Origin of the sequence: Arthrobacter sp. Soil761 (assembly GCF_001428325.1) — a bacterium.
Lineage (GTDB): Bacteria > Actinomycetota > Actinomycetes > Actinomycetales > Micrococcaceae > Arthrobacter.
The window spans coordinates 56,427-110,935 of sequence record NZ_LMSF01000028.1 but is presented as its reverse complement, the minus strand read 5'-3'; the positions used below and the strand labels follow the sequence as shown (position 1 = coordinate 110,935).

Sequence of the window (54,509 nt, the reverse complement as noted above, 5' to 3'; positions counted from 1 at the left end):
TCGTGCCCGCCGTTGACGTGCAGCCGGCGCCGGAGACTGTGGTTCAGCAGAACCGTATCTCCGCCACAGCCTCCGCCCAGGCCGTCGTCGCGGCACTCGCCAAGTGCCAGGCGGACAAACTGCCGTTCGTCACGGTGGCGCTCGTTGACCGCTTCGGCACCGTCCAGGCACTGCTGCGGGGAGACAATGCCGCGGCGCACACCATTGAGGCCGCCAAGGAAAAGGCCTACACCGCAGCAGCTTTCGGCACCCCCACCAGCGAGCTGGCCAAGCGCATCAATGGCAATGGCCCCTCGATCGCAGACTTGCCGGGCACCCTGTTCCTGGCAGGCGGAGTCCCGCTGAAGGTCAACGGCGTTTCCGTGGCCGGCATCGGTGTGGGCGGGGCGCCCGATGGTGCCCTTGACGAAGCGTGCGCCACTGCCGGCGCCGAGTCCATCGCAGGCACTGCGAAATAGGCTGCGGTCCGCCGTCGTGAAAGCAGCCCACGACGGCGGACCGGTCCCGTACAGCTACACGGCCTCCAGGATGCTGACGTAATTGGCGATGCCCACGCCGCCCATGTTCTGCACGGCTGCCCGGCGCGGAGCCGGGAGCTGCATGTCGCCCGCGGTGCCCGTGAGCTGCATGGCCGCCAGGACGTGCTGGGACACGCCGGTGGCACCCACAGGGTGGCCTTTGGACTTGAGGCCTCCTGAGATGTTGATGGGAAGTTTCCCGTCCTTGTAGACCAAGCCTTCCTGGAGCGCCCGGGCGCCCTGGCCGGGTTCGGTCAGGCCCATGGCCTCGTACATGAGCAGCTCAGCGATGGTGAAGCAGTCATGGACTTCGGCCAGGTCCAGGTCCTCAATCCCGACGCCGGCCATCGCCAGGGCACGCTGCCAGGACACCCGCGTGGCTTCGAACGCCGTCGGGTCCCTGCGCGCCGCGGGGAAGAAGTCGTTGGCCTGGCCAAAGCCGGCGAGCCGTACCGGTGCCGTGAGGCCTCCGGTTGGCGAAGTGGACAGCACGACGGCGGCGGCACCGTCGGACACGGGGGAACAGTCGGTCCGGCGCAGGGGATCGGCCACCATGGGGTTCTTGTCCGAGACGGTTTGGCAGAACTCCTCGCCGAGGTCCTTGCGGAGCTGGGCGTACGGGTTGTCCACGCCGTTGCGGTGGTTCTTGGCCGCGATGGTACCCAGGACGTCGCCCAGCTTCCCGTCAGCGTCGTAGCGTTTGGCGTAGTGCCTGGCCACTTCCGCGAAGAGTCCGGTGAACCCGGTGGTGGAGGGCCTGCCGGCCATGTCGTAGTCGGCGCCCAGCAGCCCGGCGCCCACCACATCAGCTCCCGCGTGGGTCATCTTTTCGGCGCCGATCACCAGGACCGTTTTGGCGGTTCCGGCGAGCAGTGCCTTGGTGCCCTGCTGGAAGGCAGCCGAGCCCGAGGCGCACGCGTTCTCCACGCGGGTGGACGGGACGTCGGCCAGGTCCGGTGACACCTGCAGCGCCAGGGAGGATGGAAACGCCAGCGGCATCATGCCGGAGTTGAACTGTCCCACGTAGATTTCATCGATCCGGGCCGGCTCAATCCCTGCGCTGCTGATGGCGTCCGTGGCCACCTGGACGATGAGGGATTCCAGGGTGTCGTCGGTGAGCTTCCCGAACCTGCTGTGACCCCAGCCGGTGATCAGGACATCCTTGCCGAACTGCTTTTTGAGGCTCATGCCGAGGCTCCTTCCAAGGTGGTGGCTGGATCGAGGGAGTGGGCGACCTCAAAGCCGGCTTCGGTCATTTCCCGGATGTCCTCCACGGTGACCCCCGGTGCCAGCCTGGTCAGCGTGAGCTGCCGCCCGCCGTCGTCCTTTTTGTGAAGGTCGAAGACGGCGAGGTCGCTGATGATCCGGTCCACGCAGCTGAGCCCGGTCAGCGGCAGCGTGCATTCGCGGACGATTTTGGCGGTGCCGTCCTTGGCGTTGTGTTCGGTGAGGACCACCACGCGCGGTGTTCCTGCCACCAGATCCATGGCACCGCCCATGCCTTTGACCATCTTCCCGGGGATGGTCCAGTTGGCCAGGTCGCCGTTGCCGGAGACCTGCATGGCGCCCAGGATGGCCACCTTGACGTGCCCGCCCCGGATCATGCCGAACGAGGTGGCGGAGTCGAAGATGCTGCCGCCCGGCAGGACCGTGACGGTCTGCTTGCCGGCGTTGATGAGGTCGGCGTCCTCCTCGCCCTCGTACGGGAACGGGCCCATGCCCAGCAGCCCGTTCTCGCTCTGCAGCACCACCCGCACGCCCTCAGGCAGGTTGTTCGCCACCAGCGTGGGGATGCCGATCCCCAGGTTTACGTAGTCGCCGTCGTTCAGTTCCTCGGCCGCAATCGCAGCCATTTCATCCCTGGTCCATCCCATGGGTTTTCTCCTTTGGTCGTCTTGGCTGTAATTCAGTTGGGTATTACCGGCGGCACGAACTCGAACGTCATTCCCAGCAGCCAGGCGAGCAGCAGGACCACCGGCAGGTGGAACAGGAACTGCTGGAACGTGAAGCCCACCAGGTCCCGGGCGCGCAGGCCCAAGACGGCCAGCAGCGGCAGCATGAAGAACGGGTTGATGAGGTTGGGCAGGGCCTCGGCCATGTTGTAGATCTGCACGGTCCAGCCGAGGTTCATGTTCACGTCGGTGGCGGACTGCATGACGTACGGTGCCTCCACCAGCCACTTTCCGCCGCCGGACGGAACGAACATGCCAAGGAGTGCCGTGTAGATGGCGATGATGACCGCGAACGCCCCGTTGCCGCCGATGCTGGTGAAGAAATGGGCCAGATGCTCCGAGACCGAGAGGCCGCCCGCGCCGGTGGCCTTGGTCAGGATGGCCGCCATCGCGGCATAGAGCGGGAACTGGACCAAAATGCCTGCGGTTGCGGGCACGGCCTTGGTCACGGACTGGAGGAATTTGCGCGGGGTTCCGTGCAGCACAAGCCCCAGCATCAGGAAGACCAGCAGGTAGCCGTTCAGTGAACTGACCACGCTGAGGATGGGCAGGGTCAGGAGTTGGGACACCAGCCACCCCAGCGTCAGAACCCCGGCCAGGACGGGGAGGACCCTGCTGTATTCGAGCCACTCGCCGGGGCGCGACTTTTCGGCCGGCGGTTCGGGCTGGTCATCAAGGTCGACGCCGAGGTCTGCCGCGGTTTTGACGGCGCCGCCCGTGGGGGCGGAGAAGTGGGCAATGACGGTGGTCAGCAGCATCAGGATGACCAGGGTCAGCAGGGACTGCCAGGTGAAGATGGTGGTGCCGAAGTCCAGGACGCCGGTGATCTTCAGCAGCGCCGGGGGAATGGAGGCCTTTGTGGCCTGGAGCTGGGCCGCGGAGGAGGACATGCCCAACGCCCAGACGGCGCCCAGCCCCATGAAGGCCGCTGCCCCGAGCGCCCGGTAATCGACGTGCAGATCCGCCCGGCGGGCCACGGCACGCGCCAGGAGGCCGCCGAAGATCAGGCTCAAACCCCAGTTCACGAACGACACCGACATGGACATCACGGCAACGAAGCTGACGGCGGCGCGCGCGGAGTTTGGCACCTGCGCCAGTCGGTCAATCAACCGGGCCACGGGCGGCGAGGTGGCCACCACGTAGCCGGTCAGCACCACCATGGCCATCTGCAAAGTGAAGGCGGTGAGGTCCCAGAAGCCGTTTCCGAAGGAGTCCACCACTGCCTTGGGAGAGGCGCCGATGGCGAGTGCTGCGATGGCCACCAGCAGCACGCCTGCCAGGGCGAAGATGTAAGCGTCCGGGAACCACTTCTGCGTCCATCCGGCCAGCTTTTCAGCCATCAGGGCCAAGCCCTTCTGGCGGACGTCCGGTTGGTCGAGCTGGCTGGTGGCCATGGCGGTGTTTCTCTCCATTGAGTGATGTTCTTCCGTTGTTGGGGTGGCCGGCGTCGGAGGCCGGTCAGGCGGAGACGAGGCCGGCGCGCTGCCGGACGGTCCGCTGCTCGATGTCCTTGACCCGGTCCGACGCCTGCACCAGCCGCTGGACGAAGACGCCGGGGGTCGCAACGTGGTTCGGGTCCAGCCGGCCGGGCTCCACGATCACTTCCGCCTCGGCGATGGTCAGTGTGCCGGCTGTGGCCACTACGGGGTTGAAGTTCCGGGCCGTGTAGCGGTAGATGAGGTTGCCGTCCGTGTCAGCGGTGTGGGCATGGACAAGCGCGACATCGGCCCGGATGGCCCGCTCCTGGACGTACGTTTCGCCGTCGAACACCTCGTGCGGTTTGCCTTCGGCAACCAGGGTGCCCACGCCGGTTTTGGTGTAGAAGGCAGGGATGCCGGCGCCGCCGGCGCGAAGCCGCTCGGCCAGGGTGCCCTGCGGAGTGAATTCCACCTCCAGCCTGCCGGCAAGGTACTGCTCGGCAAACAGCTTGTTCTCGCCGACGTAGGACGCGATGACCTTGCGGACCTGGCCCGCCTCGATCAGGATGCCCAGCCCCTTGCCGTCCACGCCCATGTTGTTGGACACCACGGTGAGGTCCCGGACGCCGGAATCACGCACAGCTTCGATCAGGTCGGCCGGAATGCCGCTCAGGCCAAATCCTCCTACGGCGAGGGTGATGCCGTCCTGCAGGGCCCCTTCCAGGGCGCTGGCGGCGGAAGCCTGGAGTTTCTTCATGTCGTCTCCTCGTTGAGCACGGTGGTGTCCACTAAGTGGATGCCGGGGATCTGAGTCTGGAGACTACGGGCGCATTATTGCGCCTGTCAAGGACCACGGCGTGGCCTATTTACAGTGTGGACAGTACGATGGCGTGTATCCATATTGTGGACATTAGGAGGGTTTATGGCCATGCAGGTGCAGGGCGCGCAGGTGGTAACGCGGATCGCCGGCCTGCTGCGGCTGGTGGGCAGGAGCTCGGAGGGAATGCCCCTGGTGGACCTCGTGCGGGAATCCGGCCTTACCCGTCCCACGGTCCACAGGCTCCTGACGTCCCTGGCCGCGGAAGGCCTGCTGGACCATGATCCCGTGACGGGGAACTGGGTGCTGGGCCCCGAGATCCTCCTGATGGGCTCGGTGGCTTCGGCGCGGTTTCCCCTGGAGGACATCGCCCGGCCCAGCCTCCGCCGGCTGGCGCAGGCCACGGGCGAGAGCGCCTTCTTCTCCATCCGCCGCGGCGCCGGGACGGTCTGCCTGCTGCGTGAGGAAGGCAGCTTCCCGGTCCGCTCCTTCGTCCTGCACGAGGGTGTCCGGTTCCCCCTTGGCGTCGCGTCGGCCGGGACGGCCATCATGGCCTTCCTGCCGGAAAGCGAGCAGGAGGAAATGCTGGGGCGCTGGAGCGAACACGCGGGCGAGTTCGCCGGGAACCATACTCCCGAACTGGTGCGGAAGAACCTGGCCCGCACCCGGCTGGCCGGCTATTCGGTGAACCCCGGCCTGGTCCTGGAGGGAAGCTGGGGGATGGGTGCGGCGGTGTTTGACCGCTCCGGGAAACCGGCTTGGGCATTGTCGTTGACGGGCATCGAACCACGCTTCAAGCCGGAACGGCAGGAGGAACTCGGCGGCCTCCTGATGGCGGAGGCGCACCGGATTACGCAGCAGCTTGGCGTGGGCGGCGACGCCGGGCGGCGGCCCCGCTGAGCCTCCCCGGCTCTGGCCGCGAACGACGACGGCGGGCGGCACCTTCCGGTGCCAAAGGTGGGGAAGTCCGGCGAGGCTGCCTAGAGGCCCACGCGGGGCTCCTCGGGGCCCTGGTCCTTCCACCACGTGTCAAAGATGGTGACCGGCACGGTGCGCTTGTGGCGGGTCCGGAGGTACTTCTGTTCGATGGAATCGGCAACGGCGTCCGGAACCTCGCGGCCTTCGAGGTAGTCGTCGATCTGGTCGTAGCTGAGGCCCAGTTCGTCCTCATCGGTTCGGCCTGGCCGGTCATCGAGCAGGTCGGCGGTGGGTACCTTCTCCCAGACGCGCGCCGGCGCTCCAAGTTCAGCCAGCAGGGCGCGGTTCTGCCGCTTGTTGAGGCCGAACAGGGGCAGGATGTCCGCGCCGCCGTCGCCGTACTTGGTGAAGAAGCCGGTGACGGACTCGGCGCCGTGGTCGGTGCCAACCACCAGGTAGTTGTGCTCGCCCGCCAGCGCATACTGGGCGATCATCCGGGTGCGGGCCTTGGTGTTGCCCTTGTGGAAATCGGAGATCTCCGAGCCCACGGTCTTTTCGAACTCGTCTTCAAAACCGTCCACGGCGGCGGAGATGTTGAACGTCCATTCCGTCTTGGCCTTGATGAAGTCCAGGGCTGCCTGGGCATCTTCCTCGTCGTGCTGCACTCCGTAGGGAAGGCGGACGGCCACGAAATTGGCTTCCACGCCTTCGGCCTCAAGCTCATCCACCGCCAGTTGCGCAAGCTTGCCCGCCAGGGATGAATCCAGGCCACCGGAAATGCCCAGGACAAAGCCCTTGGTGTGGGTTGCCTTCAGGTATTCCTTGAGGAACGTGACGCGTTTGCGTACCTCCCCCGCGGGATCGATCCGGGGCTGAACGCCCATTTCTTCAATGATTTTGGCCTGGAGTTCGCGCATGTTGTCCAGCCTAGCCAGCACTGTCAACAACCCTCAACTGTTCCGGGCGGCCCCTGCGCGGCGTAGCGTAACTGCATGGAGCGGACAGGGTGTGCCGTGGTGGGCGGAGGCCCCGCGGGAATGATGCTGGGACTGCTGCTGGCCCGGGCCGGAGTGCAGGTGACCGTCCTGGAGAAGCACCGCGACTTCCTGCGCGACTTCCGCGGCGACACGGTGCATGCCTCCACCATCCGCCTGATCGACGAACTTGGCCTGGGCGCGGGATTCCGCAGCCTGCCCCAAAGCAGGCTGAACAACGTGGCTGTTCCGGTCCCCGGCGCCGGCCTGGTCACCCTGGCGGCCTTCGACTCTTTGAAGCCCCCGTACAACTACGTGGCCATGATGCCGCAGTGGGACTTCCTGGATTTCCTCGCCTCGGCGGCCGCTGCGGAACCGACGTTCAGCCTGCTTATGGAGAGCGAGGCCACCGGCCTGGAGTTCAACGGCGGCCGCGTCACCGGAGTGCGCTACAGGGCCACGGGCGGGGCCGGGCCGGGGGCGGAACACGTGCTGCATGCAGATGTGGTGGTGGCCGCGGACGGGCGCCATTCAGTGCTGCGGGAGGCGGCGGGAATGCGCACCAGGGAGTACCCGGTGCCGTTCGACACCTGGTGGTTCAGGCTCCCGCGCCACGCTTCCGAGCAGGGCGAAGTGGCGGGTGTGGTGCCGTCGCTGGGTGACGGGGACGCCATGATTGCCCTGAACCGCACCGACTACTACCAGCTGGGGTACCTCGCCCCCAAGGGCTCGGATGCCGGGATCAGGGCCGGCGGCGTGGAACGGTTCCGGCAGCGCGTGGCGGCACTTCGTCCGGATCTCGCCGACCGCGTCGACTCCATTCGCAGCCTGGACGACCTTCACTGGCTGGACGTTAAGCTGAACCGCCTGCAGCGCTGGTACACCGACGGATTCCTGTGCATCGGGGATGCAGCCCACGCGATGTCACCGGCCGGCGGCGTAGGCATCAACCTGGCCATCCAGGATGCAGTGGCGGCCGCCGAACGGTTGGCCCCGGACCTGCGGCGGGGCCACGTGCGGGCCAGGACCCTCGCGGCAATCCAGCGCCGCCGGCGCATGCCTACAGTGGTGGTCCAAAGCGTGCAGCGCATCCTGCACAGGGTGGTTTTTGTTCCGCTCTTCGCCGGGAGATTGTCCGGGGCGACCCTGGCCGGCGATGGTGCCCGGACTACGTTCTCCATCACGCGGATGGTCTTCTTCATGCTGCGCCACAACCCCGTGGTCAGGCGTGTCCTGCCGCGCGTCATCGCCTTCGGGCCCCGCCCCGAGCACGCGCCAGGCTTTGCCCGCCCACTCACCGTCCGCCCACCCACTAAACTTGAGCCCATGACTTCGCCCTCTGACACTGCGGTAGACACCGCAGCTGCCCGCGCCCGCCTGCTCGAACTCATCAAGGAACTCGCCGTGGTCCGCGGCAAGGTGATCCTCTCGAGTGGGGCCGAGGCTGACTACTACATCGACCTCCGCCGCATCACCCTGCACCACGAGGCCTCCAAGCTGGTGGGCCAGGTCATGCTCGCCCTGGCGGACGACGCCGGGATCGACTTTGAGTGCGCCGGCGGCCTCACCATGGGTGCTGACCCGGTGGGCACTGCAGTGATGCACGCTGCCGCTGATGCCGGCCGTGCCGTGGATGCTTTCGTGGTCCGCAAGGCCCAGAAGTCCTACGGCATGGGCCGCCAGGTGGAGGGCCCCTCCGTTGAAGGCCGCAAGGTGCTGGTCCTGGAGGACACCTCCACCACGGGCGGTTCCGCGCTGACGGCAGTGGAAGGCGTCCGGAAGGCCGGCGGCAACGTGGTTGCGGTGGCAGTGATCGTGGACCGTGACACCGGTGCCAAGGAAAAAATCGAAGCCGAGACCGGCGTTCCATACCTGTTTGCGTTCAGCAAGGACGAGCTGGGGCTGTCCTAGGTCCTGCTGCGGACCCGGGAAATCGCCTGGGAACAAGTATGCTGGCCGTTGGCCGGGCTGTTGGCGCTGCTTTATGATGTCCTTTAACACTTTTCAGTTGCTTGGAGATCATGCATTTGCTCCCCCCAGAACAGCCTTTGAGCGCAACCGACCAGGTCCAGAACCTCATCCTGGAAAGCGCTGATTTTGAGGACTTCCTCAACGAACTGGCCCGTTTCTCCGCCCACCAGATGGCAGGCGACGGTGACGACGCCCTGTGTGGCATCACCCTGCTCCGTGACCGCAAGGCGGCCACCATCGGGTGGAGCAGCGATTCGGCGCGGGAAGTGGACGAAATCCAGTACTCCTTGTCTCAGGGCCCCTGCCTGACTGCTGCGGAGGAGGAACGCGAAGTCCACGTTCCCGATCTGCTGGAGGAGAACCGGTGGGGTCCCGATTACGCAACGGCCGTTGCCGCCCATGGCCTGCGTTCGGTGCTTTCCCTCCCGTTCACCCTGCAGGGCGAGGCCAAGGCGGCCCTGAACCTCTATTCCGATGTTCCCCGGAAGTTCGAAGGACGGGCCACGGCAAGGGCCCGGGACTTCACCCGTGAAATTTCGCAGGCCCTGCGCCTTGCCGTCCGGTTCTCCCTGCATGCGGACAGCGCGTCGAACCTCCGGGCCACGCTGGAGTCCCGCACCATCATCGACATCGCCGTGGGCATTGTCATGGCCCAGAACCGCTGCAGCCAGGCGGCTGCCGTCGAAATCCTCACCGAGGCATCCAGCAACAGCAACACCAAGCTGCGGGACATCGCCAAGTCCCTGGTGGACTCAGTGGGCGGAGCCGGTGCCCGGACGCACTATGAGGAGCCGGGAAAGGTAATCCGCGCGGCCCGTTCCTAAGGGTTGGGTTGTGCAGGGGCTCCCGCGGAGGTTAGGCTTGCGGAGGTTGAGCCGTCGGCCATAGACCTCTTTTGGAGTACCTATGGACCGAGCATTAGACGCAGTTGTTAATTTTGATGTCCCTGCAGACATCGTCCGGATTGAAGTCCGGGGGAGCCTTGACAGCGGTTCCCGCCCCCACCTGGTCCACATCATCCGCCGTGTCCGGCGAATGGGCATCCGCTGCCATATTTGCGTTGACCTCTCAATGGCGGACCTGGTGGAGTCAACCGCGCTGGCCGGCCTGCGCAGCGACCTGAATGCGCTGGATGCCAACGCGCTGCCGGGAGCCTGTGGTGCAGGCGTTTCCCTGCAGCTGGTACCCGCTGCCCACAATGCTTCCTTGAACCGGCCATCCGGCGAGCAGCCACTTCCCCTGGACGGCGACGTCCGTGAGCTGTTCCCCGGAGGCCGCTTCGCCGGGGAGTATCCACACCTTCCTGTCATGTGGATCGAGGAGTTGTACGGGCCGCCCCTTACGGAATACTCCAACGAGGAGCTCCTTGCGGCCAGTGACGCGCTCTTCGCGCTGCTCGACAATCCAAACACCCAGGACAGTGCCGACCTGCTGGGCCGCTACAACGACATCGGCCTGGAGATCCATCGCCGCCGGCAGGAACCCACGTCCCCAATCCCCGCCGCGGAGGGCCAGGCCGCCTGCTGACCCCAGCGTCACCGAACGGTTACCCCCGCCCGTTGCGGCGGTACGTTTGGGTGGGTTTACGGTAGGAGTGTGCCGTATGAGGGGGAGGTAAGTCCGCAGGGCGGGCGCGGGGTTTCCCACGCCCGGCTGCTGGCGGAGGCGGCTGCGCTGAAGCGCTTTTCGCGGCGCACGTTCCTGGCGGGTGCAGGGGCGTCCGGGCTGCTGGCTGCCGACATGCTGGTGACCCGCGAGGTCCAGTCGCAGCGCCGGACCACCAGAATCCTCAGCGTTGCGGACGACTTCGCGGACGCCTATTACCCGGATGCCAGCTGGTTCCTGTTCCCGGGGTACAAGACCAGCTGGGAAGAGGCACAGTGGATCCTCAACACCCTGCGCGGGGCGCTGAACAAGCGCGCCCGGCTCGCCGCCGTCGGATATTCCAACCTGGGGCTGAACATCACGGAGGTGGTCAACGCGATCACCGACTACATTGCCGAAGAGAAGATCACCAAGCTCTTCTTCTACGGGCACAGCTTCGGCGGGATGCTGGCCACCCAGGTGGCTGCCCGACTCCTTGCCCTGCAGGGAGTCCAGGTGCAGTTCATCCTCCTGGACTCCAGTCCCTTCAGTGCGCACGACGTGCTGGACCAAAGCTGGTTCGACGGCGTGGTGTTCCTTTACGAGCGCGGCGTCAGGTTCCCGTCCACGCTGCGCGGTGGGTATGAGCTGGGTGAACGGATCATCCACAAGGACGAACGGAGCTGGCGGCAGGTCCTGGACCAGACCCTGGAGCAGCTGTCCCCGATCGCACCTTCCAGCGTCCTGATCCAGACCGAGTCCGCGTATATCTACCACTTCGAGGGAAGCCAGTTCGCCGGGAAGCTGGGCACGGCCAAGATGGCCTATATCGGGAACCCCAAGGACAGGACGGTCGACTACGAAACCGCGGCGGAAACCTGGGCCGTGGTCTTCAAGGACAACATGGTCTCAAGCAACCTGCAGACCACCGGCGCGGCACCCGCCCACGCCAGCCCCGGCTGGAATCCGCAGGTCTACCGGCCCCTGGTGACGGAACTGCTGGACGGGTTCTTCCCGCTGCCCCGGGGCGGCTCCCGGGTGAGCATCTTCTAGTCCTAGATCTGGTTCTTCAGGTCCGCCACGGAGTTCAGCACCTGGTTGGGGCGGAACGGATACGCGGCAATGTCATCCTTGTGCGTGATGCCGCTGAGGACCAAGACGGTGTGCAGGCCCGCTTCCATGCCGGCGATGATGTCCGTATCCATCCGGTCACCGATCATGGCGGTGGTCTCGGAGTGTGCATCGATCTGGTTCATCGCGGAGCGGAACATCATGGGATTCGGCTTGCCCACAATGTACGGCTCGCGGCCGGTGGCCTTGGTGATCAGGGCCGCGATGGCACCGGTGGCGGGCATGGGGCCGTCCTTGGAGGGGCCGGTGGCATCCGGGTTGGTGGCGATGAACCGGGCACCTGCAAGGATCAGCCGGATGGCCATGGTGATGGCTTCGAAAGAGTACGTGCGCGTCTCGCCAAGCACCACAAAGTCCGGGTTCTGGTCGGTGAGGATGAAGCCGGCCTCATGCAGCGCCGTCGTGAGCCCCGCCTCACCGATCGTGTAGGCGCGGTTGCCGGACTCTGAGCCCCGCACCTGGTCCTTGAGGAACTGCGCCGTGGCCAGCGCCGAAGTCCAGATGTTTTCCTCCGGAATTTCCAGGCCGGAGGAACGCAGGCGGGCGGCAAGGTCGCGCGGGGTGAAGATGGAGTTGTTGGTCAGCACCAGGAAGCGCTTGGACGTATCCACCCACCGCTGGATCAGTTCCGCGGCGCCGGGGATCGGCTGGTTCTCGTGGACCAGGACGCCGTCCATGTCCGTCAGCCAGCACTCGATCTCCTGGCCGCTGCGGTAAACCGCGGGGTTTGCTGCTACCTGGTCTTCTTCTGCCACGTTTACCTCCACCGGTGATGAATGCTCCAGTGCTCCAGTCTAGTGTTGAGGGGTGAACCAAACGCCCGGCCTGCCAGACGAACCCCGCCACGAGCCCGGGGAGGCCGAGCCCGCAAAGGCGGAGGTCGGCGTCGGGCCCTGGGAAGGCGAACTGCCCGAAGGCGACCACTGGGACCCTGACCTCCTTGCCGACGGGGACCGCCGCAACGTCCTGGACAAGTACCGCTACTGGAAGCACGAAGCGATCGTGGCGGAGCTCGATTCCCGGCGGCACAACTTCCACGTGGCCATCGAGAACTGGCAGCACGACCTGAACATCGGCACGGTGGTGCGCACCGCCAACGCCTTCCTCGCCAAAGAGGTGCACATCATCGGCCGGCGGCGATGGAACCGCCGCGGCGCCATGGTCACCGACCGCTACCAGCACGTCCGCCACCACCCCACGGTCGAGGACTTCGTCCAGTGGGCGCAGGGGGAGGGGCTGGCGATCATCGGCATCGATATCTTCCCGGACTCGGTTCCCCTGGAGACATACGAGCTGCCGCGCGACTGCGTGCTGGTCTTCGGACAGGAGGGCCCGGGCCTGACCCCCGAAGTCCACCAGGCCGCCGCCGCCACCCTGTCCATCGAGCAGTTCGGCTCCACCCGGTCCATCAACGCCGCCTCGGCAGCCGCCATCGCCATGCACGCCTGGATCCGGCGGCACGTGTTCAACCAGCACGTCTGAGTGTTACTGAGCGGTGACCCGAAACACCCTCGTGGTCCGGGAATGGCTAGGATGGTGCCTAGCCGTAAGCGGTCTACTTGAGGGTCTTCCACCCACAGACGAAACTCAGCAGAGGAGCCAGCATGCCCATTGCAACCCCAGAGATCTACTCCGAAATGATCGACCGCGCGAAGGCGGGCGGCTTCGCATACCCGGCCGTGAACGTCACGTCCTCGCAGACGCTCAACGCAGCGCTCCGCGGCTTCGCCGAGGCGGAGTCCGACGGCATCGTCCAGGTTTCCACCGGCGGTGCGGCCTACTGGTCCGGCGCATCCACCAAGGACATGGTTGCCGGTTCCCTGGGCTTCGCAGCCTTCGCCCGCGAAGTAGCCAAGAACTACGGCGTCAACGTCGCCCTGCACACTGACCACTGCCCCAAGGACAAGCTGGACGGTTTCGTCCTGCCCCTGCTGGCTGCTTCCGAGGCTGAGGTCAAGGCCGGCCGGAACCCGCTGTTCAACTCCCACATGTGGGACGGCTCCGCCGAGACCCTCCAGGAAAACCTGCGCATCGCCCGCGAACTGCTCGGCCGCACTGCTGCCGCCAAGATGATCCTCGAAGTGGAGATTGGCACCGTTGGCGGCGAGGAGGACGGCGTCGAAAACGCCATCAACGACAAGCTGTACACCACCGTTGAGGACGCCCTGGCCACCATCGATGCCCTGGGCTCCGGTGAAAACGGCCGCTACATCACGGCCCTGACCTTCGGCAACGTCCACGGCGTCTACAAGCCCGGCGGCGTCAAGCTCCGCCCGGAGATCCTCAAGGACATCCAGGCCCAGGTGGGCGCGAAGATCGGCAAGGACAACCCGTTCGACCTCGTGTTCCACGGCGGCTCCGGCTCCTCCGACCAGGAAATCGCCGACGCCGTCTCCTACGGCGTGATCAAGATGAACATCGACACCGACACCCAGTACGCCTACACGCGTCCGGTTGCTGACCACATGTTCAAGAACTACGACGGCGTCCTGAAGGTGGACGGCGAAGTGGGCAACAAGAAGACCTACGACCCCCGCGTCTGGGGCGCCTCCGCCGAAGCCGGCCTGGCGGCCCGCGTGGTGGAAGCCACCAAGCAGCTCGGTTCGGCCGGAAAGACCTTCTAGATGTCGGACGAGTTCCGCCGGAACCTGATGGGGCCGGAGCCCACTCTCCTGCCTGCCGAAACCGAGGTGAACGCGCAGCTTGAGGCCGGCCAGGAGGCCCTGGACCTGGTGGCGAAGCACCCAACGTCCTCGCTCCTGTGGGCCGTCCTGGCTGAGGAGGCGTGGACGGAAGGCCGCACCATCGACTCCTACGCCTATGCCCGGGTGGGTTACCACCGCGGACTGGATGCGCTGCGCCGCAACGGCTGGCGCGGCGTGGGGCCCATCCCCTGGGAGCATGAGCCAAACCGCGGGTTCCTGCGGGCCCTCTACTCCCTGGGCCGGGCCTCGTCGGCCATCGGCGAGGCTGAAGAGCCGGAGCGGATCGAGAAGTTCCTGAACGATTCCGACCCCACGGCAAAGGCAGCCATCGAGGGCGAATAACTCCCTGGGCCCACGCCCGCACTGTTTCCTGGTGCAGAGTGCCAGGGAGGGGTTCGGGCTGGGAACGACGGCGGGCGGTCACCTTTCAATGAGAAGGTGACTCGTATCCGGCCTGGAATGCGCCGTCCCTCATTTCGGTTAAAAGAATCGAAGGGCCAGGGGAAGAAAGGAGGAGCTGCGCGAAGCGTGGGAAAGCAGGAGAAAGCGCGTCTCAGGTTCTGTGACTACTACTCGTGGATGTCGTACGCCGACTTCACCACCTGGGTTGAAGCCGAAGACGAATCGGCACCGGGAATTTCGTTTACCGAGTCCGATGCCACAGGCTGAGCGGCGCAGGACTTAAGGTTTGGCAATACCCGTGCGGGCCATGGCGTCTGCATAGGCAGTGCGCATGTCCTCCAGGTACTCCTCCTGGCGGGCCGGGGAACCGGCGAAGGCGCGGCCGCTCAGCGAGCGGACCTTGTAGGTCTTCAGGCCGCGGCGCCAGAGGAGGGGCACCTCGGTCTTCAACAGCAGGTTGGCCAGGCGGTTGGCTTCGGTGCCATGCGCCACGATCACCGAGGCGCGGGGGACCAGGGCCAGGAACTTCAGCAGGGGCTTCAGGCCTGACTGGATCTGGTCCGGAGTGAACTTGCCGTTGGGTTCGCCCGGGACGTGCCAAGGGCGGACGTTCCACGGCATGACGAACTCCGGGCGCAGGCCAAGCTTCCACTGGATCCCCAGCATGCGGGTAACAGCGTCCTGGTCGCCGGGGGTGATGAACCCGGACGGATCCACCTCGCCGATGTTGGAGAACAGGCTGATGATGCGGCATTCCTCCACGTCGTGCATGGGGTCCACGTAGGGCACCACGGTTCCGGGCTTGGCCTCCTGCAGGGAATCACACAGTTCGTTGACGGCGGCAACGCTGGGTTCGTAGCGGCGGCTCATGAGCTGTTCGTGGAATGTTTCGGGTGCCAGGGCTGTCATGAAGTGCTGGATCTCCTGCGGGGATTGGCGTTGCTGCCGCCACGGACATGGGCGCACGGCGGCACGGCACATCAGTGGCGGTTGATTGGGGTGGACCAACTCCTGGTCGGCCTACTCCAGTTTAGCAAGCCCAGGCAAGCGAAACGCCGGCCGCCCCTTCCGGTGATGGAAGGCACAGCCGGCGCGTCGGTGCGGGAGCGGCTAGAAGAGGCGCTTCGAGGCGCGGCGGGCACCCTCACCCAGTGCCTCCAGCTTGGCGAAGGCGATCTGCGGGTGCACCCTGCCGCCCAGGCCACAGTCGGTGGAGGCAATGACGTTCCCGCGGCCCACGAGGTCCGCAAAGCGGACGATCCGGTCCGCCACCAGGTCCGGGTGCTCCACCACATTGGTGGCATGCGAAACAACGCCCGGGATGATCACCCTGCCCTCGGGGAGCTTTGTGTCCTCCCACACCCGCCATTCGTGTTCGTGGCGGACGTTTGCCGCTTCAAAGGAATAGGCGCCGGCGTTGACCTGAAGCACAGAGCCGATGATGTCGGCGAACGGGATGTCCGTGGTGTGTGGGCCGTGCCAGGATCCCCAGCACACGTGCAGCCGGATCTGTTCCTGCGGCAGGCCGCGCAGCGCCCAGTTGGTCGCTTCGACGCGCAGCTGGATGAACTTCAGGTAATCGTCCAGGGACGGCTCGGGATTGATATGGTCCCAGCTTTCGGCCAGGGACGGATCATCGAGCTGCACCGTAAGGCCGGCCTCGATGATGGCCTTGTATTCCTCCCGCATGGCATCAGCGCAGGCGTAGACGAGTTCCTCGTCGCTCTTGTAGTACTCGTTGGCTACCCGCGCGCATGAGCCGGGGGAGAGGGAGGCCACGAAGCCATCCGTGAGGCCTGCGGCGGCGAGCCCGGTCTTCAGGTTCCGGATGTCCGAGGCCACCAGGTCCTGGCCCGTGTAGGTCAGCGGTCCGGCGATCTTGGGCTGGGCAACGCTCCTGCGGTGGGTGAGGATGCCGGATGCGGGATCGCTGTAGGCCTCGTTGAAGGCCTGCCGGTCGCGCCGGTCCGGGAACGAGGTCAGGACAACGTTGCCGGGGGACGAGCGGCGGACCCCGGACTCGGCCCAGCGGTCAACGGTGGTTGGCTCAAGGCCCCCGAGCCGGGCGAAGGAGTAATTCCACCACGCCCCGTAATCCACCGAGCTGGACATGGTGTGCCCGTACTCGCCGTCGTTGGGGATGTCGATGCCAAGGTCCATCTGGCGCTGCACCACGTCCACTACGGAGGCTTCGAGGAGTTCCAGAAATTCCGGCGTGATGCCGTCGGCTTCCTTGGCGGCGTTGGCCGCAATGAGTTCAGGGGTGCGGGGCAATGAACCGGCGTGGGTCACGCGGATATGGTCGGTGTTCTGGGACATGCTGGAATCTTCCTTTCCATCGGTCCTGGCAGTAGCACCTTCGGCCGGCAGGAGTCTGCCGGGACGTGGTTGCTGCGGCGTCATCGAGCCAGGTCTCTCGGCCGCTCCGGATGGTCCACTCTCAGATAAATCGACGCGCGTGGAGCCGCGCAAATCCGCACCGCTTTATGTCGTGGGCATGTCCGGCCGGCCGCCGGCGGCAGGACCGGAACGTACTTACAGCGTTTGTCCAGCATATTGACAGGTTTCGTTAAGCTTGGTTGGCTGAATGTCACATGCCTCCGCTGCGACGGAGCGGCGGATGCCACCCGAGCACTCGAAAGAGGTAACTGTGACGAAATCCCTCAGGACCCTTGCCGTTAGCGGAGCCCTCGCGCTCGCCGTCGCAGCAGGTCCGGCGCCCCTGGCCGGCGCCGTAGGCGAAGGGCCTTCCTACGACGGCAACGGCCAGATCACCACGTCGAAGCTGGCCACCTACGACCAGATGGTCTCGTTCCTGAAGGACCAGGATGCGCGCCAGCCCGCCATGGAGCTGGAGGTCATCGGCCAGACCGTCAAAGGCCGCGACATCCACCTGGTCAAGTACATATCGGACCCGGCCAAGCCCACCATCCTGTATTTGACCCAGCAGCACGGCAATGAACAGCTCACCACCGAGGGTGCCCTCGAGTTCGTCAAGCACCTGGGCACGGGCAAGTCGGCAGGCATCCTGGACGGCGTGAACATCCTCATCGTGCCCATGCTCAACGCGGACGGTGCCATGGGGGATGTCAACTTCTCCCTGGACGACTACCTTGCCAGAGGGGACCGCCACCTCACCCGCTACAACGCGGAAGGCGTGGACCTGAACCGGGACCATGTGGCCAAGGTCCAGCCGGAGACCCAGGCGCTGCACAACAACGTGATGCGCAAGTACCGCATTGACTACATGATCGACCTGCACCACCAGGGCACCCGCGCCGAGCGCGACGGCAAGCTGGTTTCCGGCTCCATCCTGTACCCCACCACCCCGAACGCCGACCCCGCCGTCGTCGAGAAATCAAAGCGGCTCGGCGCCGTTGTCTTCAACAACGTTGACTCCACCGGCTGGGGCCACCTGGGCAGGTACCAGGGCGGCAGCGCCGAGACCATCAGCCGCAACGGCATCTCCGTGGAATACGGCATTGCCACCCTGCTTTTCGAGATGCGCGGCATGTCGGACCACTACCTGGATGGTTACGCGCTGGGACAGCGGAGCAATGGTTACCTGATCAAGCAGACGGTCACCACGCTGGCGTCCACCGCCGCGGCCATAGCGGACGGATCCATTGCCGACGCCGACACCTCCTTCTGGGACACGCTCGCCGAGCAGACGTCCCGGCCCGCGGGGGAGGCCGAGGACGAGTAGGAGGCCCGGCGCCCGCCGCGGCCCATATTTGCGAAAGGGCCGCGGCGGGCCACAACAGTGGACAAAGTGCCCCATCGGCTAAACTTGGGTGGTAAGAGCCCCGGAACTCTTGCTTCGCCGTGCCGTGCTGCGGCTGTGCGAAGGCCGGTATGTTCGGGGCATTCTCATGAACGGCGCTGCATGGGCCCGCCACCAGATGGCTGGACCCGGGCAGCCCGAACGAATGGGGGAGGATCCCATGCCAGCAATTGTGATCGTAGGAGCCCAGTGGGGCGACGAAGGAAAAGGCAAGGCCACCGACCTTTTGGGCGGCCGTGTTGACTACGTCGTCAAGCCCAATGGCGGCAACAATGCCGGGCACACCGTCGTCGTAGGCGGTGAAAAGTACGAACTCAAGCTGCTGCCGGCAGGCATTCTCAGCCCCAACGCTGTTCCCATCATCGGCAACGGCTGCGTGGTGAACCTCGAAGCCCTCTTCCAGGAAATCGACGGGCTCCAGGCCCGCGGTGCGGACACCTCGAAGCTGCGGGTTTCCGCCAACGCCCACCTGGTGGCCCCGTACCACCAGGTCCTGGACAAAGTGACCGAACGCTTCCTGGGCAGCCGCGCCATCGGCACCACCGGCCGCGGCATCGGCCCCGCCTACATGGACAAGGTGGCCCGGCTGGGCATCCGCGTCCAGGACGTGTTTGACGAATCCATCCTCCGCCAGAAGGTGGAAGGCTCGCTGCGCCAGAAGAACGAACTCCTGGTCAAGGTCTACAACCGCCGCAGCGTTGTGGTGGACGAGATCGTGGAGTACTTCCTGTCCTTCGCCGAGCGGCTCCGTCCGCTGGTCATCGACAGCACCCTGGTCCTGAACACCGCGCTGGACGAGGGCAAGGTGGTCCTGATGGAAGGCGGCCAGGCTACGTTCCTGGACGTGGACCACGGCACCTACCCGTTCGTGACCTCCTCCAACCCCACCGCCGGCGGCGCGTCGGTTGGCTCCGGCATCGGGCCCACCCGCATCTCGCGCTCCATCGGCATCATCAAGGCCTACACCACCCGCGTTGGCGCCGGCCCGTTCCCCACGGAACTCTTCGACGAGATGGGCATGTACCTGCAGAAGACCGGCGGCGAATTCGGCGTCAACACCGGACGCCCGCGCCGCTGCGGCTGGTACGACGCCGTCCTGGCCCGGCATGCCTCCCGCGTCAACGGCTTCACGGACTACTTCGTCACCAAGCTGGACGTGCTCACCGGCATCGAACAGATTCCCGTGTGCGTGGCCTACGACGTGGACGGCGTCCGGCACGATGAAATGCCCATGACGCAGACCGAGTTCCACCACGCCAAGCCCATCTTCGAGTACTTCGACGGCTGGACCGAGGACATCACCGGGGCACGCACCCTGGCGGACCTGCCGGAGAACGCCCGGAATTACGTGCTGGCCCTTGAGAAGCTCTCCGGAACCCGGTTCTCCGCCATCGGCGTGGGCCCGGACCGGGACCAGACCATCGTGGTGAACGACCTCATCAACGACTGACACTCCCCAGGGCAGCATGACGACGGCGGCAGGCCACCTTTGCGGGTGGCCTGCCGCTTGTGCGTCCCGGGACGTTCGGCCCGGGTGGAAAAGCAATTTACACAGGCTTAACGCGCACGGTCTTGTGAGGCTGCACGCGTACCGGCAAGACTCGGTAGTACCCCCTGGTGCCCAAGGAAGGATCGTCATGGCCGGAAAATTTGAAGCATTCATTGACGCTGATTCGTTGTTCCGGTTCCGGCTCCTGGCCCCGGATGGCGCAGTGGTGGCTGTCTCCGGGCCGTACCAGGACAAGCAGGCCCTGGCGGCAGGGATCGCTGCCGTGCGTGAGTGCGCCGGCACCGGCCTGGTCACCGACCTCTGTCCCGCCGGGGACGTATCCCGTCCCGCAACCGTGCCCGTAGCGGCAGCCGCCGCCGTTCCCGCGCAGCTGCCCTCCGCCGTCGTACCTGTCTGTGGCGACGGGCGCCTGCCTGCCAGGCTGCACTTTTTCGCGCTGGCCAAGGCATCGCGCAGGCAGGCGACGCCGCCCCGGTGGACCAGGGCAGCTGCCCGCTGACAGCCGCGGAACGGCTGCCCAAAAAGTTTTTGAAATCGCGTAACCCTTTGGGGGTGCGTAGCGATTACCCCTATGAAGTGTCGGTCTGGAACCTGTCCCCCATCACGTTCCAGACCGGCTCTTTTGTTTTCCGCCCAGCCGGCTTCAGGTGCCGGGAGCCCGCAACGGCCCGCTTACCCGGCGCCGTGGCGCTTCCGGCAGCGGTTGTTACTGAAGGGTAAAGTAGGGGCAGCGTTCCGGATGTACTGAGCGTTCACCTTGCCAACTCCCTCTTTGACGGAAAGCACTACGTCAGTGACCGATGCACAGACAGACGAGGCTCCGGACCAGCCAACTCCCGGGACCGCTGCCTTCAGCCTCGTCTACAAGACGTACGCGTCGCAGGTACTGGGCTATCTCACCGCCCGGGGAGTCGAGGATCCGGAGGCCGCCATGCAGGAAGTGTTTCTTTCCGTCCTGCCCAGGCTCGACAGTGTCCGCGGAGGGGATGCGGGGCTGCGTACCTTCATTTTCTCCGTTGCCCATGCGCGGATGGTGGACGACCACCGCCGCCAAAGCCGAAGCCCGCTCAAACTGCCGTTCGAGCCAGAGCTTGACCAGCGCCAGGACAGCTCAGCGGAAAAGCTGGCGCTGGAGCGCATCTCACCCCGGGAAGTCCTCGGGCTGCTGGACGGGCTGCCGCAGGACCAGCGGGACGTGCTGTCGCTTCGCCTGGTGGGTGGCCTGACAGTGGAACAGACCGCGGAAACCATCGATAAGAGCGCCGGTGCCGTGAAACAGCTCCAGCGGCGCGCGCTGCTGAAACTTCGGGAACTTGCGGCAGTGAAGGAGTATTTCACGCCATGACGTCCGCTTCGGATAATCTCATCGCCCTTGTCGACGACATGCTCCAGGACGCCGGTGCAGCCCAGGATGCGGAACTCCGTGACACCCTGGTCGCGCTGGGCGCCCTGGCCTCACTGCCCGTACCCGCGCCCACCGGCGAGCTTGCCGCGATGCTGGCAGCAGGAGGTCCGGCAGAAGACGCCACTTCCGGGAATCTCGAGGGTGAGCAGCGGGTTGAGCAGCCGGGTGCCCACCGGGGTGCGCGGCCGGACGATGAACTGGCGCGCCGCCGCCGCCGTCGGCACCGCCCCACCGCGCTGGGCCTGGTCCTCGCGGCGGGAATGGGGCTGGGCGTTGGCGGAGTAGCCGCCAGCTCCACCGCTCCCGGAGACAGCCCCATTGAGCACGTGCTGACGGAATGGATGCCGTGGAACCATACGGCCGACGCCGCGTCGGCCGTCTCCTCCACCGACGGCGGGCCAGACGTGGGCGCGGACGGGGAAGTCACCCAGTCCGGCGCAACTGCCGCACCGGCTGGGGCTGCGGACGCGTCACACCGTGCGTCCCGCTTTTTGCGCGATCCTGCCGGACTGTTCGGCCGCACCCGCACGCCGGCGTGTGGCGGCCCCGTCAAGCACGACGCCGGCACAGGTCCAGGGAACTGCGCGGCCGAACCCGGGGCTGCTGCAGTGGGTGGAGCCGTCGGCGGCATGGATGGCAGCGGACGGGCTGTGCCGGCGGGAACCCCGGCGGATCCGGCTGCGGCCGGACCGGGCAAGGCCGGGGCGCCGGCACCGGCTACTGTGGCAGGCGGCGTGGACCCGGCCGGGACGGCGCAGAAGGCGGCCGGTTCCGCTGCCACCACCGGCCGGGTGCCGGGCCAAGGCCAGCCACAAAACCCAGGGACGCAGGAACCAGGGACACAGGGCGCAGAGGGTTCAGAGTCGCAGGGCACAGGCCCCAAGGCCGCCACCCCGCTGAAGTAGCTGAAGCATGACAGGACGGGCAGCGTAGGCTGATCCCATGGGCCACACGAACGATCCCGCAGTCATCGAACGCCTTCTGCGAACCAAGGGCCGGTGGGCCATCGTCGGACTCACCACCAATGAGTGGCGCTCCGCCTACGACGTCTCGCTGATGATCCGCGACCGGCTCGGCATGGAGATCATCCCCGTCAACCTGAACGGCGACACTGTCCACGGCGAACCCGGCTATCGCACCCTCGGCGACATCCCGGCGGATAAGCAGCCCATCGACGTCGTGGACTGCTTTGTGAACTCGCAGAAGGTGGGCAGCGTGGTGGACCAGGCCATTGCCGCCGGGGCGAAAGCCGTGTGGCTGCAGCTGGGGGTCATCGACGAGGCAGCGGCGGAACGTGCCAAGGCGGCGGGGCTGGACGTGGTGATGAATCTGTGTCCGGCGCAGCTTGCCTGGAAGTACAACCTTTAGCGCTTCATCAACTGCGGATAGTGCCGTTTGGTCACGTCCGGGTGTGCCCGCATCCGGCCCTTGAGCATGTTGAGGCCGAACGATGCCAGGAGCGGGTTGTCCGGATCGTCCGTGATACCCCGGGCAGCCGCCTTTAGCTCGGGTGCCAGGGGGACGGGCTCGATGACCGCGTCGAGCCGCGGTGACCAGAAGAACGGCACCGAGTACCGGTCGACGCCCGGTGGCGGTGCCTGGACGCGGTGGATGGTCGCCGCCAGGTATCCCTCCGTGGCTACTTCGAGCATCTCGCCAAGGTTCACCACCAGTGCCCCAGGCAGGGGCTCCACAGGCAGCCACTGGGTGGTTCCGGGCGGCAGCACTTCCAGGCCGCCCACGTTGTCCTGCAGCAGGAGGGTTACGAAGCCGTAGTCCGCGTGCGAGCCAACGCCCTGGTCCCCGGCCGCTTCCACCACGCCGCCCACGTAGTGGACCAGCTTGCCCATCCATGCCGGTGAATCCCGGAAGGGCCCGTCGAAGTAGTCCTCCGGCAGCTGGAGCGAAACGGCGATCGCCCTCAACAGTTCCATGCCGACGCCGGACATCAGCTCCGCCCACTCCATGGCAGCAGGCTTCAGCTCGGGGAATGTTTCATCGGGCCAGAGATTGGGACCCTGCAGCAGCCAGTAAGGCTGGCTGTCCGGGTAGTCCCGCACCGGCTCGCGCTCCGGTGAATAGTCGATCTGCTCCCGAGCGTCGGCCCGGCCCTGGGTCACCTCGGTGCCCATGCGCGTGTAGCCACGGAAGTGGGGGGAGAGGCGGTTGTCCAGCTTCATCCGCTCCTCAAGGGGCAGGTCGAAGAAGCGCTGAATAGTGTCCAGGAGCTCTTCGGCCTGTCCCGGGCTGCCACCATAACCGGTGACCTGGAAGAACCCGATGTCGTGGGTGGCGTGCCGCAGCTGGTCGATGAACTCCGGGCTGAATGTGCCGTCGGCCCGCCGGGCGGCACGCAGGTCCAGAACAGGTATGGCTCCCTGGTCGCGTGACATGTTCGCAGACTAGCACCGCGCAGGTCTGCTTTATAGGCTTCCGTTATGGACCCAAGTGCGCTGCGGAAGATCTGCCTTTCGTTTCCCGGAGCCTACGAGGATTTTCCGTTCGGACCGGAGACTTCGGTCTTCAAGGTCCGTGCCGGGACTGCCGGGGGAGCGCGGCACGAGGCTAAACTGTTTGCCCTGTCGTCCATGGACGAACGCGATTTCTACGTGAACTTGAAGTGCGAGCCGGCCCTGGCCGTGCAGCTGCGCGCGGTACACCCGGCAATCACCGGGGCATGGCACATGAACAAGACCCACTGGAATGGTGTGCGCATCGACGGGTCGCTGCCGGACGGGATGATCCGGGACATGGTTGAGGACTCCTACGACCTTGTGGTGTCAGGCTTGAGCCGGAAGCAGCAGGATCAACTGGGGTGGGCACGCCTCGAAAGGGCAGGCGGCGATGATTGACGCGGGAAGACTCGGCTATCCGGGAATTGGCGGCACGGAGCACGGCGTCGCGCCAGTGGGGTACGACCGCGTCCTTGAGGAAGCCCGCCTGGGTACCGGCCTTGGCGTCTACCGGCGTGTGGCGGACGGCATCCTGGGCTGGGAACTGCAGCGGAGGGCTGGCCTCACGGTGCGGGCAGACTCGCCAAGGGCGGTGCCCGGGGCACGCGTGGTGAGCGGTTTCGGCGTCGGGCCCTTCCGCCTGCCCGCGCCCTGCCAGGTGGTGTGGGCGCGGGAGCCGGCACCGGACGGTGTTCCCCAATCCGCCGGGTTTGGCTACGGGACGCTGCCCGGCCACCCCGCCCGTGGCGAGGAATCCTTCGAGGTGGAGATCAACAGCCACGGAGAGGTGTGGCTGCGGATCCGTGCTTTCAGCAGGCCTGCCAACTGGTTCTACGCCGCCGGTGGCCTGGTCACCCGCGCGGCACAGCGCTACGTTACTTCCCGGTACATTGAAGGGGCACGCACCCTCGCCGCGGAAGGAACATCCCAGTGATCTTTATCGTCGTCAAGTTCAAGGTCAAGCCCGACTGGTCCGGGCGCTGGCTCGATCTGGTGGCAGACTTCACCCGGGCTACCCGGGAGGAGCCGGGCAACCTGTGGTTCGACTGGTCCCGCAGTGTGGACGATCCCAACGAGTTCGTCCTGGTGGAAGCGTTCAAGGACGACGCCGCGGGAGACCATGTCAACAGCGGGCACTTCAAGAAGGCCATGGCCGACATGCCCCAGGCACTCGCCGAAACACCCAGGATCATCAGCCGCCAGCTGGACGGCGAAGGCTGGGACCTGATGGGTGAGCTCACTATCGAGTAAAGACAGGGGCGGCCATGTGGATCGGCTGGATCGAGTTCGACATCCTCCTTGGGGACGTGCAGAGCCTGAAGGAAAAGCGCTCCGTCGTCAGGCCGCTCCTTGCCGAGCTCATACGCCGCTTCGAGGTGTCCGTCGCCGAAGTCGGGGACCATGCCCAGTACCGGCGCTCGCAGGTCGGCGTTGGCCTGGTGGCAGCTGACCGGGCCCATCTCGTGGAGGTGCTGGCCGCCGTCGAACGTTTTGTGGCAGCCCGGCCGGAGTTCGAGCTGCTCAGTGCACGGCAGCGGGAGCTGCACAGCGAGGACTGAACCGGTCCTTAAATGCGGACGGACACCCAAAGCCCTCTCTATGGGCTTGAGTGTCCGTCCGCGTTCTGTGGGGCCTAGCCGAAGTACTTCGGCAGGGTCCCTTCGTGGGCTTCGCGGAGCGCGGCCAGGGGCAGGCCCTCCACGCCGTTGATCTCCAGCTTGCCGCTGGCCGCGTCCACCACGCCGATGCGGGTGTGGGTGAAGCCGCGGGCGGTGCACATGTCCGTGAAGCGGACTTCCTCGGAGCGGGGGACGCCCACAACGGCACGGCCCTGGGACTCGGAGAACAGGGCCGTGAACAGGTCCACGCCGTCCCGGTCCATGACGTCCTGCAGCGCGATCCGGGCACCGACGCCGTAGCGCAGCGAGGACTCCACCAGGGCAGCCGCGAGGCCGCCTTCGGAGAGGTCGTGGGCGGAGTCGATCATGCCGTCGCGGGACGCGTTGATCAGGATCTCGCCCAGCGCGCGCTCGGCCTCGAGGTCCACCTTCGGCGGCTGTCCGCCCAGGTGTCCGCGCATGTTGGCCCATTCGGAACCGTCCAGCTCGGCGCCCGTGGTGCCCAGCAGGTAGATCGCCTGGCCATCCTCACGCCAGCCCGACGGCGTGCGGCGCGCAACGTCGTCGAGCTTGCCCAGGACCGCCACCACCGGGGAAGGGTGGATGGGCGTGGTGCCGGTCTGGTTGTAGAGCGAGACGTTGCCGCCGGTGACAGGGATGCCCAGCACCATGCAGGCGTCGGACAGGCCGCGGATGGCTTCGGCGAGCTGCCACATGACGTCCGGGTCCTCGGGGGAGCCGAAGTTCAGGCAGTCGCTGACGGCCATGGGGATGGCGCCTGCGGTGGCTACGTTGCGGTAGGCCTCGGCCAGTGCCAGCTGCGCGCCGTGGTACGGGTCCAGGTAGGTGTAGCGGCCGTTGGCGTCGGTGGCCAGGGCAACGCCCAGGCCGGTTTCCTCGTCCACGCGCACCACGCCGGCGTCGTCGGGGAACGCCATGGAGGTGTTGCCGCCCACGTAGCGGTCGTACTGGTTGGTGATCCAGGACTTGGAGCACATGTTCGGTGACGCCACCAGTTCGGTGACGGCCTTTGCCAGCTCAGCGGGGGCGGCCGGGCGGCCGGCGTCCTGCACGGAACCGGTGAAGGTGTCCGCCTGCACGGCATCCTGCCACTCGGGGCGGGCGAACGGGCGGTCGTAGACCGGGCCGTCGTGCGCCACGGTGCGGGGATCGACGTCGACAATCACCTCGCCTTCCCAGGTGATGATCAGGCGGCCGGTATCGGTCACCTCGCCCAGCCAGGAGTACTCCACGGCCCATTTGTCCATCACGGCCTCGAACGCTTCCACGTTCTCCGGGGTGACAACGGCCATCATGCGTTCCTGGGACTCGGACATCAGGATCTCGCCCGGGGTCAGCGTGGGGTCGCGCAGCAGGACGGAGGTCAGCTCAACCTGCATGCCGCCGTCGCCGTTGGAGGCCAGCTCGGACGTGGCGCAGGAGATGCCTGCGGCGCCAAGGTCCTGGATGCCTTCCACCAGCGAGCCCTTGAAGAGCTCCAGGCAGCACTCGATGAGGACCTTCTCGGCGAACGGGTCGCCCACCTGGACGGCGGGGCGCTTGGAGGGCTTGGTGTCGTCGAAGGACTCGGAGGCCAGCACCGAGGCGCCGCCGATGCCGTCGCCGCCGGTGCGGGCACCGAACAGGACCACCTTGTTGCCCTTGCCGGAGGCGTTGGCCAGGCGGATGTCCTCGTGCCGCATGACGCCGACTGCCAGGGCGTTGACCAGCGGGTTGCCCTGGTACACGGAGTCGAACACCATTTCGCCGCCGATGTTCGGCAGGCCGAGGGAGTTGCCGTACCCGCCGATGCCCGCAACGGCACCGTGCATGACGCGGGCGGTGTCCGGGTGGTCGATGGCGCCGAAGCGCAGCGGGTCCATGACGGCCACGGGGCGGGCGCCCATGGAGATGATGTCGCGGACAATGCCGCCGATGCCGGTGGCCGCGCCCTGGTAGGGCTCAACAAACGACGGCGAGTTGTGCGATTCAATCTTGAAGGTCACGGCCCAGCCGTCCCCCAGGTTGGTCACGCCGGCGTTTTCGCCGATGCCCACCAGCATGTCCTTCTTCATTTCCTCGGTGACCTTCTGGCCGAACTGGCGCAGGTGGTTCTTGGAGGACTTGTAGGAGCAATGCTCGCTCCACATGACGGAGTACATGGCCAGTTCCGCGCCGGTGGGGCGGCGGCCCAGGACCTTGACGATCTCGTCGAACTCGTTCTGCTTAAGGCCGAGTTCGGCCCAGGGCAGTTCCGTGTCCGGAGTCTTCGCGGCGTGCTCGACGGTGTCGATATTGAACTTCTTGGTGGTTTCCGTGGTCACTTGTCGCCTCCCACAATCTTGTTCAGGACGGAGGTGAAGAAGCCCAGGCCGTCGGTGTCGGAACCGCCGATGCCGTCCAGCGATTCGGGCCCGAAGCCCGGCTCCACGGCGTGTTCGGGGTGCGGCATGAGGCCCACCACGTTGCCGGCGGCATTGGAGATGCCGGCGATGTCGCGGCGGGAGCCGTTCGGGTTGAAGCCCACATAGCGGAAGACAACGCGGCCCTCAGCCTCAAGGGCGTCCAGGGTCTTCCCGTCCGCGATGTACTGGCCATCCTGGTTCTTCAGCGGGATGGTGATCTCCTGGCCCGCCTGGTAGTCCAGGGTCCACGCAGTGTTGCTGTTCTCGACACGCAGCACCTGGTCGCGGCAGAGGAACTTCAGGTGGTCGTTCTTGATCATCGATCCGGGCAGCAGGTGCGACTCGGTGAGGATCTGGAAGCCGTTGCAGATGCCGAGGACCGGCAGCTTGGCATCGGAGTTGGCGGCGTCGATGATTTTGGACATCAACGGCGCGAAGCGGGCAATGGCGCCGGCGCGGAGGTAGTCGCCGTAAGAGAAGCCGCCGGGGATGACCACGGCATCCACGTCGCCGAGCTGGCTGTCGCCATGCCAAAGTTCGACGGCGGTGCCGCCCGCAAGGCGCACGGCGCGGGCGGCGTCGCGGTCATCAAGGGTGCCGGGGAAGGTAACGACGCCGATGCGGGCGCCGGCGAGGCGCGGCTCCGCCGCGACTGCGACGGCTTCGCCGATCAGGGGGAGTTCAGTCATGTCAGGCCTCGACGACCTCGACGTTGACGACATCTTCGATCACGGGGTTGGACAGGAGGGTCTCGGCGGCGTCGCGGGCCTGGGCCAGGATTTCTTCGGTCACCTCGCCGTCGACCGTCAGTTCGAAACGCTTGCCCTGGCGGACAGAGCTGAAGCTGGTGAAGCCCAGCCGGGGGAGAGCGCCGACGATCGCCTTCCCCTGCGGGTCCAGAATCTCGGGCTTGGGCATGACGTCAACAACGATCCGGGGCATCCGGCAACTCCTGTGCGTGAGCTTGGGTAAGGGCGCAGCGGAGTGGTGCCGTCTCACGCCGTACCGGGGTTGGGGGGACTGTTGGTCACCTGCGTTGGTTCACCATGAGGTCGGGCGCTCCGCGAGCTTGCCTTACCATTCTACCGGGCCGGGCGCACCCCTTTGCATCCGGCCTCCTGGGCAGCCGGGCGGCCGGGAATGAACCGGGGACGGGGGCGCCCCTGGGCGGGGTTATGGAGTTGCCGGAGGGCGTTCACTAGAGTTGCTGAATGGGAGAAAATTCGAAGTCCGTGCTGTTGCCGATGGTCGCCGCGGCCGTGTTCGCCGGCCTGGGCAGGATGGTGTTTCAAAAAGTGAAGGCGGACCGCCTGGCCCGGGAGACGCGGGTAGCCGGTCCTGTGGATGAAAAAACCAGGCAATGGATCAGTGACGTGGTGCGCACTCCCCGCCAGTAGTTTCGCCTGCGGTCTCTCGTTTGCCAGGGCGTCCTTCGGGGCGCCCTTTTCCATGCCTGTTTCCGGGTCCTGCGGGCCAACGCCCCACCCCGTATGACAAGCGGAAAATTCTCGAATGTGCCCTATGTCATATCGTGCTCTCAGTCTGTACCCTGTGAACAGTCTGGTCTCAGCAAATTACAAAATCTGTAATTCCCTCTGCAGTTCCAGTCGTTCGGGCTGTCCACCAAGGCTGGGCGGTACATCGTGAAAGGGTTGCACGTGAAATCAACTGGAAAGAGCCCCTCGCGGGCTGGGGGCCTCCGGAAAGCGGCCGCACTGGCCGTCGGGTTGCCCCTTCTCCTTAGCTCCATGGCCGTGGGTCCCGCGTCGGCGGCACCCGGCGGCCAAGGTACGGAAAATGCCTCCTCCACTGCGAAGGACAGCCAATTCAAGGACGGCCGGTACATCGTGGTGCTGGCCGGCCCGGCTGCCGCGGCGTACGAAGGGGGAGTTGCCGGACTGGGAGCCACCAAGCCCCAGCAGGGCAGGAAGCTCGACGCCGGCAGCCCCAACTACAACGCCTACGACGCCCACCTTCGCAACCAGCAGCGTGAAGTCGCAGCGGCGCAGGGTGTCAGCCCCGCAAAGCAGTACACCGCAGCACTGAACGGGTTCACTGCCGAGCTGACCGCAACGCAGGCGGCAGCCTTGTCCAAGGACAACCGCGTCCTGGTGGTTTCACCCGACGTCGAAAACAAGCCTGACTACACCACCACCGACTTCCTCAAGCTCACCGGCCCGGACGGCGCATGGGCCCAACAGTTCGGCGGCCAGGCAAACGCCGGCAAGGGCGTTGTGGTGGGTGTCATCGACTCGGGGTACGCACCGGACAGCCCCTTCCTGCAGGGCGAACCCGTGAAGCCACTGCAGGGTGACCCGCAGGTGGGCGTCCCGTACCGCACCGGCGATGGCAGGATTGCCATGCTCAAAGCGGACGGCACCACCTTCGAAGGGGAATGCCAAAAAGGCGAGGGCACCGGGGCCGGGTTTGACGGCTCGCTCTGCAATACCAAGGTCATCGGCGCCCGATACTTCGCCGATTCCTTCCTGCAGTACGTGGCGCCGGAAAACCGTGCCCCGGAAGAGCAGATTTCCCCGGTGGACGTTGGCAGCCACGGCACCCACACCGCCACCACGGCGGCGGGCAATGCCAATGTCGAGCAGGTGATCGATGGAACCAGCTTCGGCAAGAGCTCGGGAGTGGCCCCCGCAGCCAAAGTCTCGGTGTACAAGGTCTGCTGGGAGGACACCAACCCGGACACGGGCGGCTGCTACTCCTCGGCGTCGGTCGAGGCCGTGGACGCAGCCATCAAGGACGGCGTCGATGTCCTGAACTACTCCATATCGGGCAATAACAACAGCACCACCGATCCCGTGGCGCTGGCGTTCCTGAACGCGGCTTCCGCAGGTGTCTTCGTTTCGGCTTCGGCCGGCAACTCCGGCCCTGCGGCCTCCACCGTGAACCATGCCTCACCGTGGCTGACCACCGTGGCTGCTTCCACCTTCCCCAGCGACCTGCTGGGAACGGTCAAGGTGTCCGACGGCTCCCTGTACCGCGGAGCGTCCATTATGAAGTCGGAAGTGGCGGACAAGCCCGTTGTCCTTGCCGCGGCCGCCGCGGCCGCGGGTGCGGCAAACCCGAACCTCTGCGGCCCGGGGACCCTTGACGGCTCCAAGGTGGCCGGCAAGGTTGTGGTCTGCGACCGCGGCGTGGTGGACCGCACCGCCAAGAGCCAGGAGGTCCTGGACAAGGGCGGCGTGGGCATGATCCTGGTGAACCTCACCAGCAGCTCGGAGGACGCAGACAACCACGTTGTTCCAACTGTCCACGTCAATGCCCCCAAGAGCCTGGAGCTGAAGTCCAAGCTGGAAGCCAATCCGGCGCTGACCGTCAGCCTGGTCAAGGGCGACCTGACCGGCCTGCCACCAGCCGCGGCACCCCAAATCGCGGGCTTCTCGTCCCGCGGGCCCACCCTGGCATCCGGCGGCGACCTGCTCAAGCCGGACATCTCCGCCCCGGGCGTCAACGTCCTGGCCGGTGTCTCCACGATCGGTAACGACGGCGACCAGTTCGGGTTCATGTCCGGCACCTCCATGGCCGCACCGCACATCGCCGGTTTCGGTGCCCTGGTCCTGGGCAAGCAGCCGAAGTGGACCCCGGCAATGGTTAAGTCCGCCATGATGACCACCGCCTACCCTCTGGTCAATGCCGACGGTTCGCCCAACACCGACCCCTTCCAGGGCGGCGCCGGCCACATCGATTCCACCCGCGTCCTTGATCCCGGGCTGGTCTACGACTCCGGGATCCAGGACTGGCTCGGCTTCCTGAACGGGCAGGGCGTTGACACCGGAGCGCCGCAGGCCGGCAGCATTGCCGCCCGCGACCTCAACCTGCCCTCCATCGCGCTGGGCAGCCTGGTGGGCGAAGTCCAGGTGAAGCGCAAGCTGACCGCCCTGGTCCCGGGCATGTACCACCCCGAGGTGAACATGCCGGGCTTCAACGTCAACGTCGAACCCAAGGCGCTGAACTTCGCCAGGGCCGGCCAGACCCGTGAAGTCACCGTCACCATCCGGAACGTCAGCGGACCGGTTGGCAAGTTCAGCACTGGAAGCCTCACCTGGAAGGGCCCGCGGACGGTTACGTCCCCTATTGCCATCCGTCCTGTTGATGCCCAGATTGCCCCGTCGTTCTCCTTCAGCTCGGCCACGGGCACCGGCAGCGGCACGATGGAGCTCGTATCCGGCTCCGACAACCCCATCGCCGTCGGCGTGGAGGGCCTGGCACCACTGAGCCAGACCGCCATCACCAAGACCCCGGGCGAGTACGCGGCCACGAATGACGCGCACAACGCCCTGCTCCAGGTGAAGGTGCCGGCCGGTGCCTCGTTTGCGCGGCTGGGCATCCAGGCACAGTCGAACGACGTCGACTGGGACATGGTGGTCTACGCACCGAACGCGTCGGGCGGGTTGACGGCCACCCAGGTGGCCACTGCCTCGGCCAGTGAATTCCTGGACCTGGAGTCGCCGCGGGCGGGCACCTACTATGTGGTGGCCAACCTTTACGCCACGCCGGACAACGGGCCGGCCACCGCATCCGTCCAGGCTGTGACCTTCGCCGGTGACGCGGGCAACCTCACGGTGAACCCAAACCCCATCGTGGCGCCGAACGGAACCGCCACCTCGGCGACCCTGAGCTGGACCGGACTCCAGGAGGGCTCCTACCTCTCCCGGCTGAGCCTTGGCAGCAACGGCATCAAAACCTGGGTGAACGTGCAGGTGGGACAGGGCGCTGCCCCCGCCCCGGCCGGCGCTCCCCGGCTTGACCTGGCCCAGGCGGTACCCGCAACCTGATCCGGAAGGCATGGGGGGAGGTCCCGGGCGGCTATCAGGCCGCCCGGGACCTTTTTACGTTCCTGCCGGCGGGAAGGCCAGGCAGCGGAAGGCTAAGTGGCTGTGCCGCCCAGTAAAGGTGCCATGGCCTTCCATCGGGCGATCTCGCAGCCGTCGTTGCGGGTAAAGGTCGAGTTGACGTGGCGCCCATGGAAAGTTCCGGTGACCGTGGCAACCTGCGGGCCGCCGTACTGCTGGGTGCACAGCTTGGGAGGACCAGGTTTGGGGAAGAAGATGCCTTCACCGAACCGCTCCACGGCGGCGAGGGCTGCTCCAGGTCGGGGCAGGGTGGTCCCGGCTGCGGGGGCGCCATCCGTGGCTACCAGCCGGAACACATGCTCCGGCGCATCGGGGGCCTCGCGGATTCGGATGGTCAGGTCGATCAATGCGGCGCTCCGTCCGACACGGCCCCGATTTCCGCGGCGAGCCGTTCCCGCAGGGCCCCCGCTTCCGTGGCGAAGGCACGCTGGTGCTCGACATAGGCGGCCTTGCCCTGCGGCGTCTCGATGGGGATGGCCGGATAGCCCCAGCCAGCCAGATCGTACGGGGAAGCCTGCATATCCATGGCCCGGATCCGCCAGGACAGTTCAAAGCAGTCCATGACCAGTTCACTGGACAGCGCAGGCAGCAGCTTGTACGCCCACTTGTAAAGGTCCATGTTGGCGTGCAGGCAGCCCGGCTGTTCCATGTGGCGCTGCGTGTCCCGGCTGGGGGAGTGTTCGTTGAGCGGGATGGCGTCGGGGGTGTAGAAGCGGAACGCATCGAAATGGGTGCAGCGGATCCTGTTCTCCTCCACCACCCGGTCGGTGCCGGCCGCTCCCAGCCGCAGCTGCAGATACTCATGCCGGAGGTCGAATTTGTCCTGGCGGTACACCATGGCCCACTCGTGGAGGCCGAAACAGCCGAACTGTGCCGGCCTGGCCGCCGTCCCCCGGAGGATGATGCCGGCAAAGACCACGGCATCCTTGCGGTCGGCCAGGAAGGCGCGCCGATCGAAGGTGGCCGCGGTGCTTCCCGCGGCCAGCCCCAGGGAGGCGAGCTCGCCGTCGTCGAGCATCCTGTAATGCTTCCACCCCAGCCGCGTGGCTGCCTGGGCGCCGGTAAGGACCGCTCCGGCGCCGGGGTGCCAGCGCTTCAGCTGGCCCGGCTTCTGCGTGTAATAGGTGAAGAGAAAATCCTCCACCGGGTGTTTTTGGCCAGCGGACCGTCGGGCCAGGTAGGGATCGGCGTAGCGGCTCACGCGCTGCAGGTGGGCTTCTTCCCTCGCCTGGGCGTTGTCTGCCGCCAGGAGCTTAAGAGGCTCCACCGGCGGCACCCAGCACGTCCTTGGCAGCGTCCCACGCACTGATTTCGCATCCGTTGGTCCGGGCAAATGAGGAGTCCACGGCAACACCGTCAACCATGCCCGTCACGGTTGCCTTCTGGGGGCCGCCGTACTGCTGGGTACAGGGTTGGGAAGTTCCCGGGGCCGCCGGGGACAGGATGGCTGGGTTGGCTTTCAGCGCTGCGCAGGCCGCGGCAGCGTTGGGGTGGCTGCTTTCCGCGGCAGGGGTGCCGGCGGAACAAACCAGGGTGTAGTCGAGTTCATCCGCGCCCTGGGACGGCACCACCGTGATGGCGAGTTCAGCGTTTCCCTGCCCCGGGCCGGCACTTGGCCGCGACGTGGTGGGGGCGGGAGCCGGTACCGACGTTTCGGTGTCCGGGGAAGGAGTAGGGGAGCCGGCGGATGAGCTTCCGGCTGCGGAGGTGGAGGGCGCAGGTGAGGCGGACGTGCCATTGTCAGGAGTGCCGCTGCAACCGGTGATTAGCCCGGCGCCAACTGCCAGGACCGTTGCGAGTATGCGGAAACTACGCATCAGGCTTCCTCTCCTTGGTCTGGTTATTCTAGTCGCTTGACGCCCTGCCGACGTGCCCGGGACGGGTCCTGCCGGCACTTAACGGGACGTCGCAGCGATCAGGCCCATCATGGACGCGTGCAGTTCCGTCACCTGCTCCCGGGTCAGCCCGAGCCGCTCCATCATGGTCCCCGGTACCTTGAGCGCCTGCTGCCGCAGGGCGGCACCCTTGGCCGTGAGTTCGACGGCGAGGGCGCGCTCGTTTCCGTCCGCCCGGTGCCGCGTGAGCAGGTCCGCTGCCTCCAGCCGCCGGAGGAGCGGGGAAATGGTGGCCGGCTCCTGGGCAAGGGCCTCGCTGATGTTCCTTACTGTCCGCGGGCTGTCTTCCCACAGGCAGAGCATCACCAGGTATTGCGGATGGGTGAGGTTGAGCTTCTCGAGCACGGGTTTATAGGCCCCCACCACACTGCGGGCAGCCACCGTGAGGGCGAAGCAGAGCTGGTGCTCCAGCAGCAGGTCGTCCTCCTGCACCCCGGATGGCCCTTCTGCAGAGTGTTCTTCCGTTTGCGCTTCTGCTGCGGCGGTCATACGTCCTCCATTGTTAGTGCACTAATCATTAGTGTACATTTGTTGGAGGTGAACAGTGAGTGGAAGGAAGCCTCTTCATGGGCAGGGATAAGTCCGCAGGCAAGGGCAATGCTTCCCAGCGCTTCATGCGCGCCACAGGCAAGCTGCGGGCGGTTTTCGGCCCCGCCAGCCGCACCGCGCTGGCGCACGACATGACCGAAGAAAACCGTCGGCTGCTGGTCCAGCGCCAGGCGGAAACCCAGCAGTGGGAAACCATCACCAGGCCGGACGGCAGCACTTACGTGGTGCCACGGAACCCCGAAGACCGGTCCCTGCGCTAGCAGCCCGTTCCGCCGCGAACAGGCGCCTTTTTCCTGCCCCGGGTCTAAAATAAGGGCACTGGCTCCTGCCGGAGCCTGCTGCACTTTCGCCCGAGGTCCGGGAAGGGGGTGGAAAACAGTGGCACATGTCCTCAGCGGTTTCATGAGCCTGACTGACAGGCTGCGCTTTGTCTTTGGTCCCGCCACCCGGCTGGATGCCGATGCGCCTGTAGTGCACAAGCATGATGAGTTCGAACAGGCCTCCGAAGAGGAACTCTCGCACTTCGTGGTCGAGACCGATTCAACCGGCCACCACTACGCGGTGCGCCGCGAAGACCTGGAACGCGAAAGCTAAACCTGTCCAGGCGCACGGTAAGACCAAAAAGCCGGGCTGCCTTTCCCGTGGGAGGAGAGGCAGCCCGGCTTTTTCGTTGAGTCCTTAGCGGCCGGTGCCGCCGTAAACCGTCGCTTCGCTTTCAGTGTCCAGCCCAAACGCCTTGTGGATCACGCGGACAGCCTCATCCAGCAGGTCGGCGTGGGTCACCACGGAAATGCGGATTTCCGAGGTGGAGATCATGTTGATGTTGATGCCGGCGTCGGACAGCGCCTTGAAGAAGGTGGCGGAGACGCCCGGGTGGGAGCGCATGCCGGCACCGATCAAGGAGAGCTTGCCGATCTGCTCGTTGTATTCAATGGCCTCAAAACCGATCTGGTCCTGGGCAGCGTGAAGTGCGGCCAGGGCGTCCGCGCCTTCAACGATGGGCAGGGTGAAGGAGATGTCGGTCTTGCCCGTGCCATGGGTGGACACGTTCTGGACGATCATGTCGATGTTGGAGTGTGCGTCGGCGATGACCTGGAAGATTGCGGCGGCCTTGCCGGGGATGTCGGGGACGCCGACCACGGTGACCTTCGCTTCGGAACGGTCATGCGCAACGCCGGAGATGATTGGCTGCTCCAAGGCAACTCCCTCTTGAGTGGTGATCTTGTCGTCGGCGCTGGGGATGACCCAGGTGCCTTCATGCTGGCTGAATGAGGAACGGACGTGCAGGGGGACGCCGAAACGGCGGGCGTATTCCACGCAGCGCAGGTGGAGGATCTTGGCACCCGAGGCGGCGAGCTCCAGCATCTCCTCGCTGGAAATGGTGTCGATCTTCTGTGCCGACGGGACCACGCGCGGATCGGCGGTGAAGATTCCGTCCACGTCGGTGTAGATCTCGCAGACATCCGCTTCGAGGGCAGCCGCCAGAGCCACCGCCGTCGTGTCGGAGCCGCCGCGGCCCAACGTGGTGATTTCGTTCGTGGCCCGGCTCATGCCCTGGAAGCCTGCCACGATGGCGATGTGGCCCTTGTCCAGGGCGGTGCGGATGCGGTGCGGGTCGACGTCGATAATCCGGGCCTTGCCGTGGATTCCGTCGGTGATCATGCCTGCCTGCGATCCGGTAAAGGACTGGGCGGAGGCGCCGAGCTTGTTGATGGCCATGGCCAGCAGGGCCATGGAGATGCGTTCACCGGCCGAGAGGAGCATGTCCATTTCGCGGGCGGGGGCGGAGTCGGTCACCTGGGCAGCGAGGTCCAGGAGTTCATCCGTGGTGTCACCCATGGCTGAGACGACTACAACCACCTCGTTGCCGGCTTCCTGGGCATCCACGACGCGCTTTGCCACGCGCTTGATCCCGTCGGCGTCCGCAACGGAGGACCCGCCGAATTTCTGCACGATGAGCTGTTTCGTCACCGCGCCGGCGGCGGGGGCCACCTGGGGCTGGGTTGCGTTGTGCACTTCGGCAGTGGGCGTACTCATGCGCGTACCTTCATTGGATCAATTGGAGTTCTGGGAAACCAGGCAGCCTGACGCCGGGACGGCGCGACTTTCCTCCGACAGTTTATCGCCGCGCCCGGAGCGGCGTTGAATTGTGACCACATACCGGCCACGACGGTTCCTATGGACAGGCCCGGGGTGGTGGACCACGATTGGACCAGTTACCCGGCTTCACGGGCCGCAGCCCGGACCTTGGAAGGCACAGGGCCAGGGGTCCTTTGGAGATATGGAGGATTCCGTAGTGGCCGACGACCCGCAGCCAACTGCAGGAATGCCCCAGGAGCCGCTTTTTGAGCCGATCGGCCCGGACGCGGATAAGCGCGGCGGGGAAAGCGCCAACGAGGGCCTGGATACCGCCCGTTCCGGGTCTCCACGCCCGGGCTTCGCAAGGATAAGCCTGGTCAAGGGACTGGCCGACTGGCTGGTCAGCCTGACAACCATCCGGTTCTGGTTTACGGTGGCGGCCGCGGTCCTGTGCACGTGGGCTGCTGCCGGTTCCGTGGTCCTGCTGGCGCCCCTGGGCGGCGGGGCCGGTCCGGAAGTCTTTCCCCTGCTGGTCTACTCGCTGGCGTCAGCCCTGATGCCGGCGACCGCCACTTTGCCCGCTGTTGCCTGGGGCGTGCGAGCGGAGGGCAGGTTCCGCGGCATGAGGGGGCGTACCGGAGGTTTTGCCCTGTTGGCGGTACTGCTGGCCACGGCTTTGCGGGGACTGGTGTTGGCAGCTGTTGTTCTCGGTGTACTGCTGGTGCAGGCCTGGATCGCGGGCGCTTCGGAGGCAGTGGCGGCCGTTTCTGCGGGCGTCGTCCTGGTGGAGTGCGGGGTGTTTGGTGCCATGGGCGCTGGGCTCTCCGCATGGGCTGGACGTCCGCGCCTGGCGAATGCCGCCGGCGGGTTGCTGGCCTTGGCCTTTGTGGCAGGGGCCCCGGCCGCAGCCATCGGATTGTTGCCCCTGGTCCGGGCGGAGGAACGTGTCACGGTGGCGCTGAATGTCGAACGGGCGCGCGACGGAACCCACGTGGCCTTCCGATGCTCCGAGATCGAGGCCGGCATCAGCGAGGTTTACCACACCGAGCGTCTGATGTGGCTCCCGGCGCTGAGCCCGCCCGTCCTGTTCCTGATGGCTGGGGCGGAGGCAGACCGCGCCGGCCAGGTCCTGGGATGGGTGCCCGCAGCGATTCAGGAAGCTGCGGACGGGATGCAGGTGCCATGCGTGCAGGGGCAACCGCGCAGCCGGGACGAGCCCCGGGCGCCCATGCCCGGGATGGGGCTCCTTGGCCAGGCGGCGATTGCCGGCGCCGTCGTGGCGGGAGGTTACCGCGCAGCGCGGCGCCGCGACGGGGCACGGGGTGATCCGGCCTGAAGGGCGTGCTTCGGAAAAACCGGGCGCCTGCGCTCAGCCCAGGGCGTTGCGCCGGCCCTCGAAGGCCCGGCCCAGGGTGACTTCGTCCGCATACTCCAAGTCACCGCCCACGGGCAGGCCGGAGGCAAGACGGGTGACGGCTATGCCGATCGTCTTGAGCATGCGGGCCAGGTAAGTAGCCGTTGCCTCGCCCTCAAGGTTGGGATCGGTGGCGATAATCACTTCCTGGATTTCGCCGTCGTTCAACCGTGTGAGCAGCTCGCGGATCCGCAGCTGTTCCGGTCCCACGCCGGCGATGGGATTGATGGCACCGCCCAGCACGTGGTACCTGCCGCGGAACGAACGGGTGCGCTCCACGGCCAGGACATCCTTGGATTCCTCCACCACGCAGATGATCGCGGGATCACGGCGCGGGTCGCGGCAGATGTTGCACAGTTCCTGCTCCGTGACATTGCCACAGACCGTACAAAACTTGACCCGCTCCTTGACGGTGGTGATTGCTTCCACCAGCCGCTTCATATCCTGGGGGTCGGCTTCAAGGATGTGGAACGCCAGCCGCTGTGCGGACTTGGGGCCCACCCCCGGAAGGCGTCCGAGCTCGTCGATCAGCTCCTGGACAGCACCTTCGTACACGTTTCCCTCTTTAGTTTGGTGTGGATGGCGGGTGGAACACTCAGTTGGTCATAGCTGCGGGGCTGCCCGCCGGCGGTCGACCTTGCCGGCCGTCAATAGCGTGGCGTGACCGGGCTTCCGTCCAGCGACCGCTCCTCGATCAATTTTCCGCCCAGGATGCGTTCCACGGCAGCCCGGCCGAAGACGCCGGACTCCTCGATGGTTTCATCGTCGGCGCTGGGCACGTCCTGGACATAGGAGCTGGGTGCGGACGCGGCCCTGGCCGGTGCCTTCGCCCGTCCTGCCTCAGCCTCTGGGCTGTTGGACAGCCGCTGGTAGAGGCTTTGCCGCGTTTCAGTCCGTCCGGCCACGGGTGCAGCCGCCGCCGGCTGGGGACGGGAGGGCGCAACCGCTGCCTTGGCCACCGGGGCGGCTGCCGCCGAGGCCATGGCGAATTCCGGCGCGGGAGCGGAGGCGGGGGACTGCGCCGGGTAGGATCCCGCGGCGGGCGCGCCGCGACCGGGGCCGGAGACTGCACCCGGGGCGGAACCTGCGATGGAACCCGTACTCGTGCCCGAACCCCATCCCGCTGCTGCGACAGGGGCAGGGGCAGGGGCCGCGGCCGCGGGTGAAACGGGGATGGAGGGCGGTACCTGGGCTGTTGCAGGGGCGTAATGCGGAACGTCGGCCTGTGTTCCGATGTTATCGGGTACAGAGCCGGGTGCGGGGTTGGCACCCACGTTGCTCTTGTCTCCGACAACCCAGACGCCGGGGGCCTGTTCCACAGCCCGCGTCCAGGGATCGTGGGCCGGACCCGCATCTGTGCTGCCGGGCTGGGCAACGGTGCCCGGGGTGGAACCACTGGTTGCTGCCTCCCGGGGGCGCGCAGCGGCGTCACCGCGGGAGCCTGACGGTTCCTGGCTGCCGCCCACCTCGGGGGGTGGTGGCGTTGCCCGGTTGCCGGACGGCGTGGCGGGCACCCAGTCCATCGGGGGTTCCTCATCCAGCGGGGGAGCGTCCTCATCCCGCGGCGGGCCCCAGTCGTCGTCGGAGTAGGAGTAGTCGCCACCCACTGACGGGTATGGGGATTGGCCGGCGTCCGGGCCAGAGGCGCCGGCGGCTGTTCCCGGGACCTGGGCGCCGGGACGGGAGGGCTGTGCGTCCCCGTGGCCGCGCACGCCGGCGTCGGCCACCGGACCTTCGCCTGGAGAGCCGGCCACAGCGGGAGTACCCTCCGGTACGGCTTCCGGGCTTGCGGCAACAGCTGTGCTCCCGGAGCTTCTGCCAACAGCGGAACCCTGGGCAGGCACCGGGTTCCGGGCAGCGGCGGGGCTCTCAGGGCTTCCGCCCGCCGGAGCCGCCGGAGCCGCGGGTGGGGCGGCTGTGGGAGCCTGCGCCGGCGGGACAGGCTGCGCGGGGGCAGGAGCAAGCCCCCAGGCAACGTCAGCTGAAGTGGCCGGAACCACCGGGCTGGACGGCACTTTTGGGTTTGGCTCAGAGCTCGTTTGGCTGGTGCCGCCGGAAACCGCGTTGATCTGGCAGTCGATGCCGACGGTCTTGTGGATGGCCTGGCGCAGGTTGTCCGAGTGGTCCGCCCTCCCAAAGGCGCCCGCGAGTCCCGGCGTGGTGAAGGACAAGGTCACAACGCTGCCGTCGAAGGCGCTGACCTGCGCGTTGGGCTCAACGAGGGCCCAGGTGCTGCGCTTGATTTTGGACAGTGCCTGCAGGACATCCGGCCACGCCCTGCGGAGGACCTCAACGTCACCCATGGCCGCGGGAGCCGCAGGGGCGGGCCTGGCGGGCGCCTCCTGGTGCGGCGGCGGCACCGCTGCCTGGGCGGAAGCCTGCCGGTCCTCCGGAGACCGGGATGCGGCAATGGCTGGCGTTGCTGCGTTGCTTGGCGGCGCGGCATTGGCTTGCGGCGCTGCGCTGCTGGACGGCGCTGCGTTACTTTGGGGCGCTGCATTGCTTTGGGGCGCTGCGTTACTTTGGGGCGCTGCCTGGCCGGTGCGTGCGGCGGCGGGGCGCTCCGGTGTCCCGAGGCGCGCCGGGTCCTCGACAGGCCAGTCATTGGTGCTTACCCGCGGCGGTGTCAGCGGGCTCCGGGGCGCGTCAGTGCCAGGCCGGGCGGGCGCGGCCTGGGCCGGAGTGGACCCGGCAGCGCCGGGCCGGGTGGGTTCGGATGGCGTGGGGACGGCTTGGGCCTGTGGCTGTGGTGCCGCCTGAACGGAAGGGCCGGCCGCCACCGCTGGGTGCAGGGGCTCGGGCGAGAAGGTGCCCGGGGTGGCGGCGGCAGGTGCGGCTGCCGGCACAGCCGTTGCGGGAGCAGCCTGTGCCGCCGGAGCGGTGACGTCGTTCCCTGTGTAGTTGAGCCGCCGCTCCACCCGGTCAATGCGGGCCGCCATGCCGCGCTCATTCTGTTCCGAGCTGGGCAGCAGGATCCGGGCACACAGCAGCTCCAGGTGCAGCCGCGGGGACGTGGCTCCGGTCATTTCGGTCAGGGCCGTGTTGGTGACATCCGCGGCCCGCGAGAGTTCCGCGGCGCCAAGGTTGTGGGCCTGGTTCTGGAGGCGGGCGATCTGGTCCGCTGGCATTCCCCGAAGGATGGCGTGCGCACTTTCGGGCATGGCCTGGACAATGATCAGGTCCCGGAAGCGCTCCAGCAGGTCCTCCACGAACCGGCGGGGATCGTGCCCAGTCTGGATGACCCGGTCCACGGCGCGGAAGACTGTGGCGGCGTCGGAGGCGGCCACGGCCTCCACGACATCGTCCAGCAGCGAGGCATGGGTGTAGCCCAGCAGTGCAACGGCGAGCTCATAGTCCAGTCCATTGGGTCCGGCGCCTGCCATGAGCTGGTCCAGGACGGAGAGCGAATCACGGACGGAGCCGCCGCCGGCGCGGATGACCAGTGACAGGACGCCGGGGGCGACGGGAACGTTTTCCTGGCGGCACAGGAGCTCAAGGTAAGCCATCAGCGGCTCGGGCGGCACCAACCGGAAGGGGTAGTGGTGGGTCCGGGAGCGGATGGTTCCGATGACCTTGTCCGGCTCCGTGGTGGCAAAGATGAACTTGATGTGTTCCGGCGGCTCTTCGACGATCTTCAGCAGGGCGTTGAAGCCGGCGGAGGTGACCATGTGGGCTTCGTCGATGATGAAGATCTTGTAGCGGTCCCGCACCGGGGCGTAGGTGGCGCGCTCGCGGAGGTCCCGCGCGTCGTCAACACCGCCGTGGCTCGCCGCGTCAATCTCGATGACGTCAAGGGAACCGGAACCGCCGCGGGCCAGCTCGACGCAGCTGGGGCAGGTTCCGCAGGGGGTGTCCGTAGGGCCCTGGGCGCAGTTGAGGCAGCGTGCCAGGATGCGGGCGGACGTGGTCTTGCCGCAGCCCCTGGGGCCGGAAAAGAGGTAGGCGTGGTTGACCCGGTTTTTCCGCAAAGCCGTCATCAACGGCTCGGTGACATGCTCCTGCCCGATAACGTCAGCGAACGAGTCGGGACGGTATCTGCGGTACAGGGCGGTAGTAACTGTCACAGAGAAAACCCTACCAATCCGGGCCGACATCATGCCGCCCTGTGGGGGAATAGTAAAGACCCCCCATGCACCCGCCAGAGCCCGTCTACCCTTGCTACCTTCCGGTCCTGGGGGAGTTCAACAGGATGACGCCACATGAGGGGCCGCGAGCTACTTTACCCGAACATCCGGCTCGACTCGAATCGGCCGTCGCCTGCTTCCCGGAGCCCGCTTCTGGGGAACAACACAGTGCCGGAAGCTATTCAGACGGCGGTCTTCATTGCTTATCCCACCGGCAGCCGCGATCATTGGTATGTACACCGATTGGGGCAATCTCAAGGTTGTGAGCTGCGTGGCCTGGCTGAACGGGACGGACCCGGCAGCTCAACGGTGCATCGGGGAATGGGCGCGTTGGGGGCGTCCATTTCCAGCTTAAGGGCGATGCGCAGGCGTCTCCGGGCACGGGCAGGGGAGCGCGGAAATCCTGCTCCGAACAGCCCAATTGGGCGATGCGGAAAAGTTCAGGTAATCTAATACCTGCTTTTGATTCAGAAGCAGTTGGAGAATTCGCCTAGCGGCCTATGGCGCACGCCTGGAACGCGTGTTGGGTTAACGCCCTCGGGGGTTCAAATCCCCCATTCTCCGCCGGTTAAGAACCCGGCCCCGGTGATTCCGGGGCCGGGTTCTTGCGTTTCCGCCGTCATGGGCTCCTGGTCGTGGACCCCCTAGGCCATGTCCGCCAAAGGCTCGCCCAGCCGCCTCAGGCGCTGCCTCGCAGCCAGTTCGCTGGGACCCATCCGCCGGCGAAGCCCGCCCAGGGCAAGATGGACGACGCCGAGCACCACCTTTGTGCCCAGCCTCACGGGCAGGGGGAAGGGGCCCAGCCGTGGAACGGAAAGCCCGAGCATCTGGCGGTACCGGGGTTCCAAGCTGTAGACGGCGGCCGCAAACAGGATCCGGTAACCGGGCTTCAGCAGGGGATGCAGCGGAGCGTTGCGGATGAACTGAACCGTTTCCTTCACCCTGTCGTCCGCGCGCAGGACGCCCTGCGTGTACCACTGGTCCAGCTGGCCGCGCATCTCCGCCTCGGTCAGCGGCGGGTTGTCCACTCCCACCAGCCGCCCGGCCTGGGCCCACTCCCGGACGTAGGCGTCCGGGCCGCCAGGAATGGGTCCGCCCCAGATCTTATGGGCTGCCAGGAAGCCATCCGTGAAGGCGATATGGATCCAGCCGGCCAGCCCGGAGTCGTTGGCACTGTAGGTGCGTGTGCCGCCGTCGTTGTCTTTGTAGGTGCCCTGGACCGGCTCATGGAGCCGGCGGACACGCCGTGTTGCCTCCTCCGCGGCCGCCGTTGAGCCGTATGTCACCGTGAAGATCCACCGGATGGTGTTGGCCAGCCGGCGCAAGGGGTCTTCCCGGAAGTTGGAGTGTTCGTGCACTCCCGCCAGGGCACCGGGGTGCAGCGACTGCATGAGCAGTGTCCGGATCCCGCCAACGATCGGCGTCATGGAGCCATGGACTGCCCAGACGGCCGAGCCGGGCAGGTGGTAGCCGGCGTCGTCGCCTTCCGCCAGCCGCAGCGACCAGTCCGGTGGTGCATCAGCCTTCCCTGAAAAGGTCTTCTTGATTTCGTCCTGCCATGTACGAAGGACATTGCGCATGAGATATTGTTGCCCATTTCTGCAGGGGCACCGCGACCAACCTCCTGAGCAGCGGAAACTCCCAACCCCCTAACGCCCGCAAAAAACCCGCAATGTGCACCCATGGGGTTTCCACCCCTGCGGTGCTGTGGTCCCATGGGACATACCGTCGAGACAACGGGCGGCAGGCCACGACGTGGAGTCAGTCACTTGGGCAAGAATCCAGCGCCCGGCACCAGAAAGCCGGCCCAGCGTAGCTTTCCCCCCGTTGCACGCGCCGTCGCCGCGGCGGGGGTGCTGGCGGCGTCCGTTTATGCCGTCAACCTTTCTGCCGGCCCGGCAGGGCCCGTGCAGTGGACGGGATCAGTTGCGGGCACCGGGACCGAGGGTGCTGCAGTCCCCGGCGGAACATCCGGCGGGAACAGCATCGAGGAAGCGCAAAGGGAACCCGGTCCGCCGGCATCGGACCAGGTCGGCGCCGGCGCCCTTCCGCCGGCCATCCTGTCCAGTCCTATGGTCACCCTGGCCTTCCCACATACGGCGATAGGAAGTACGGGCGCAGATGCCCCGGCGGCCCTGACAGTAGGGCCGGCGGGCACGGGCAGGCCCGGAGCCGGCTTTTTGATGGCCCCGCTTCAGCTCCTCGAGCCGAGTTCGCCGTTCGGCTTCCGGGTCAGCCCGATCAGCGGGACTGCTGGTGATTTCCATCTGGGGCAGGATTATGCAGCGGCCTGCGGCATGCCCGTCCACGCAGCCGACGCCGGTGTTGTACGCGCGGCCGGATGGCATCCCTGGGGCGGCGGCAACCGTGTGGAGATCGATCATGGCGACGGCCTCATCACCACCTACAACCACCTTGAGTCCATCGGCGTCCATACGGGCGATACAGTGCAGGCAGGCCAAGTCATCGCGCGCGTTGGTACCACCGGATGGTCCACGGGCTGCCACCTGCATTTCGAGGCCATCCTGAACGGGCGGTATACAAACCCCCTCAGATGGAGCTTCCTGCAGCTCCGCACTTTGAACTGGGCCCTTCCTGCCGACATGGTCTCCTATGCGCCCGGCCAGGGGCTGTCTGCCGGCAGGATCAGCTGGACCATCCCCCTCCGGGTGGATCCGGGCGGAGAAATCCCCGCTGCCGGGCTGCAGGTTTCACCCTTCCCGCCACTCCTGCCGCTTGCACCGGCACCTGCGCCCTCGGAGGCGACGGGTGTAGTGCTTGCGCCCCCTGACGCGCAATTGACGACGACGGCCCCGCCACCCGCTGAACCTTCGGGGAGTGCTGCGTCGCCGTCGCCCACGGACCCCGCGCCCGGCCCGTCGCCGTCGCCGACCGACCCGGCAACTCCGACGGCGACTTCGACGGCCTCACCCAGCCCGACGCCGTCGCCGTCGCCGTCGCCCAGTGACCCTGGTCCGACTCCGACGCCGACTGAACCATTGCCCACCGCTCCAGCGGCCGCTACGCCAGCCCCGGCCCTGACCCCAACCCCGAGCCCCACTCCGACCCCGAGCCCCACGCCAACCCCAACCCCGAGCCCGGCGCAGACAACCCTCGAACCGACCCCAACCCCGAGCCCGGCGCAGACAACCCTCGAACCGACCCCAACCCCGACCCCGACCCCGACCCCGAGCCCCACGCCAACCCCAACCCTGGCGCCTCCGCCGGCAGAACCCGAGCCCACGGCAACCACCTCGTCAACCATGACGCCAAGCGCGACGGCCACCACCCTGCCGGCCTAGGAAATCTTCACTTTGGACCCGTACGGTGGGACGTCGGCAACGAACTGTCCATATGAGCAACCTTCCGCAGACCCGACGGCATGCGCCGCTGTATCCCATCCCGCTGGTCCTCAACGACGGCACCCGGACGGACTTCAGCCAGTTCAAGGGAAAAGTGGTGTTGGTGGTCAACGTGGCCTCCAACTGCGGCTTCACCCCCCAGTACGCCGGACTGGAAGCCCTTTACGAGAAGTTCCGGGACCGCGGATTCGAGGTCCTGGGCGTTCCGTGCAACCAGTTCGCAGGGCAGGAGCCCGGAACCGACCGCGACATCGCGGAGTTCTGCGAACGCAATTTCGGGGTCACGTTCCCGCTCACCGCCAAGGCCGATGTCCGGGGCAGGAATCAGCACCCGCTCTACACCGAGCTCACCAAGTTCAAAACGGGGCTGCTGCCGGGGCTGGTGAAGTGGAATTTCGAGAAGTTCCTGGTTAACCGCGACGGCGAGGTGGTGGCCCGCTTTGCCCCCACCGTTGAACCGGACTCGGCCGAGGTCATCGACGCGGTCGAGCAGGAGCTCGGATAAACGCGGTCTGGCCGAACCGGGTCTGCAGAAGCGCAGTTCTTCCAACTTTTTCCACATCAGCTCCGGCGATTTACCCCAAGTTTGCCAAATGTCTGATTGGATAAATATTACTGAAGGGTACAAGGGAAGAACGGCTTCCCACCGACCATAGAGGTAGCAATGGAGCACATCGAGGCCGAACACCCCCGGCCACGCCACTTCCTACTCCACCTGAGCGATCCCCACCTGTTGGGAGGTCCAGACCCCCTCTACGGAACTGTCGACAGCGAAGCCAGGCTCATCCAGCTCTTCGACGAAGTCAAAGCATCCGGCGCAAGGCCGGAAGCCGTCATCTTCACCGGCGACCTCGCTGACAAAGGCGATCCGCGGGCCTACGTGAAACTGCGGGCCATTGTGGACCCTGCCTGCAAGGAGCTCGGCGCCCAGGTCATCTGGGCCATGGGAAACCACGATGACCGGGCCAACTTCCGCAAGGGCCTGCTCGACCAGCCCGGCAGCGACGAGCCGGTGGACCACAGCTACTTTATCAATGGGCTGCGCGTCATCACGCTGGACACCACTGTGCCGGGCTTCCACCACGGCGAACTGAGCGGCGCCCAGCTGGACTGGCTGGCCCGGCAGCTGGAAACCCCTGCCCCGGACGGCACCATCCTGGCCCTCCACCACCCTCCGGTCCCGTCCGTGCTTGACCTTTCCGTGCTGGTGGAACTGCGCGACCAGGCCTCGCTGGAGGCAGTGGTCCGCAACTCGGACGTCCGCACCATCCTGGCCGGCCACCTGCACTACTCCACTACGGCCAGCTTCGCCGGCGTCCCCGTCTCGGTCGCTTCCGCCTCCTGCTACACCCAGGACCTGAACGTCCCGGTAGGAGGCACGCGCGGGCAGGACGGCGGCCAGGCCTTCAACCTGGTGCACGTCTACGAGCACACCATCGTGCACTCCGTGGTCCCGCTGGGCGCTTCACCAACGGTGGGCGAGTACGTGTCACCCGAGGAAACGGCCCGGCGGCTGGAGGCTGCGGGGATCCGGATCCCGGAGACCACCAAGCAGCGCGGCAACGCCAAGCTCGGAGCGTCCACCAGGCGGTGACTACAGCCTGGACCGGGCTACTTCTCCCAGGGCGCCTTGATGGGGAAGTACCTTTCCAGGAAGTCCGTGACCACTTCGGCGCGCTCGTCCGCGCTGATCTCCGGGAAGCTCCCGTCGTTCAGGCAGAAGAAGTCCATGTTCCGCTTGGCCAGCAGCTTGGGCAGGTATTTCAGCCCTGAGCGCATGGTGGTGTCAACGTAGCGGACCTTGGCGGCTGTCTGTGTAACGGCCCGGCCGGTGAGCAGTGCGTAGTAGTGGTAGAACGAGTTGGTCACGGAGATGTTGTCCGCAGCGCGGAAGCGGCTGGCTGCCGTCTTGCTGAACTCCGCGGGGAACTCCTCCTCCATCTGGGCCACCACGCTGCGCCGCAGCGGCGCGGCGGTGTGCTCCAGGTGGCGGGTGGTAATCCGGCCGAACCGGTTCCACAGGAGCTTGCGGTTCACCCTGGCGGCATTCTCAAACCCGCTGCGCTCAGCGGCGTTCTCACCCAGGCCGATCCTGGTTTCCGCCTCGATGAACTTGGTGATGCCGCCGGGCGTGAAGAACATGTCAGGGCCCACGGGGCGGCCAAAGAACATGTCGTCATTGGAGTAGAGGAAGTGCTCGGACAACCCTTCGATGTGGTGCAGCTGGCACTCCACGGCCTGGGAGTTGTGGGTGGGCAGCACGGAGGGGTCCGCGAAGAACTCCTCGCTGCGGACAATGGTGACCGACGGGTGCTCTGCCAGCCAGGCAGGCGCGGGGGAGTCGGTGGCGATGAAGATGCGGCGGATCCACGGCGCGAACATGTACACGGACCGCAGCGCGTACTTGAGTTCATTGATCTGCCGGAACCGGGCCTCGTGGTCGTCACCTTCGCCCAGGACGACGCCCTGCTGCTGCGCGCGGCGGGCAGCAATGTATTCCGGGGAGCTTCCGTCCACCCAGGAGAAGACGAGGTCGATGTCGAAGCTGATGTCGCTTGCGTGGTCGGCGAACATGTTCTCGATGGTGGGCCAGGTGTGGCCGTAGCGTTCCACGGTGCCGCGGACGGCGTCCTGGCGCAGCAGGGTCCTGCGGGTCAGCGAGTTTTCGATGGGAAGGATGAGTTCCTCGCCCTCGAAGGACCAGAGTTCGATCTGCACCCCGGCAGAGGCGCCGAACTCGAAGCCGCCCACCGGCTCCACCCGGGGCCGGTACAGGCGGAAGATGCGGCCCTGCCGGTTGGGCGAGAGCTCCCCGTCGGCCACCAGGACAGACGTCTTCTTCTTGGCGTCCACGGTCATGGAATAGAAGGGCTCGTCCCGGCACGCCTCCACCAGGGCGGCCCGGAGCTTCTTCCGGTCCTTCCAGTCCAGGGCCAGGACAGGGCGGTCGTTGTTGCCACGGACCAGCAGATAGTTGAGGCCCGCGTTCGCCAGGACATTGCGGAGGAACAGCAGGTCCTCCACCATGGCCTGGTACGGAGTCCTGGTGTCATTGATCAGGGCAAAACGGCCCTTGTGCCGGATGACATCGGGGCGGTGCCTGAGCCGCTGCTCTGCCGCCGGAGACGTGATCTCGGCGTGAAATTGTTCCTCCACGGACGCCTGGCCGCCGTAGTAGACCTCGTCCTGGACCGGTGCTTCTGTAATGGTTGTCTCCGAGCTGGTGGAAGTGGGCATTCTTAACTGCATGATAGTCCTGCTGGAGTAACGGAAGGTTTCGGGGCCCGGTTGAAGCCCCTTGGCGACGTTTCGACCGCGGCCCGGCAGGGGCTCAGGCGTCCAGCGCCTCACGCCAGCTGCGCAGGAAGGCCCCGCCGGCGTCGTCGTGGATCACTGTTTCCTCCAGCCCGAGGTCCGCTGCGGTCAGCACCGGATAGGGCTTGGCCGGCACACCGTCCGCCGGCCGCACATCCACGTGCTTCACCGGGTGGTCGTTATGGTGCAGCCAGTCCGCCATGGCGTAGTCGGTGCGGGAATCGCCCACCGTCCGCCACGCCTGCGGCGTGATGCCCTGGGCCGCCAGCAGCTCCACCGCCCGGCTGGCGCCAAGATCCTTCCCCAGCCGCACCGACTCGATGTCCGTGGAAATGATGGTGGGGTCCACGCGGTAGTCCACCTCGTCGTCGGAGTTCGGTGCGTGGTGGTCCAGGCGGACAACGCCCAGCCCGTGGCGCCCCATGAGCGCCATGGCCTCGGCGTCGAAGAGCTTCTGCTCGGCCAGGTAGTCCGCGCTGGGCACATCGATGTGCTGCTCCACGGACACCATGGCGCGCTTGGTTTCGTCGAAGAACATGTGGGCTGCATAGTCCTCCGCCACCAGCCGGCGGATGTCGTCGCCGTACGCCGCCGGAACGGCAAGCTCCCGGTCCACGTGGATGGGGCCGGGGCCGGCAGAGGTGTAGCTGAACCAGACCGCACCCTTTTCGCAGACGGCATGGATGACAGTTCCGGCTGGAATGCCGGCGGCGATCATCGGTTCCATGACCTGCTCGCGGATGAAGGCGTCGGAACGGCCGGTGTTGAAAATGACGGGGATGCCGGCTGCGGCCAGCGCCACCAGGTCCAGGATGATGTCCGGTTTGACGTCCCGCGTCAGCGGGCTGGCCACGGGGCCGTCCACGTCAAGCAGGAGCGCCAGCGGCGGCGCGGACGGCTGGCGGATTCCGGGCACGGGCGCGGCAGGGGACTCGGATACTGTCATGGTTCCATTCTGTCAGCACGGCAGGCGCTGCCGCTGTGTGTCCGCCCTACGGCCGGGGCGCATGGCATATGGTCACTGTTTGGCTACAACCTGGCGCCGGTCCGCCCTGCCACTTTCGCTGGGGCAGCGCGGTGCCTACTGTGGCATGGTGATATTCAAAGCTGTGGGCGAGGGCCGCCCTTACCCCGACCATGGTTACAGCACCCCCAAGCAGTGGGCGTCGCTGCCGCCGCGACCGGTCCGGCTGGACGAACTGGTCACCACCAAGCGCACCCTTGACCTGGAAGCGCTGCTGGCGGAGGATTCCACATTTTTCGGCGACCTGTTCCCGCACGTAGTGCAGTACAAGGGGACCCTCTACCTCGAGGACGGCCTGCACCGCGCGGTCCGGACCGCCCTGCACCAGCGCACCGCGATCCACGCCCGGGTCCTGGTGCTCGATGGCTAGGGGGCGGCCGAAGGACCCGAGTGTCCTTCATGGCCACCATGTTGTTTCCGGCCCTGAGCTGCGCGCCGCCATGGAAGCGGCCGCGGATGCCGATGAGACCGCCCGGGTCCGCCGCCGCGTGCTGCACGGGGTGGTGCTGGTCCTCCTGGCAGGCCTGATCGCCGCAGGCATCATCATTGCCATGGCCATCATCAACGGCCGGTTGAAGATCCCCGCCGCCGAGCCCGCCCCGGCACCGGTTTCCTCCTGCCCGGCCTCCATGTTCGACTACGTACCCAACGACAAGATCAACCTCAACGTCTACAACTCCACCACCAGGGCCGGGCTGGCGCGCTCGGTGGCGGACGAGTTCCTGGCGCGGAAGTTCGTGGTGGGGAACGTCTCGAATACCAACGCCGGCTACCGGGGTGTGGCGGCCGTGGTGTCAGGTGCGGGCGGACAGTCGGCGGCATTCACCGTGCAGCGCAACGTGCCGGGGTCGGACTACTTCCAGGACGGCAGGACCGACGCCAGCGTGGACGTGATCCTGGCGCAGGACTACAAGGCACTTGTCCCGCCGGATCTGGTGGACCAGACGCCGGGAAAGCTCAGCTGCCCCCGGGAAAGCCGGCGCATAGCGGACACCAACAGACTGCCTGTCACCCCCGCGGCCTGACCTCCAGCCAGCCGGTCCTTAGCCGGCCACTGCGGGAAGCTGCGCCGCTGCCGGAAGCTGCGCCGCTGGCGGAAGCTGCGCCACCCGGATGGGCCGCCCGTCGTCGTCGAACCGCGCACCCGCACCCAACTGGATGAAGCGCACCGTCCTGGCCACGCGGGCTTCCAGCTCGGCCGGCTCGTCGCTGCCCCTGGCCGCACTGGAGGACAGGGTCCCCAGGATCAGCTGGGACTGCTGGCCCACGTCCGCCACCGGCAGGTACCCCTGCTCCATGCCGTCGCGCAGGATGTCCTGCAACAGGACGCTCAGCTCGCCTACATGGTCCGAGAGCTTGGCAAAGGACGACGGCGACAGCACCGCCCCCATGGCAGGTCCGGGCGGGAGGTGGCGGCGGCTGAGGTCAACCACCTGGGCGCGGACGTACAGGGCCAGCCGTTCCACGGGGTTCTCCAGCCGGGCCAACGATTCACGCAGGTCGGAAAGGAACTTCTCGGTCTCATCCAGGGCGTAGGAGATCAGGAGTTCTTCGATGTCTGCGTAGTAGTTGTAGACGGCCGTGCGGCCCACCCCGGCATGCCTGGCCACGTCTGTCATGGTCAACCCCGGGAGGCCATGGGTGAAGAGGAGTTCCCCAAAAGCGGTGAGGATGCGCCGCTGGGTGTCCGCGCGTTGTTCGGCATTGCTGGCCGCTGAAATCCTGGGCATGCAGACACTTTACCGCGATGTGTCAGTAAAAGGCGCTACACCGCGCAGCCGTCGGGGCCGCAGGCGCCGCCGTCGGAGGAGTTGACCAGGACCAGCGGGTTGGCAGCCTGCCAGGCCTGGGCGAGGGCGGCGGTGAACGTCTCCGCCGGCTGGGCTCCGGACAGCCCGAACTTGCGGTCGATCACGAAGAACGGCACGCCGCTGATGCCCAGGCCCTGTGCCTCCTGGACGTCGAACCGGACCTCGTCCGTGTACTTGTCCGTGGTGAAGAGCTCCTCCACCTCATCGGACGGCAGGCCAAGATCGTTGCCGAGGGAGGACAGGTATTCCCGGCTGCCGATGTCCTTGCCGTGCTCGAAGTGGTCGCTCAGGAGGCGCTCCTTGGCCGCATCCTGCCGGCCGTGCGCCGCTGCAAGGTGGATCAGGCGGTGCGCGGTGAAGCTGTTGGCCACCACCACTTTGTCGAAGCGGTAGTCCAGGCCTTCGCCTTTTGCCTGCTCCGCCACGTGCTCAAACATCTGCGCGACCTGCCGTGACGGCATGCCCTTGCGGCTGCTCAGGTACTCCAGCTCGGTCCCGTCGTAGTGTTCCGGCAGGGTGGGATCCAGCTGGTAGCTCCGCCACACCACCTCAACGGCGTCACGGTGGGGGAATGCTGCCAGGGCCGCCTCGAACCGGCGCTTCCCGATGAAACACCACGGGCAGGCAACGTCAGACCAGATCTCAATCTTCATGCCTTGCACAACCGGGCCGCGCCTGCGGCCATTCCGCCGGCGCCTTATGAGATGGCACACATCCGCTCTTGTGGCCGGGGCAATCCTGGGCAATAGTCGGAGTTAGGTGAAGCAGACGCCAAACAAAATGAGAACACCACGGGACCCCAACGGTCCCGCGGGTTGATGCGCCTGGCGGCTGGGGAGCTCGGGCCCCTTCCCTGGAGGCCAGACATGCGAATTGGACTGATTGCGGGACCCTGGATTCCCATCCCTCCGTTGACTTACGGCGGCATCGAAAGGGTGGTGGACACCCTGGCGCGTGGCTTCGCGGCCGCCGGACACCAGGTCCTGCTCGCCGCCCCTTCCGAAAGCACATGCCCCGTGCCGCTGGTGCCGGGCATGCGGCCGGCGTCCCGGGACGAGCTTGGCTCAACCATGTCCGAACTCAGCCACGTGATCCGGGCCTACAAGGGGCTGCAGGACGTGGATATCATCCACGACCATACGCTCGCCGGCCCGCTCTACGCCCACCGTCCGGCCAAGGTTCCGGTGGTCACCACCATCCACGGCCCGCTCCACAAGCAGGCAGAGGACCTGTACCGGGCCATGGCGCCGGATGTGGCAATCGTGGCGATCTCCCGCGACCAGGCTTCACACGCTCCCGAGGTTCCCGTCACCCAGGTGATCCATCACGGCATGGACGTTTCCACTGTCCCGGTGGGAAGCGGCCGCGGCGGTTACCTGTGCTTCGTGGGGCGCGCATGCCATGACAAGGGGCTGCTTGAGGCCATCACGATCGCCCGCAGGGTGGGCATGCACCTGAAGATAGCGGTCAAGATGCGGGAGAAGGACGAGGTCCGCTACTTCCGGGAGGTCATCGAGCCCATGCTGGGCCCAAACGAGGATTTCGTGGGGGAAGTGGACGATGCCGCCAAGTACCGCCTGATGGGCGAGGCCACGGCCTTCCTCAACCCCATCCAGTGGTCCGAACCGTTCGGCCTGGTGATGATCGAGGCGCTGGCCACGGGCACTCCCGTCGTCGGGACGCGCATCGGTTCAGCGCCCGAGATCGTGGAGCATGGCCGGACGGGCTTCCTGGGGCAGACAGAGGATTTGCCCGGCTTCGTTGAGGCAGCAGCCGGCTTGAGCAGGGAACGGTGCCGGGCATCAGTGGAGGAGAGGTTCAATGCCCAACGGATGGTGGCGCAGCACCTGAGGCTCTTTGATGAACTGCTGGCGGGCAGATTGCCCGGAGGGGTTCCGGATGCCGCGCCCGTGCACCAAAATCGTTAAGGGGGCGGGCGGCCTTCCGGCTCCCCGGCAGCAAATCGCCTGAGAAGGGAGTCCTTCATGACCGCCTGGAACGAAGACAACGAGGCCTCCGGGTCGGACGTCGGCGCCGTCACCGTCCTGGAGGGTTCTTCGTTTTGCATATCGGCCGGAACCGGTGACATCAGCCCAGACGCCGGCACGAACGGCGCGTTCTTCCAGGACACCCGGATCATCTCCCGCTGGGTGCTGCGCATCAACGGCTCGATGCGGGAGCCGCTGTCTGCCCAGCGGCCGCATCCGTTCGAGGCCACGTTCGTTGGCCGTGCCGCGTGGCCCGGGGGCAGGTTCGACAGCCCGTTGGTGGTCCGTCAGGTCCGCCACATCGGGCCCGGCCTGCAGGATGACATCAGCCTGGAGAATTACGCGGCGGAGCCTGTTGAGTGCGACATCGAACTCCTCGTGGATGCGGATCAGGCCGATCTCTTCGACGTTAAGGGCGGGCGGACCACCGGCCCGGACGATACAACGCGCACCGTGGTGGATGGAAAGCTCATCATCGAGGCATCACGGCATGGCCAGCAGCGGGGCTCCGCCA

At 66.5% G+C, this 54,509-nt stretch carries 56 protein-coding genes, 1 tRNA gene, 1 other RNA gene, 2 pseudogenes and 1 riboswitch (2 of these 61 cut by a window edge); of the genes and pseudogenes, 34 read left to right on the top strand and 26 right to left on the bottom strand.

What is annotated here, in order from left to right; all coding sequences use genetic code 11:
* Positions 1 to 458, top strand: partial view of a GlcG/HbpS family heme-binding protein gene (locus ASG79_RS15010; protein ID WP_056392243.1) — the 3' portion only. The gene continues 121 nt to the left of window position 1, outside the view; the window shows 458 of its 579 coding nt (coding positions 122-579); its start codon lies off the left edge, out of view; the stop codon is at positions 456 to 458.
* A gap of 54 nt (positions 459 to 512) precedes the next feature.
* On the opposite strand, the gene ASG79_RS15005 is transcribed toward ASG79_RS15010, so the two are convergent.
* From ASG79_RS15005 to ASG79_RS14990, 4 genes are read right to left on the bottom strand one after another with little or no spacing between them, the layout of a single operon-like run.
* Entirely contained in the window at positions 513 to 1,706 is a 1,194-nt protein-coding gene (locus ASG79_RS15005) for an acetyl-CoA acetyltransferase (protein WP_056392242.1), read from the bottom strand.
* A complete protein-coding gene (locus ASG79_RS15000; protein ID WP_018771682.1) occupies positions 1,703 to 2,392 on the bottom strand; it encodes a CoA transferase subunit B in 690 nt (229 codons plus the stop codon). Before ASG79_RS15000 ends, ASG79_RS15005 begins: the two co-directional genes overlap by 4 nt.
* A gap of 32 nt (positions 2,393 to 2,424) precedes the next feature.
* Positions 2,425 to 3,882 (bottom strand): short-chain fatty acid transporter, encoded by a 1,458-nt coding sequence (locus ASG79_RS14995; RefSeq protein ID WP_235509820.1) that lies wholly within the window; start codon positions 3,880 to 3,882, stop codon positions 2,425 to 2,427.
* A 46-nt stretch (positions 3,883 to 3,928) separates the two neighbouring features.
* Positions 3,929 to 4,645, bottom strand: a complete 717-nt coding sequence (locus ASG79_RS14990; protein WP_018771680.1) for a CoA transferase subunit A — start codon at positions 4,643 to 4,645, stop codon at positions 3,929 to 3,931.
* Positions 4,646 to 4,810: 165 nt separating this feature from the next.
* On the opposite strand from ASG79_RS14990, the gene ASG79_RS14985 reads away from it, so the two are divergent.
* On the top strand, positions 4,811 to 5,605 hold the full coding sequence (locus ASG79_RS14985) for an IclR family transcriptional regulator (RefSeq protein WP_018771679.1): 795 nt from the start codon (positions 4,811 to 4,813) through the stop codon (positions 5,603 to 5,605).
* An 80-nt stretch (positions 5,606 to 5,685) separates the two neighbouring features.
* Here the strand turns inward: ASG79_RS14985 and nadE are convergent, their stop codons facing one another.
* Positions 5,686 to 6,540 carry an ammonia-dependent NAD(+) synthetase gene (nadE, locus tag ASG79_RS14980; protein WP_018772237.1) on the bottom strand — a complete coding sequence of 285 codons (855 nt, stop codon included), beginning with the start codon at positions 6,538 to 6,540 and terminating at the stop codon, positions 5,686 to 5,688.
* A gap of 75 nt (positions 6,541 to 6,615) precedes the next feature.
* Between nadE and ASG79_RS14975 the strand changes: the two are divergent.
* The 5 genes and pseudogenes from ASG79_RS14975 to ASG79_RS14960 all read left to right on the top strand — a co-directional run.
* A pseudogene (locus ASG79_RS14975) lies at positions 6,616 to 7,875 on the top strand (FAD-dependent oxidoreductase); the annotation flags it as partial.
* A gap of 48 nt (positions 7,876 to 7,923) precedes the next feature.
* On the top strand, positions 7,924 to 8,508 hold the full coding sequence (pyrE, locus tag ASG79_RS23880; RefSeq protein ID WP_196804802.1) for an orotate phosphoribosyltransferase: 585 nt from the start codon (positions 7,924 to 7,926) through the stop codon (positions 8,506 to 8,508).
* A 110-nt stretch (positions 8,509 to 8,618) separates the two neighbouring features.
* Entirely contained in the window at positions 8,619 to 9,392 is a 774-nt protein-coding gene (locus ASG79_RS14970; RefSeq protein ID WP_056392235.1) for a GAF and ANTAR domain-containing protein, read from the top strand.
* Between the two features lie 82 nt (positions 9,393 to 9,474).
* Positions 9,475 to 10,095: a hypothetical protein gene (locus ASG79_RS14965; RefSeq protein WP_026266219.1), complete on the top strand. Its 621-nt coding sequence runs from the start codon at positions 9,475 to 9,477 to the stop codon at positions 10,093 to 10,095.
* 69 nt (positions 10,096 to 10,164) lie between these two features.
* Positions 10,165 to 11,205 carry a thioesterase domain-containing protein gene (locus ASG79_RS14960; RefSeq protein WP_056392232.1) on the top strand — a complete coding sequence of 347 codons (1,041 nt, stop codon included), beginning with the start codon at positions 10,165 to 10,167 and terminating at the stop codon, positions 11,203 to 11,205.
* A gap of 2 nt (positions 11,206 to 11,207) precedes the next feature.
* On the opposite strand, the gene ASG79_RS14955 is transcribed toward ASG79_RS14960, so the two are convergent.
* Positions 11,208 to 12,050 (bottom strand): HAD-IIA family hydrolase, encoded by an 843-nt coding sequence (locus ASG79_RS14955; protein ID WP_018772231.1) that lies wholly within the window; start codon positions 12,048 to 12,050, stop codon positions 11,208 to 11,210.
* 40 nt (positions 12,051 to 12,090) lie between these two features.
* On the opposite strand from ASG79_RS14955, the gene ASG79_RS14950 reads away from it, so the two are divergent.
* From ASG79_RS14950 to ASG79_RS23875, 4 genes are all read left to right on the top strand, one after another.
* The gene (locus ASG79_RS14950) at positions 12,091 to 12,765 is read left to right on the top strand and encodes a TrmH family RNA methyltransferase (protein ID WP_018772230.1); all 675 of its coding nucleotides are present in this window, start codon (positions 12,091 to 12,093) and stop codon (positions 12,763 to 12,765) included.
* Positions 12,766 to 12,887: 122 nt separating this feature from the next.
* On the top strand, positions 12,888 to 13,907 hold the full coding sequence (gene fbaA, locus ASG79_RS14945; RefSeq protein ID WP_018772229.1) for a class II fructose-bisphosphate aldolase: 1,020 nt from the start codon (positions 12,888 to 12,890) through the stop codon (positions 13,905 to 13,907).
* Positions 13,908 to 14,330 carry a DUF3151 domain-containing protein gene (locus tag ASG79_RS14940; protein WP_018772228.1) on the top strand — a complete coding sequence of 141 codons (423 nt, stop codon included), beginning with the start codon at positions 13,908 to 13,910 and terminating at the stop codon, positions 14,328 to 14,330.
* 186 nt (positions 14,331 to 14,516) lie between these two features.
* The gene (locus ASG79_RS23875) at positions 14,517 to 14,657 is read left to right on the top strand and encodes a hypothetical protein (protein ID WP_166673119.1); all 141 of its coding nucleotides are present in this window, start codon (positions 14,517 to 14,519) and stop codon (positions 14,655 to 14,657) included.
* Between the two features lie 12 nt (positions 14,658 to 14,669).
* On the opposite strand, the gene ASG79_RS14935 is transcribed toward ASG79_RS23875, so the two are convergent.
* Together ASG79_RS14935 and ASG79_RS14930 are read right to left on the bottom strand one after the other, a co-directional pair.
* On the bottom strand, positions 14,670 to 15,299 hold the full coding sequence (locus tag ASG79_RS14935; protein WP_056392231.1) for a uracil-DNA glycosylase: 630 nt from the start codon (positions 15,297 to 15,299) through the stop codon (positions 14,670 to 14,672).
* A 201-nt stretch (positions 15,300 to 15,500) separates the two neighbouring features.
* Complete coding sequence (locus ASG79_RS14930; protein WP_056392229.1) at positions 15,501 to 16,709, bottom strand: cobalamin-independent methionine synthase II family protein; 1,209 nt, start codon at positions 16,707 to 16,709, stop codon at positions 15,501 to 15,503.
* A 13-nt stretch (positions 16,710 to 16,722) separates the two neighbouring features.
* Positions 16,723 to 16,826, bottom strand: a riboswitch (SAM riboswitch).
* 184 nt (positions 16,827 to 17,010) lie between these two features.
* Between ASG79_RS14930 and ASG79_RS14925 the strand changes: the two genes are divergently transcribed.
* The 6 genes from ASG79_RS14925 (at position 17,011) to ASG79_RS14900 (ending at position 22,457) form a co-directional block, all read left to right on the top strand.
* On the top strand, positions 17,011 to 18,096 hold the full coding sequence (locus ASG79_RS14925) for a M14 family zinc carboxypeptidase (protein ID WP_156400218.1): 1,086 nt from the start codon (positions 17,011 to 17,013) through the stop codon (positions 18,094 to 18,096).
* A gap of 238 nt (positions 18,097 to 18,334) precedes the next feature.
* Complete coding sequence (locus tag ASG79_RS14920; protein WP_056392225.1) at positions 18,335 to 19,624, top strand: adenylosuccinate synthase; 1,290 nt, start codon at positions 18,335 to 18,337, stop codon at positions 19,622 to 19,624.
* 187 nt (positions 19,625 to 19,811) lie between these two features.
* Entirely contained in the window at positions 19,812 to 20,183 is a 372-nt protein-coding gene (locus tag ASG79_RS14915; protein WP_056392223.1) for a YegP family protein, read from the top strand.
* A gap of 294 nt (positions 20,184 to 20,477) precedes the next feature.
* Positions 20,478 to 21,029 (top strand): RNA polymerase sigma factor, encoded by a 552-nt coding sequence (locus ASG79_RS14910; RefSeq protein ID WP_056392220.1) that lies wholly within the window; start codon positions 20,478 to 20,480, stop codon positions 21,027 to 21,029.
* Positions 21,026 to 21,994, top strand: coding sequence for a hypothetical protein (locus ASG79_RS14905; RefSeq protein WP_056392219.1), 969 nt, complete (start codon positions 21,026 to 21,028; stop codon positions 21,992 to 21,994). Before ASG79_RS14910 ends, ASG79_RS14905 begins: the two co-directional genes overlap by 4 nt.
* Before the next feature lie 37 nt (positions 21,995 to 22,031).
* Complete coding sequence (locus ASG79_RS14900; RefSeq protein ID WP_018771841.1) at positions 22,032 to 22,457, top strand: CoA-binding protein; 426 nt, start codon at positions 22,032 to 22,034, stop codon at positions 22,455 to 22,457.
* On the opposite strand, the gene ASG79_RS14895 is transcribed toward ASG79_RS14900, so the two are convergent.
* Positions 22,454 to 23,482 (bottom strand): isopenicillin N synthase family dioxygenase, encoded by a 1,029-nt coding sequence (locus tag ASG79_RS14895; RefSeq protein ID WP_056392216.1) that lies wholly within the window; start codon positions 23,480 to 23,482, stop codon positions 22,454 to 22,456. The two genes, ASG79_RS14900 and ASG79_RS14895, sit on opposite strands and share 4 nt — an antisense overlap.
* A gap of 45 nt (positions 23,483 to 23,527) precedes the next feature.
* Here ASG79_RS14895 and ASG79_RS14890 point away from each other — a divergent pair, with 45 nt between their 5' ends.
* Genes ASG79_RS14890 through ASG79_RS14875 form a run of 4 tightly spaced genes read left to right on the top strand, consistent with a single transcriptional unit; the run spans position 23,528 to position 25,101 of the window.
* Positions 23,528 to 23,941 carry an MmcQ/YjbR family DNA-binding protein gene (locus ASG79_RS14890; protein ID WP_018771843.1) on the top strand — a complete coding sequence of 138 codons (414 nt, stop codon included), beginning with the start codon at positions 23,528 to 23,530 and terminating at the stop codon, positions 23,939 to 23,941.
* Positions 23,934 to 24,476 (top strand): DUF1990 family protein, encoded by a 543-nt coding sequence (locus tag ASG79_RS14885; protein WP_056392214.1) that lies wholly within the window; start codon positions 23,934 to 23,936, stop codon positions 24,474 to 24,476. The genes ASG79_RS14890 and ASG79_RS14885 overlap by 8 nt, the downstream gene beginning before the upstream one ends.
* Positions 24,473 to 24,793, top strand: coding sequence for a putative quinol monooxygenase (locus ASG79_RS14880; RefSeq protein WP_018771845.1), 321 nt, complete (start codon positions 24,473 to 24,475; stop codon positions 24,791 to 24,793). The genes ASG79_RS14885 and ASG79_RS14880 overlap by 4 nt, the downstream gene beginning before the upstream one ends.
* 14 nt (positions 24,794 to 24,807) lie before the next feature.
* The gene (locus tag ASG79_RS14875) at positions 24,808 to 25,101 is read left to right on the top strand and encodes a DUF503 domain-containing protein (protein WP_056392212.1); all 294 of its coding nucleotides are present in this window, start codon (positions 24,808 to 24,810) and stop codon (positions 25,099 to 25,101) included.
* A 74-nt stretch (positions 25,102 to 25,175) separates the two neighbouring features.
* Here the strand turns inward: ASG79_RS14875 and purL are convergent, their stop codons facing one another.
* From purL to purS, 3 genes are read right to left on the bottom strand one after another with little or no spacing between them, the layout of a single operon-like run.
* Entirely contained in the window at positions 25,176 to 27,485 is a 2,310-nt protein-coding gene (gene purL / locus ASG79_RS14870; protein WP_056392211.1) for a phosphoribosylformylglycinamidine synthase subunit PurL, read from the bottom strand.
* Positions 27,482 to 28,255, bottom strand: a complete 774-nt coding sequence (gene purQ, locus ASG79_RS14865; protein ID WP_056392209.1) for a phosphoribosylformylglycinamidine synthase subunit PurQ — start codon at positions 28,253 to 28,255, stop codon at positions 27,482 to 27,484. Before purQ ends, purL begins: the two co-directional genes overlap by 4 nt.
* Before the next feature lies 1 nt (position 28,256).
* Positions 28,257 to 28,508 carry a phosphoribosylformylglycinamidine synthase subunit PurS gene (gene purS / locus ASG79_RS14860; protein WP_015935902.1) on the bottom strand — a complete coding sequence of 84 codons (252 nt, stop codon included), beginning with the start codon at positions 28,506 to 28,508 and terminating at the stop codon, positions 28,257 to 28,259.
* A 269-nt stretch (positions 28,509 to 28,777) separates the two neighbouring features.
* On the opposite strand from purS, the gene ASG79_RS14855 reads away from it, so the two are divergent.
* Together ASG79_RS14855 and ASG79_RS14850 are read left to right on the top strand one after the other, a co-directional pair.
* Complete coding sequence (locus ASG79_RS14855) at positions 28,778 to 28,963, top strand: hypothetical protein (protein WP_018771849.1); 186 nt, start codon at positions 28,778 to 28,780, stop codon at positions 28,961 to 28,963.
* 261 nt (positions 28,964 to 29,224) lie between these two features.
* The gene (locus ASG79_RS14850) at positions 29,225 to 32,356 is read left to right on the top strand and encodes a S8 family serine peptidase (protein WP_056392207.1); all 3,132 of its coding nucleotides are present in this window, start codon (positions 29,225 to 29,227) and stop codon (positions 32,354 to 32,356) included.
* Between the two features lie 92 nt (positions 32,357 to 32,448).
* On the opposite strand, the gene ASG79_RS14845 is transcribed toward ASG79_RS14850, so the two are convergent.
* The 4 genes from ASG79_RS14845 to ASG79_RS14830 all read right to left on the bottom strand — a co-directional run bounded on the left by ASG79_RS14845 (position 32,449) and on the right by ASG79_RS14830 (position 34,818).
* Positions 32,449 to 32,781: a hypothetical protein gene (locus tag ASG79_RS14845; protein ID WP_056392206.1), complete on the bottom strand. Its 333-nt coding sequence runs from the start codon at positions 32,779 to 32,781 to the stop codon at positions 32,449 to 32,451.
* The gene (locus tag ASG79_RS14840; RefSeq protein WP_056392205.1) at positions 32,778 to 33,710 is read right to left on the bottom strand and encodes a hypothetical protein; all 933 of its coding nucleotides are present in this window, start codon (positions 33,708 to 33,710) and stop codon (positions 32,778 to 32,780) included. The genes ASG79_RS14845 and ASG79_RS14840 overlap by 4 nt, the downstream gene beginning before the upstream one ends.
* Positions 33,688 to 34,251 carry an SSI family serine proteinase inhibitor gene (locus tag ASG79_RS14835; RefSeq protein ID WP_018771853.1) on the bottom strand — a complete coding sequence of 188 codons (564 nt, stop codon included), beginning with the start codon at positions 34,249 to 34,251 and terminating at the stop codon, positions 33,688 to 33,690. The genes ASG79_RS14840 and ASG79_RS14835 overlap by 23 nt, the downstream gene beginning before the upstream one ends.
* 78 nt (positions 34,252 to 34,329) lie before the next feature.
* Complete coding sequence (locus ASG79_RS14830; RefSeq protein ID WP_018771854.1) at positions 34,330 to 34,818, bottom strand: MarR family winged helix-turn-helix transcriptional regulator; 489 nt, start codon at positions 34,816 to 34,818, stop codon at positions 34,330 to 34,332.
* A 77-nt stretch (positions 34,819 to 34,895) separates the two neighbouring features.
* On the opposite strand from ASG79_RS14830, the gene ASG79_RS14825 reads away from it, so the two are divergent.
* Together ASG79_RS14825 and ASG79_RS14820 are read left to right on the top strand one after the other, a co-directional pair.
* Positions 34,896 to 35,138, top strand: a complete 243-nt coding sequence (locus tag ASG79_RS14825; RefSeq protein WP_018771855.1) for a hypothetical protein — start codon at positions 34,896 to 34,898, stop codon at positions 35,136 to 35,138.
* A 118-nt stretch (positions 35,139 to 35,256) separates the two neighbouring features.
* Complete coding sequence (locus tag ASG79_RS14820) at positions 35,257 to 35,472, top strand: hypothetical protein (protein WP_018771856.1); 216 nt, start codon at positions 35,257 to 35,259, stop codon at positions 35,470 to 35,472.
* 84 nt (positions 35,473 to 35,556) lie between these two features.
* Here ASG79_RS14820 and ASG79_RS14815 read toward each other — a convergent pair whose 3' ends face one another.
* Positions 35,557 to 36,915 carry an aspartate kinase gene (locus ASG79_RS14815; protein ID WP_018771857.1) on the bottom strand — a complete coding sequence of 453 codons (1,359 nt, stop codon included), beginning with the start codon at positions 36,913 to 36,915 and terminating at the stop codon, positions 35,557 to 35,559.
* 244 nt (positions 36,916 to 37,159) lie between these two features.
* On the opposite strand from ASG79_RS14815, the gene ASG79_RS14810 reads away from it, so the two are divergent.
* The gene (locus ASG79_RS14810) at positions 37,160 to 38,293 is read left to right on the top strand and encodes a hypothetical protein (RefSeq protein WP_056392204.1); all 1,134 of its coding nucleotides are present in this window, start codon (positions 37,160 to 37,162) and stop codon (positions 38,291 to 38,293) included.
* Positions 38,294 to 38,326: 33 nt separating this feature from the next.
* Here the strand turns inward: ASG79_RS14810 and recR are convergent, their stop codons facing one another.
* From recR to ffs, 3 genes are all read right to left on the bottom strand, one after another.
* A complete protein-coding gene (recR, locus tag ASG79_RS14805; protein ID WP_018771859.1) occupies positions 38,327 to 38,926 on the bottom strand; it encodes a recombination mediator RecR in 600 nt (199 codons plus the stop codon).
* Positions 38,927 to 39,018: 92 nt separating this feature from the next.
* Positions 39,019 to 42,465: a DNA polymerase III subunit gamma and tau gene (locus ASG79_RS14800; protein ID WP_082581790.1), complete on the bottom strand. Its 3,447-nt coding sequence runs from the start codon at positions 42,463 to 42,465 to the stop codon at positions 39,019 to 39,021.
* Between the two features lie 21 nt (positions 42,466 to 42,486).
* Positions 42,487 to 42,583, bottom strand: an RNA gene (ffs, locus tag ASG79_RS23120) — signal recognition particle sRNA small type.
* Between the two features lie 391 nt (positions 42,584 to 42,974).
* Between ffs and ASG79_RS14795 the strand changes: the two genes are divergently transcribed.
* Positions 42,975 to 43,059: transfer RNA gene (locus tag ASG79_RS14795), tRNA-Ser, on the top strand.
* 80 nt (positions 43,060 to 43,139) lie between these two features.
* On the opposite strand, the gene ASG79_RS14790 is transcribed toward ASG79_RS14795, so the two are convergent.
* A complete protein-coding gene (locus ASG79_RS14790) occupies positions 43,140 to 44,075 on the bottom strand; it encodes an oxygenase MpaB family protein (protein WP_018771861.1) in 936 nt (311 codons plus the stop codon).
* Positions 44,076 to 44,177: 102 nt separating this feature from the next.
* Between ASG79_RS14790 and ASG79_RS24385 the strand changes: the two are divergent.
* Positions 44,178 to 45,032, top strand: a pseudogene (locus ASG79_RS24385) (M23 family metallopeptidase); the annotation flags it as partial.
* Positions 45,033 to 45,106: 74 nt separating this feature from the next.
* Here ASG79_RS24385 and ASG79_RS24315 read toward each other — a convergent pair.
* Positions 45,107 to 45,502 (bottom strand): hypothetical protein, encoded by a 396-nt coding sequence (locus ASG79_RS24315; protein ID WP_056392201.1) that lies wholly within the window; start codon positions 45,500 to 45,502, stop codon positions 45,107 to 45,109.
* A 347-nt stretch (positions 45,503 to 45,849) separates the two neighbouring features.
* On the opposite strand from ASG79_RS24315, the gene ASG79_RS14775 reads away from it, so the two are divergent.
* The gene (locus tag ASG79_RS14775; RefSeq protein ID WP_018771863.1) at positions 45,850 to 46,362 is read left to right on the top strand and encodes a glutathione peroxidase; all 513 of its coding nucleotides are present in this window, start codon (positions 45,850 to 45,852) and stop codon (positions 46,360 to 46,362) included.
* Between the two features lie 159 nt (positions 46,363 to 46,521).
* Positions 46,522 to 47,451: a phosphodiesterase gene (locus ASG79_RS14770; RefSeq protein WP_018771864.1), complete on the top strand. Its 930-nt coding sequence runs from the start codon at positions 46,522 to 46,524 to the stop codon at positions 47,449 to 47,451.
* Between the two features lie 17 nt (positions 47,452 to 47,468).
* On the opposite strand, the gene ASG79_RS14765 is transcribed toward ASG79_RS14770, so the two are convergent.
* Together ASG79_RS14765 and ASG79_RS14760 are read right to left on the bottom strand one after the other, a co-directional pair.
* Entirely contained in the window at positions 47,469 to 49,094 is a 1,626-nt protein-coding gene (locus tag ASG79_RS14765; RefSeq protein ID WP_018771865.1) for a stealth conserved region 3 domain-containing protein, read from the bottom strand.
* 94 nt (positions 49,095 to 49,188) lie between these two features.
* Entirely contained in the window at positions 49,189 to 50,118 is a 930-nt protein-coding gene (locus ASG79_RS14760) for a hypothetical protein (protein WP_018771866.1), read from the bottom strand.
* Between the two features lie 148 nt (positions 50,119 to 50,266).
* On the opposite strand from ASG79_RS14760, the gene ASG79_RS14755 reads away from it, so the two are divergent.
* Positions 50,267 to 50,566: a type II toxin-antitoxin system VapB family antitoxin gene (locus ASG79_RS14755; RefSeq protein ID WP_026266165.1), complete on the top strand. Its 300-nt coding sequence runs from the start codon at positions 50,267 to 50,269 to the stop codon at positions 50,564 to 50,566.
* Positions 50,559 to 51,221: a LytR C-terminal domain-containing protein gene (locus tag ASG79_RS14750; RefSeq protein ID WP_056392200.1), complete on the top strand. Its 663-nt coding sequence runs from the start codon at positions 50,559 to 50,561 to the stop codon at positions 51,219 to 51,221. Before ASG79_RS14755 ends, ASG79_RS14750 begins: the two co-directional genes overlap by 8 nt.
* 18 nt (positions 51,222 to 51,239) lie before the next feature.
* On the opposite strand, the gene ASG79_RS14745 is transcribed toward ASG79_RS14750, so the two are convergent.
* Positions 51,240 to 51,926, bottom strand: coding sequence for a TetR/AcrR family transcriptional regulator (locus ASG79_RS14745; protein ID WP_056392199.1), 687 nt, complete (start codon positions 51,924 to 51,926; stop codon positions 51,240 to 51,242).
* A gap of 35 nt (positions 51,927 to 51,961) precedes the next feature.
* Complete coding sequence (locus ASG79_RS14740) at positions 51,962 to 52,660, bottom strand: DsbA family oxidoreductase (RefSeq protein WP_056392197.1); 699 nt, start codon at positions 52,658 to 52,660, stop codon at positions 51,962 to 51,964.
* A 213-nt stretch (positions 52,661 to 52,873) separates the two neighbouring features.
* Here ASG79_RS14740 and ASG79_RS14735 point away from each other — a divergent pair, with 213 nt between their 5' ends.
* A complete protein-coding gene (locus ASG79_RS14735) occupies positions 52,874 to 53,935 on the top strand; it encodes a glycosyltransferase family 4 protein (RefSeq protein ID WP_056392196.1) in 1,062 nt (353 codons plus the stop codon).
* A gap of 57 nt (positions 53,936 to 53,992) precedes the next feature.
* On the top strand, positions 53,993 to 54,509 hold the 5' end (the start) of the coding sequence (locus ASG79_RS14730; RefSeq protein WP_056392194.1) for a glycogen debranching N-terminal domain-containing protein. 1,652 nt of this gene lie beyond the right edge of the window; only the first 517 of its 2,169 coding nucleotides appear in the window; the start codon lies at positions 53,993 to 53,995; its stop codon lies off the right edge, out of view.

Excerpts from the sequence above, each read along its gene's own strand:
- ASG79_RS14875 (WP_056392212.1), top strand. The coding sequence starts at position 24,808 with ATGTGGATCGGCTGGATCGAGTTCGACATCCTCCTTGGGGACGTGCAG.
- ASG79_RS14760 (WP_018771866.1), bottom strand. The coding sequence starts at position 50,118 with ATGACAGTATCCGAGTCCCCTGCCGCGCCCGTGCCCGGAATCCGCCAG.
- pyrE (WP_196804802.1), top strand. The coding sequence starts at position 7,924 with ATGACTTCGCCCTCTGACACTGCGGTAGACACCGCAGCTGCCCGCGCC.
- ASG79_RS14770 (WP_018771864.1), top strand. The coding sequence starts at position 46,522 with ATGGAGCACATCGAGGCCGAACACCCCCGGCCACGCCACTTCCTACTC.
- ASG79_RS14775 (WP_018771863.1), top strand. The coding sequence starts at position 45,850 with ATGAGCAACCTTCCGCAGACCCGACGGCATGCGCCGCTGTATCCCATC.
- ASG79_RS14825 (WP_018771855.1), top strand. The coding sequence starts at position 34,896 with ATGGGCAGGGATAAGTCCGCAGGCAAGGGCAATGCTTCCCAGCGCTTC.
- ASG79_RS14905 (WP_056392219.1), top strand. The coding sequence starts at position 21,026 with ATGACGTCCGCTTCGGATAATCTCATCGCCCTTGTCGACGACATGCTC.
- ASG79_RS14895 (WP_056392216.1), bottom strand. The coding sequence starts at position 23,482 with ATGTCACGCGACCAGGGAGCCATACCTGTTCTGGACCTGCGTGCCGCC.
- ASG79_RS14740 (WP_056392197.1), bottom strand. The coding sequence starts at position 52,660 with ATGAAGATTGAGATCTGGTCTGACGTTGCCTGCCCGTGGTGTTTCATC.
- ASG79_RS14790 (WP_018771861.1), bottom strand. The coding sequence starts at position 44,075 with ATGCGCAATGTCCTTCGTACATGGCAGGACGAAATCAAGAAGACCTTT.
- ASG79_RS14835 (WP_018771853.1), bottom strand. The coding sequence starts at position 34,251 with ATGCGTAGTTTCCGCATACTCGCAACGGTCCTGGCAGTTGGCGCCGGG.
- ASG79_RS14920 (WP_056392225.1), top strand. The coding sequence starts at position 18,335 with ATGCCAGCAATTGTGATCGTAGGAGCCCAGTGGGGCGACGAAGGAAAA.
- purS (WP_015935902.1), bottom strand. The coding sequence starts at position 28,508 with ATGCCCCGGATCGTTGTTGACGTCATGCCCAAGCCCGAGATTCTGGAC.
- ASG79_RS14765 (WP_018771865.1), bottom strand. The coding sequence starts at position 49,094 with ATGCCCACTTCCACCAGCTCGGAGACAACCATTACAGAAGCACCGGTC.
- ASG79_RS14990 (WP_018771680.1), bottom strand. The coding sequence starts at position 4,645 with ATGAAGAAACTCCAGGCTTCCGCCGCCAGCGCCCTGGAAGGGGCCCTG.
- ASG79_RS14750 (WP_056392200.1), top strand. The coding sequence starts at position 50,559 with ATGGCTAGGGGGCGGCCGAAGGACCCGAGTGTCCTTCATGGCCACCAT.
- ASG79_RS14935 (WP_056392231.1), bottom strand. The coding sequence starts at position 15,299 with ATGACAGCCCTGGCACCCGAAACATTCCACGAACAGCTCATGAGCCGC.
- ASG79_RS14855 (WP_018771849.1), top strand. The coding sequence starts at position 28,778 with ATGGGAGAAAATTCGAAGTCCGTGCTGTTGCCGATGGTCGCCGCGGCC.
- ASG79_RS14815 (WP_018771857.1), bottom strand. The coding sequence starts at position 36,915 with ATGAGTACGCCCACTGCCGAAGTGCACAACGCAACCCAGCCCCAGGTG.
- purQ (WP_056392209.1), bottom strand. The coding sequence starts at position 28,255 with ATGACTGAACTCCCCCTGATCGGCGAAGCCGTCGCAGTCGCGGCGGAG.
- ASG79_RS14925 (WP_156400218.1), top strand. The coding sequence starts at position 17,011 with ATGCCACCCGAGCACTCGAAAGAGGTAACTGTGACGAAATCCCTCAGG.
- ASG79_RS14965 (WP_026266219.1), top strand. The coding sequence starts at position 9,475 with ATGGACCGAGCATTAGACGCAGTTGTTAATTTTGATGTCCCTGCAGAC.
- ASG79_RS15000 (WP_018771682.1), bottom strand. The coding sequence starts at position 2,392 with ATGGGATGGACCAGGGATGAAATGGCTGCGATTGCGGCCGAGGAACTG.
- ASG79_RS14800 (WP_082581790.1), bottom strand. The coding sequence starts at position 42,465 with ATGTCGGCCCGGATTGGTAGGGTTTTCTCTGTGACAGTTACTACCGCC.
- ASG79_RS14830 (WP_018771854.1), bottom strand. The coding sequence starts at position 34,818 with ATGACCGCCGCAGCAGAAGCGCAAACGGAAGAACACTCTGCAGAAGGG.
- ASG79_RS14985 (WP_018771679.1), top strand. The coding sequence starts at position 4,811 with ATGGCCATGCAGGTGCAGGGCGCGCAGGTGGTAACGCGGATCGCCGGC.
- ASG79_RS14930 (WP_056392229.1), bottom strand. The coding sequence starts at position 16,709 with ATGTCCCAGAACACCGACCATATCCGCGTGACCCACGCCGGTTCATTG.
- ASG79_RS14900 (WP_018771841.1), top strand. The coding sequence starts at position 22,032 with ATGGGCCACACGAACGATCCCGCAGTCATCGAACGCCTTCTGCGAACC.
- ASG79_RS14915 (WP_056392223.1), top strand. The coding sequence starts at position 19,812 with ATGGCCGGAAAATTTGAAGCATTCATTGACGCTGATTCGTTGTTCCGG.
- ASG79_RS14940 (WP_018772228.1), top strand. The coding sequence starts at position 13,908 with ATGTCGGACGAGTTCCGCCGGAACCTGATGGGGCCGGAGCCCACTCTC.
- ASG79_RS14970 (WP_056392235.1), top strand. The coding sequence starts at position 8,619 with ATGCATTTGCTCCCCCCAGAACAGCCTTTGAGCGCAACCGACCAGGTC.
- nadE (WP_018772237.1), bottom strand. The coding sequence starts at position 6,540 with ATGCGCGAACTCCAGGCCAAAATCATTGAAGAAATGGGCGTTCAGCCC.
- fbaA (WP_018772229.1), top strand. The coding sequence starts at position 12,888 with ATGCCCATTGCAACCCCAGAGATCTACTCCGAAATGATCGACCGCGCG.
- ASG79_RS15005 (WP_056392242.1), bottom strand. The coding sequence starts at position 1,706 with ATGAGCCTCAAAAAGCAGTTCGGCAAGGATGTCCTGATCACCGGCTGG.
- ASG79_RS14995 (WP_235509820.1), bottom strand. The coding sequence starts at position 3,882 with ATGGAGAGAAACACCGCCATGGCCACCAGCCAGCTCGACCAACCGGAC.
- ASG79_RS14890 (WP_018771843.1), top strand. The coding sequence starts at position 23,528 with ATGGACCCAAGTGCGCTGCGGAAGATCTGCCTTTCGTTTCCCGGAGCC.
- ASG79_RS14735 (WP_056392196.1), top strand. The coding sequence starts at position 52,874 with ATGCGAATTGGACTGATTGCGGGACCCTGGATTCCCATCCCTCCGTTG.
- ASG79_RS14745 (WP_056392199.1), bottom strand. The coding sequence starts at position 51,926 with ATGCCCAGGATTTCAGCGGCCAGCAATGCCGAACAACGCGCGGACACC.
- ASG79_RS14885 (WP_056392214.1), top strand. The coding sequence starts at position 23,934 with ATGATTGACGCGGGAAGACTCGGCTATCCGGGAATTGGCGGCACGGAG.
- ASG79_RS14810 (WP_056392204.1), top strand. The coding sequence starts at position 37,160 with ATGGAGGATTCCGTAGTGGCCGACGACCCGCAGCCAACTGCAGGAATG.